At 30.4% G+C, this 57,671-nt stretch carries 53 protein-coding genes, 2 tRNA genes and 1 pseudogene (2 of these 56 cut by a window edge); 34 read left to right on the forward strand and 22 right to left on the reverse strand.

Going from position 1 to position 57,671, the window contains the following annotated elements:
• The 6 genes from metF to GQS58_RS13985 all read left to right on the forward strand — a co-directional run.
• On the forward strand, positions 1–593 hold the 3' portion of the coding sequence (metF, locus tag GQS58_RS13960; protein ID WP_166386965.1) for a methylenetetrahydrofolate reductase [NAD(P)H]. The gene continues 364 nt to the left of window position 1, outside the view; the window shows 593 of its 957 coding nt (coding positions 365–957); its start codon lies off the left edge, out of view; the stop codon is at positions 591–593.
• Positions 594–868: 275 nt separating this feature from the next.
• Positions 869–1,186 (forward strand): thioredoxin, encoded by a 318-nt coding sequence (trxA, locus tag GQS58_RS13965; RefSeq protein ID WP_166386967.1) that lies wholly within the window; start codon positions 869–871, stop codon positions 1,184–1,186.
• Between the two features lie 230 nt (positions 1,187–1,416).
• The gene (locus GQS58_RS13970; RefSeq protein WP_166386969.1) at positions 1,417–3,975 is read left to right on the forward strand and encodes a M1 family metallopeptidase; all 2,559 of its coding nucleotides are present in this window, start codon (positions 1,417–1,419) and stop codon (positions 3,973–3,975) included.
• A 1-nt stretch (position 3,976) separates the two neighbouring features.
• Complete coding sequence (locus GQS58_RS13975) at positions 3,977–4,891, forward strand: DUF58 domain-containing protein (protein WP_166386971.1); 915 nt, start codon at positions 3,977–3,979, stop codon at positions 4,889–4,891.
• Between the two features lie 66 nt (positions 4,892–4,957).
• Positions 4,958–5,031: transfer RNA gene (locus GQS58_RS13980), tRNA-Asp, on the forward strand.
• 153 nt (positions 5,032–5,184) lie between these two features.
• Positions 5,185–5,258, forward strand: a tRNA-Asp gene (locus tag GQS58_RS13985).
• 208 nt (positions 5,259–5,466) lie between these two features.
• Here GQS58_RS13985 and GQS58_RS13990 read toward each other — a convergent pair.
• On the reverse strand, positions 5,467–6,153 hold the full coding sequence (locus GQS58_RS13990) for a Crp/Fnr family transcriptional regulator (RefSeq protein ID WP_166386973.1): 687 nt from the start codon (positions 6,151–6,153) through the stop codon (positions 5,467–5,469).
• 104 nt (positions 6,154–6,257) lie between these two features.
• On the opposite strand from GQS58_RS13990, the gene GQS58_RS13995 reads away from it, so the two are divergent.
• From GQS58_RS13995 to GQS58_RS14045, 11 genes are all read left to right on the forward strand, one after another.
• Complete coding sequence (locus tag GQS58_RS13995; protein WP_166386975.1) at positions 6,258–8,633, forward strand: heavy metal translocating P-type ATPase; 2,376 nt, start codon at positions 6,258–6,260, stop codon at positions 8,631–8,633.
• A 2-nt stretch (positions 8,634–8,635) separates the two neighbouring features.
• Positions 8,636–9,334 (forward strand): purine-nucleoside phosphorylase, encoded by a 699-nt coding sequence (deoD, locus tag GQS58_RS14000; RefSeq protein WP_166386977.1) that lies wholly within the window; start codon positions 8,636–8,638, stop codon positions 9,332–9,334.
• Positions 9,335–9,345: 11 nt separating this feature from the next.
• A complete protein-coding gene (gene hemN / locus GQS58_RS14005; protein ID WP_166386979.1) occupies positions 9,346–10,716 on the forward strand; it encodes an oxygen-independent coproporphyrinogen III oxidase in 1,371 nt (456 codons plus the stop codon).
• 92 nt (positions 10,717–10,808) lie between these two features.
• Complete coding sequence (gene ccoS / locus GQS58_RS14010; RefSeq protein WP_068450341.1) at positions 10,809–10,985, forward strand: cbb3-type cytochrome oxidase assembly protein CcoS; 177 nt, start codon at positions 10,809–10,811, stop codon at positions 10,983–10,985.
• Positions 10,986–10,995: 10 nt separating this feature from the next.
• Positions 10,996–13,191 (forward strand): cytochrome-c oxidase, cbb3-type subunit I, encoded by a 2,196-nt coding sequence (gene ccoN / locus GQS58_RS14015; protein WP_166386981.1) that lies wholly within the window; start codon positions 10,996–10,998, stop codon positions 13,189–13,191.
• 5 nt (positions 13,192–13,196) lie between these two features.
• Positions 13,197–13,364: a CcoQ/FixQ family Cbb3-type cytochrome c oxidase assembly chaperone gene (locus tag GQS58_RS17215; protein WP_166386983.1), complete on the forward strand. Its 168-nt coding sequence runs from the start codon at positions 13,197–13,199 to the stop codon at positions 13,362–13,364.
• A gap of 12 nt (positions 13,365–13,376) precedes the next feature.
• Entirely contained in the window at positions 13,377–14,324 is a 948-nt protein-coding gene (locus GQS58_RS14025) for a cbb3-type cytochrome c oxidase N-terminal domain-containing protein (protein ID WP_166386985.1), read from the forward strand.
• Between the two features lie 7 nt (positions 14,325–14,331).
• The gene (gene ccoG / locus GQS58_RS14030) at positions 14,332–15,753 is read left to right on the forward strand and encodes a cytochrome c oxidase accessory protein CcoG (RefSeq protein ID WP_166386987.1); all 1,422 of its coding nucleotides are present in this window, start codon (positions 14,332–14,334) and stop codon (positions 15,751–15,753) included.
• A gap of 8 nt (positions 15,754–15,761) precedes the next feature.
• Positions 15,762–16,208: a FixH family protein gene (locus tag GQS58_RS14035; protein ID WP_166386989.1), complete on the forward strand. Its 447-nt coding sequence runs from the start codon at positions 15,762–15,764 to the stop codon at positions 16,206–16,208.
• Positions 16,208–16,906: a sulfite exporter TauE/SafE family protein gene (locus tag GQS58_RS14040; RefSeq protein ID WP_166386991.1), complete on the forward strand. Its 699-nt coding sequence runs from the start codon at positions 16,208–16,210 to the stop codon at positions 16,904–16,906. Before GQS58_RS14035 ends, GQS58_RS14040 begins: the two co-directional genes overlap by 1 nt.
• Before the next feature lie 129 nt (positions 16,907–17,035).
• Positions 17,036–18,043 (forward strand): type IX secretion system membrane protein PorP/SprF, encoded by a 1,008-nt coding sequence (locus tag GQS58_RS14045; protein ID WP_240914627.1) that lies wholly within the window; start codon positions 17,036–17,038, stop codon positions 18,041–18,043.
• On the opposite strand, the gene murI is transcribed toward GQS58_RS14045, so the two are convergent.
• The 8 genes from murI to GQS58_RS14085 form a co-directional block, all read right to left on the reverse strand.
• The gene (gene murI, locus GQS58_RS14050; RefSeq protein ID WP_166386993.1) at positions 18,040–18,837 is read right to left on the reverse strand and encodes a glutamate racemase; all 798 of its coding nucleotides are present in this window, start codon (positions 18,835–18,837) and stop codon (positions 18,040–18,042) included. The two genes, GQS58_RS14045 and murI, sit on opposite strands and share 4 nt — an antisense overlap.
• Positions 18,838–18,904: 67 nt before the next feature.
• A complete protein-coding gene (locus GQS58_RS14055; protein WP_166386995.1) occupies positions 18,905–19,411 on the reverse strand; it encodes an OmpH family outer membrane protein in 507 nt (168 codons plus the stop codon).
• 19 nt (positions 19,412–19,430) lie between these two features.
• Positions 19,431–20,210 (reverse strand): OmpH family outer membrane protein, encoded by a 780-nt coding sequence (locus GQS58_RS14060; protein WP_166386997.1) that lies wholly within the window; start codon positions 20,208–20,210, stop codon positions 19,431–19,433.
• Between the two features lie 64 nt (positions 20,211–20,274).
• The gene (bamA, locus tag GQS58_RS14065; RefSeq protein WP_166386999.1) at positions 20,275–22,806 is read right to left on the reverse strand and encodes an outer membrane protein assembly factor BamA; all 2,532 of its coding nucleotides are present in this window, start codon (positions 22,804–22,806) and stop codon (positions 20,275–20,277) included.
• A 7-nt stretch (positions 22,807–22,813) separates the two neighbouring features.
• Complete coding sequence (locus GQS58_RS14070; protein WP_166387001.1) at positions 22,814–23,557, reverse strand: isoprenyl transferase; 744 nt, start codon at positions 23,555–23,557, stop codon at positions 22,814–22,816.
• A 7-nt stretch (positions 23,558–23,564) separates the two neighbouring features.
• Positions 23,565–24,263 (reverse strand): DUF6089 family protein, encoded by a 699-nt coding sequence (locus GQS58_RS14075; protein WP_205860441.1) that lies wholly within the window; start codon positions 24,261–24,263, stop codon positions 23,565–23,567.
• A gap of 104 nt (positions 24,264–24,367) precedes the next feature.
• Positions 24,368–25,267, reverse strand: coding sequence for an NAD kinase (locus tag GQS58_RS14080; protein WP_166387003.1), 900 nt, complete (start codon positions 25,265–25,267; stop codon positions 24,368–24,370).
• A 36-nt stretch (positions 25,268–25,303) separates the two neighbouring features.
• Complete coding sequence (locus GQS58_RS14085) at positions 25,304–25,957, reverse strand: CBS domain-containing protein (protein WP_240914628.1); 654 nt, start codon at positions 25,955–25,957, stop codon at positions 25,304–25,306.
• A gap of 66 nt (positions 25,958–26,023) precedes the next feature.
• On the opposite strand from GQS58_RS14085, the gene GQS58_RS14090 reads away from it, so the two are divergent.
• Entirely contained in the window at positions 26,024–26,737 is a 714-nt protein-coding gene (locus GQS58_RS14090; RefSeq protein ID WP_166387007.1) for a pyridoxine 5'-phosphate synthase, read from the forward strand.
• A gap of 78 nt (positions 26,738–26,815) precedes the next feature.
• On the forward strand, positions 26,816–27,589 hold the full coding sequence (locus GQS58_RS14095; protein ID WP_166387009.1) for an alpha/beta fold hydrolase: 774 nt from the start codon (positions 26,816–26,818) through the stop codon (positions 27,587–27,589).
• 79 nt (positions 27,590–27,668) lie between these two features.
• On the opposite strand, the pseudogene GQS58_RS14100 reads toward GQS58_RS14095, so the two are convergent.
• Together GQS58_RS14100 and GQS58_RS14105 are read right to left on the reverse strand one after the other, a co-directional pair.
• Positions 27,669–27,926 (reverse strand): annotated as a pseudogene (locus GQS58_RS14100) (Txe/YoeB family addiction module toxin).
• Between the two features lies 1 nt (position 27,927).
• Entirely contained in the window at positions 27,928–28,182 is a 255-nt protein-coding gene (locus GQS58_RS14105; protein ID WP_166387011.1) for a type II toxin-antitoxin system Phd/YefM family antitoxin, read from the reverse strand.
• 214 nt (positions 28,183–28,396) lie between these two features.
• On the opposite strand from GQS58_RS14105, the gene GQS58_RS14110 reads away from it, so the two are divergent.
• The gene (locus tag GQS58_RS14110; RefSeq protein WP_166387013.1) at positions 28,397–28,723 is read left to right on the forward strand and encodes a nucleotide pyrophosphohydrolase; all 327 of its coding nucleotides are present in this window, start codon (positions 28,397–28,399) and stop codon (positions 28,721–28,723) included.
• Positions 28,723–28,971 (forward strand): hypothetical protein, encoded by a 249-nt coding sequence (locus GQS58_RS14115; protein WP_166387015.1) that lies wholly within the window; start codon positions 28,723–28,725, stop codon positions 28,969–28,971. Before GQS58_RS14110 ends, GQS58_RS14115 begins: the two co-directional genes overlap by 1 nt.
• On the opposite strand, the gene GQS58_RS14120 is transcribed toward GQS58_RS14115, so the two are convergent.
• Entirely contained in the window at positions 28,972–29,598 is a 627-nt protein-coding gene (locus GQS58_RS14120; RefSeq protein WP_166387017.1) for a DUF1684 domain-containing protein, read from the reverse strand. It lies immediately after the preceding gene.
• A 233-nt stretch (positions 29,599–29,831) separates the two neighbouring features.
• Here GQS58_RS14120 and GQS58_RS14125 point away from each other — a divergent pair, with 233 nt between their 5' ends.
• Positions 29,832–31,037, forward strand: a complete 1,206-nt coding sequence (locus GQS58_RS14125; protein ID WP_166387019.1) for an MFS transporter — start codon at positions 29,832–29,834, stop codon at positions 31,035–31,037.
• Between the two features lie 52 nt (positions 31,038–31,089).
• On the opposite strand, the gene GQS58_RS14130 is transcribed toward GQS58_RS14125, so the two are convergent.
• Positions 31,090–33,024 (reverse strand): CocE/NonD family hydrolase, encoded by a 1,935-nt coding sequence (locus tag GQS58_RS14130; protein ID WP_166387021.1) that lies wholly within the window; start codon positions 33,022–33,024, stop codon positions 31,090–31,092.
• Positions 33,025–33,291: 267 nt separating this feature from the next.
• Here GQS58_RS14130 and GQS58_RS14135 point away from each other — a divergent pair, with 267 nt between their 5' ends.
• A complete protein-coding gene (locus GQS58_RS14135) occupies positions 33,292–34,038 on the forward strand; it encodes a DJ-1/PfpI family protein (protein WP_166387023.1) in 747 nt (248 codons plus the stop codon).
• A gap of 1,364 nt (positions 34,039–35,402) precedes the next feature.
• Entirely contained in the window at positions 35,403–37,376 is a 1,974-nt protein-coding gene (locus GQS58_RS14140) for a YgiQ family radical SAM protein (RefSeq protein WP_166387025.1), read from the forward strand.
• A gap of 236 nt (positions 37,377–37,612) precedes the next feature.
• Here the strand turns inward: GQS58_RS14140 and GQS58_RS14145 are convergent, their stop codons facing one another.
• Positions 37,613–37,852, reverse strand: coding sequence for a hypothetical protein (locus tag GQS58_RS14145; protein ID WP_166387027.1), 240 nt, complete (start codon positions 37,850–37,852; stop codon positions 37,613–37,615).
• Between the two features lie 48 nt (positions 37,853–37,900).
• Here GQS58_RS14145 and glpQ point away from each other — a divergent pair, with 48 nt between their 5' ends.
• Positions 37,901–38,878, forward strand: a complete 978-nt coding sequence (gene glpQ / locus GQS58_RS14150; RefSeq protein ID WP_166387029.1) for a glycerophosphodiester phosphodiesterase — start codon at positions 37,901–37,903, stop codon at positions 38,876–38,878.
• Between the two features lie 4 nt (positions 38,879–38,882).
• Positions 38,883–39,416 (forward strand): hypothetical protein, encoded by a 534-nt coding sequence (locus GQS58_RS14155; RefSeq protein WP_166387031.1) that lies wholly within the window; start codon positions 38,883–38,885, stop codon positions 39,414–39,416.
• Positions 39,417–39,608: 192 nt separating this feature from the next.
• Here the strand turns inward: GQS58_RS14155 and GQS58_RS14160 are convergent, their stop codons facing one another.
• The 6 genes from GQS58_RS14160 to aspS are packed head-to-tail and all read right to left on the reverse strand — an operon-like array spanning position 39,609 to position 48,304.
• Complete coding sequence (locus GQS58_RS14160) at positions 39,609–40,205, reverse strand: hypothetical protein (RefSeq protein ID WP_240914630.1); 597 nt, start codon at positions 40,203–40,205, stop codon at positions 39,609–39,611.
• Positions 40,206–40,246: 41 nt separating this feature from the next.
• On the reverse strand, positions 40,247–42,031 hold the full coding sequence (locus GQS58_RS14165; RefSeq protein WP_218599697.1) for a chloride channel protein: 1,785 nt from the start codon (positions 42,029–42,031) through the stop codon (positions 40,247–40,249).
• Between the two features lie 32 nt (positions 42,032–42,063).
• Positions 42,064–43,308, reverse strand: coding sequence for a hypothetical protein (locus GQS58_RS14170; protein ID WP_205860442.1), 1,245 nt, complete (start codon positions 43,306–43,308; stop codon positions 42,064–42,066).
• Entirely contained in the window at positions 43,277–45,748 is a 2,472-nt protein-coding gene (locus GQS58_RS14175) for a DUF2339 domain-containing protein (RefSeq protein ID WP_166387037.1), read from the reverse strand. The genes GQS58_RS14170 and GQS58_RS14175 overlap by 32 nt, the downstream gene beginning before the upstream one ends.
• Before the next feature lie 46 nt (positions 45,749–45,794).
• Positions 45,795–46,502, reverse strand: coding sequence for a DUF6503 family protein (locus tag GQS58_RS14180; protein ID WP_166387039.1), 708 nt, complete (start codon positions 46,500–46,502; stop codon positions 45,795–45,797).
• Between the two features lie 47 nt (positions 46,503–46,549).
• Entirely contained in the window at positions 46,550–48,304 is a 1,755-nt protein-coding gene (gene aspS, locus GQS58_RS14185) for an aspartate--tRNA ligase (protein WP_166387041.1), read from the reverse strand.
• A 763-nt stretch (positions 48,305–49,067) separates the two neighbouring features.
• On the opposite strand from aspS, the gene GQS58_RS14190 reads away from it, so the two are divergent.
• From GQS58_RS14190 to GQS58_RS14205, 4 genes are all read left to right on the forward strand, one after another.
• Positions 49,068–50,249, forward strand: a complete 1,182-nt coding sequence (locus GQS58_RS14190; protein WP_166387043.1) for a hypothetical protein — start codon at positions 49,068–49,070, stop codon at positions 50,247–50,249.
• 155 nt (positions 50,250–50,404) lie between these two features.
• Complete coding sequence (gene rsmI, locus GQS58_RS14195) at positions 50,405–51,076, forward strand: 16S rRNA (cytidine(1402)-2'-O)-methyltransferase (RefSeq protein ID WP_166387045.1); 672 nt, start codon at positions 50,405–50,407, stop codon at positions 51,074–51,076.
• Between the two features lie 151 nt (positions 51,077–51,227).
• Complete coding sequence (locus GQS58_RS14200; protein ID WP_166387047.1) at positions 51,228–51,569, forward strand: HopJ type III effector protein; 342 nt, start codon at positions 51,228–51,230, stop codon at positions 51,567–51,569.
• A gap of 239 nt (positions 51,570–51,808) precedes the next feature.
• A complete protein-coding gene (locus tag GQS58_RS14205) occupies positions 51,809–52,381 on the forward strand; it encodes a uracil-DNA glycosylase family protein (protein WP_166387049.1) in 573 nt (190 codons plus the stop codon).
• On the opposite strand, the gene GQS58_RS14210 is transcribed toward GQS58_RS14205, so the two are convergent.
• Complete coding sequence (locus GQS58_RS14210) at positions 52,349–53,362, reverse strand: helix-turn-helix domain-containing protein (protein ID WP_166387051.1); 1,014 nt, start codon at positions 53,360–53,362, stop codon at positions 52,349–52,351. The genes GQS58_RS14205 and GQS58_RS14210 overlap by 33 nt on opposite strands.
• Positions 53,363–53,548: 186 nt before the next feature.
• Positions 53,549–54,139 (reverse strand): carboxymuconolactone decarboxylase family protein, encoded by a 591-nt coding sequence (locus tag GQS58_RS14215; protein WP_166387053.1) that lies wholly within the window; start codon positions 54,137–54,139, stop codon positions 53,549–53,551.
• A 68-nt stretch (positions 54,140–54,207) separates the two neighbouring features.
• Here GQS58_RS14215 and GQS58_RS14220 point away from each other — a divergent pair, with 68 nt between their 5' ends.
• From GQS58_RS14220 to recJ, 4 genes are all read left to right on the forward strand, one after another.
• The gene (locus GQS58_RS14220) at positions 54,208–55,218 is read left to right on the forward strand and encodes a dipeptide epimerase (RefSeq protein WP_166387055.1); all 1,011 of its coding nucleotides are present in this window, start codon (positions 54,208–54,210) and stop codon (positions 55,216–55,218) included.
• A gap of 2 nt (positions 55,219–55,220) precedes the next feature.
• Positions 55,221–56,246: an aminotransferase class I/II-fold pyridoxal phosphate-dependent enzyme gene (locus tag GQS58_RS14225; protein WP_166387057.1), complete on the forward strand. Its 1,026-nt coding sequence runs from the start codon at positions 55,221–55,223 to the stop codon at positions 56,244–56,246.
• 134 nt (positions 56,247–56,380) lie between these two features.
• The gene (locus GQS58_RS14230; RefSeq protein ID WP_166387059.1) at positions 56,381–56,812 is read left to right on the forward strand and encodes an OsmC family protein; all 432 of its coding nucleotides are present in this window, start codon (positions 56,381–56,383) and stop codon (positions 56,810–56,812) included.
• 14 nt (positions 56,813–56,826) lie between these two features.
• Positions 56,827–57,671, forward strand: partial view of a single-stranded-DNA-specific exonuclease RecJ gene (gene recJ / locus GQS58_RS14235; protein WP_166387061.1) — the 5' portion only. Its footprint extends 841 nt past the window's final position; 845 of the gene's 1,686 nt are visible here — the first part of the coding sequence; the start codon lies at positions 56,827–56,829; its stop codon lies off the right edge, out of view.

Raw genomic sequence — 57,671 nt, forward strand, 5'->3', positions numbered from 1 at the left:
TTGCTTTAAGAGGAGATGCTAGAAAAGATGAGTCTTATTTTAAGGCAACCGAAGGAGGTAATGCCTTTGCAAGCGATTTGGTACAACAAATATCTGATTTAAATAAAGGAAAATATTTACATGACGATATTATAGTAGAGCATAATTATGATTTTTGTGTAGGTGTTGCAGGATATCCAGAAAAACATATGGAATCTCCGTCTTTAAACACAGATTTAAAACGTTTAAAACAAAAGGTAGATGCGGGTGCAGATTATGTGGTAACGCAAATGTTTTTTGATAATAATAAATATTTCGAGTTTGTTAAAAAAGCAAGAGAAATAGGTATTACAATACCAATTATTCCAGGAATTAAGCCGCTTGCAGTAAAAAGACATTTACAAATATTGCCTCAAGTTTTTAAAATAGATTTACCAGAAGATTTAATAGATGCTGTAGAGGGTTGTAAAGATAATAAGGCTGTAAGACAAGTAGGTATTGAGTTTGCTATTCAGCAATCTAAAGAGTTAAAAGAAGCAGGTGTGCCGTTTTTACATTATTATTCTATGGGTAAAAGTGATAATATACATGCAATTGCATCAAAGTTATTTTAGGCAATAATTTACGGGTAAGCATTAAAAAAAAACAGGAATTCTTATTTTTAATTTGGTGAAGTTTAATGTGGGAGTTGTTTTTTAAAGCAAAAAATATAGCTGCTATTAAAAATAGGTATACTGAATTTATCTGAAGTTTATGGCTATTTTTTTATTGTAAGGATAACTAGTATTGATAGACAAATAAGAAAAAGTAATTTTTTAGAAAACTACGAAGTAAATAAAATGATTACTTTTGTAGTTCGAAACTAAAATAATAATTTAAAAATATAAAAATGGCATTAGAAATTACAGACGCAAACTTTGACGAATTAGTATTAAAATCTGACAAACCAGTATTAGTAGATTTTTGGGCAGCTTGGTGTGGACCATGTAGAATGGTAGGGCCAATTGTTGATGAAATTTATACTGAGTATGAAGGAAAAGCCATTGTAGGTAAAGTAGATGTTGATGCTAACCAAGAATTTGCAGCAAAATACGGAGTGCGTAACATACCAACTGTTTTAATCTTTAAAAACGGAGAAGTTGTAGACAAGCAAGTAGGTGTTGCACCTAAAAATGTGTATACAGGTAAAATCGATGCAGCTATATAAGTAGTATTCATCTTTTATAATATTAAAAAGGTTTGGCTAACGTCAAACCTTTTTTTATTTTAGTGAAACTCAATTTTGATACATAGCGAAGCTATGAAGTCAAAATTGTAAGTTGAACTAATCCCGCTTTTTAGCGGGATCTTATTATAATATTTTAAGATATTATTGAAATTGTTTCTCTGGTTTTTATCGAAATTGGTTTACGATTATAATTTAAAAAAAGAATTTGAATGAGATTTTATATTTACGTTTTATGTATATTTTTTTTTATTTCTTGTGATAAACAAGAGAATCAATTAAAACTAGAAAAGGGAATTTCTTTTGAGTTAGCCAAATACAGAAAACAACAAATTGCTGATGTTGTTTATAATGTACATTTTAAAATTCCGAAGGAAAAAGAAAAGAAGATAGCATCTAAATTAATAGTTAATTTTACTATCAATGATTTAAAAAATAATGTTTTTCTTGATTTTAACGAGGATGTTTCTAAGTTGAAATCTATAAAAGTAAACGGAGAAATATCGATAATAAATCATCAGAAAGAACACGTTATTATTGATAAGAAACGATTGAGTTTAGGTGAAAACTCAATAGAAATATTATTTGAAGCAGGAGAAAAATCACTCAACAGAAATGAAGAGTTTTTATATACCTTATTAGTTCCGGATAGAGCAAGTACGTTGTTTCCTTGTTTTGATCAGCCAGATATAAAAGCCAACTACAATTTAAGGATTACAGCGCCAAAAGATTGGAAAGTCTTGTCAGGTGGTTTTGAAGAAAGTAGTTTAGAAATAGATGGTTTTATAGAGCATACTTTTGCAACTTCAGATTTAATGAGTACGTATTTATTCTCTTTTGTAGCAGGTAAATTTACAGAAGAAACTCAAAACCCAGGAGCGTTTGATATGCGTTTTTTGTACCGAGAAAATAATAAACAAAAGATAAGTGAAAGTGTAGATGAGGTGTTTAACATTCATCAGAAATCGATTGACTTTTTAGAAGAATATACACAAGTTAAATTCCCGTTTCAAAAAATGGATTTTGCTGCCATTCCGCCTTTTCAGTATGGAGGAATGGAACATATTGGTGCTATACAATACAGACAATCGGCTTTATTTTTAGATAAGAATGCTACGTTAAATGCTAAATTAAGAAGGGCAAAATTAATTGCCCATGAAACATCGCATATGTGGTTTGGAGATTTGGTTACCATGAAATGGTTTAATGATGTTTGGATGAAAGAGGTGTTTGCTAATTTTATGGCAGATAAAATTATGAATCCTGTTTTTCCAGAAGTAAATCATAATCTTAATTTTATGATGTCTCATTACCCAAGTGCTTATTCTGAAGACAGAACAAAGGGAACAAATGCAATTAGACAGTATTTAGGCAACTTAAAAGATGCGGGCTCTTTATACGGAAGAATTATTTACAACAAAGCGCCAATTATGATGCGTCAGTTAGAAGCATTATTAGGTGAAGAGACTTTTAAAGAAGGAATTCAAGAATACATAAAAAAGTATGAGAACTCTAATGCAGACTGGAACGAGTTGGTTGCTATTTTAGATAATAAATCACCAGGAAACATAAAAAAATGGAGTGATGTTTGGGTAAATTCACCTGGTAGACCTGTATTTTATGAAGAAGTTGAGTTAAATGAAAAAGGTAATGTAACTAAGTTTGTAATCCATCAAAAAGCAGAAGATGGTTCTAATAAAATTTGGACACAATCTTTTAAAATTAAATTGATCGATAAAAGAGGGTATGAGAAAATTATCAACCTAAAGAATATGGGGAAATCTTTTAATATTACTTCGGCTACAAAAGATTTTAAACCCGGACAAGTTTTGTACAATATAAACGGGTTTGGTTATGGAGTTTTTCCTATTTATAATAAGGAAATAGATAGATATCAAAATATAACAGATGAGGTTTCTAGAGGTTCTCAATACATTAATTTATATGAAAACATGCTAATAGGAGAAGTTAGCCCGTTAGAAACCTATCAAATTTATTTGAATGCGATTCAAGTGGAAGAAAATGAATTGATAACAAGTTATTTGTCCGGAAGAATACAGACAATTTTTTGGACTTTCTTAACTGAAGGACAGCAAAATAATATTCAGAAGACAACAGAGAATCAGATTTATAAACTATTAGAAAAAGAGTTGCCTAAAAATATTAAGAAGACTTTGTTTAAATTGTATCAATCAATTGCAATTTCTGAAGTCGGTAAAGATCATTTATACCAAATTTGGAAAGAAAATAAGCGTATTAAGAATCTTCTTTTAAATGAAGATGATTTTACTTCTTTGGCGATGAAGTTGGTGATTTTTAAGCATTCTAAATCATTAGATATTTTAAAGCAACAACTAGTTAAAATAACCAATGAAGATAGGTTAGAGCGTTTTAATTGGTTGATGCCATCTCTTTCTGATGATGAAAATGTAAGAGATCACTTTATGAAGTTGCTTTTACAAACAGAGAATAGGGAAAAAGAACCTTGGGTAGAAACTGCTCTGAGTAATATACACCACCCGTTAAGACAAAAAGCATCAGCAAAACATTTAAAATCTGTTTTAGAAACATTAGAAGAAGTTCAATTAACAGGTGATATCTTTTTTCCTAAAGGATGGTTAGCGAGTTCTATTGGCCAATATTCTTCTAAAGAAGCAAGAGTTGTGTTAGGTCAATTTTTAGAAGAGCATCCAGATTACAATGCTATCTTATTAAAGAAGTTATTGCAGACTACAGATAATTTAACAAGAGCTCAAAATATTAAAAAATAATATGGATTTATCTGAAGTGAAATCAGAAATAAAAAACCTAGATCTGTTAGCAAAACAAGTGGTAGAAGGTTTTATTACCGGAATTCATAAAAGTCCATTTCACGGGTTTTCTGTAGAGTTTTCTGAGCATAAATTATACAATAAAGGAGAAAGTACGCGTCATATAGATTGGAAGCTTTTTGCAAAGACAGAGAAGTTGTACACTAAAAAATATGAAGAAGAAACCAATTTAAGGTGCCATATTATCATAGATAATTCTGCTTCTATGCATTATCCTATTGTAAAAAAGCAAACGGTAGAGAATTTAAACAAAGTTGGATTTTCTGCAGTTGCCTCGGCGTCATTAATGGAAATACTAAAAAGACAAAGAGATGCAGTTGGTTTAAGTATTTATGGCGATAGTTATGAATATTATGCTCCAGAAAAGGGGAGCGATCGGCACAGAAAGATGTTGTTGCATCAATTAGAGCAATTATTGGTTTCAGAATCTAAATCTTCTACAGAGACCTATAAATACTTACATGAAATTGCAGAGAAAATACACAGGCGTTCATTAATTTTTGTTTTTACAGACATGTTTCAACCGAATAAAGATAATGAAACACTTTTTGAAGCTTTAAAACATCTTAAATTTAATAAACATGAGGTTATTTTGTTTCATACTTATGATGGAGAAACAGAATTTAACTTCAATTTTGACAATAATCCTAAAAAGTTTGTAGATGTTGAAACTGGAGAAGAAATTAATATATACGCAGAAAATATTAGAGAAAAGTACACTGCATTAGTTGGCGATTATTTTAAAGAATTGAAAAATAAATGTTTACAATATAAAATTGATTATATCCCTGTAGATATATGTAAAGGATACAATGCAGTTTTAACGGCATATTTAATTAGTAGAAAAAAAATATAAACTTTTTTTAATTTTATGCTTGTGTATCTAGAAATACATTGTATATTTGCAACCGCTTAAAGCAACGGTCTGGTAGTTCAGTTGGTTAGAATACCTGCCTGTCACGCAGGGGGTCGCGGGTTCGAGTCCCGTCCAGACCGCAAAAAGCACTTCATTTATGAAGTGCTTTTTTTGTGTCTAAATTTTAGTTGAAAAGCATTAAAATTATATAAAATGAAATTATTTTAAAATTATTTCATTTTTTTGTTGCGTATGTAAAAATAGATTGTATATTTGCAACCGCTTAAAGCAACGGTCTGGTAGTTCAGTTGGTTAGAATACCTGCCTGTCACGCAGGGGGTCGCGGGTTCGAGTCCCGTCCAGACCGCGAAAAGCACTTCATTTATGAGGTGCTTTTTTTGTGTTTATAAGTTTCTGTATCGCTATAGTTGTTTGCGGTGTTTTTAAAAGCTATTGAGGTAATGTTAATCTATGGCTCAATTATTTATTTTCATTCCATCAGCTTGCTGTAAAAACGAAAAAAGGCGCATTGTTGAATGCACCTTTTTAAAATATGATAATAAAGTATTTTTGTTTTAGAATCCTTGAGCAATTTTGTCTAATTCAATACTATTTAATATTGAAATATCCTTTCCTTTAAACTCAATAATTTTCTTCTTTTTTAATTCAGATAATAAGCGAATAGCAGACTCTGTTGCTGTTCCTATAATGTTGGCAATATCTTCTCTAGAAAGGTGAATATTTATAGATCCGTCTGCATTTGTACCAAACTTTTTATGTAGATTTAAAAGTGTTTCAGCCAAACGTTGCTTTACTGTTTTTTGAGCCATATCTACAATAACATTATCAGCTTGCTTTAAGGTTTGAGCCATGTCTTTAAGCACATTCATTGTAAAGTTTGGGTTTTTAGATAAATCCTTTAAAATTTCTTCTTTAGGAATAAAACAGACTTCCATGTCGTTTAAAGCAACTGCTTTAAGGTTAGATACTTCGTCAGAGATTAAACTTCTTTCTCCTAATAAATCACCTTTGGTTACCAAACTAATAATTTGATTTCTACCATTTTCACTCATTTTAGAAACCTTACAAACACCATCTTTAATGCAGAAAACACCTTTTAATCGCTCTCCTTCTTCAAAAATAGCCTCTCCCTTTTTTATAACTTTAGATGTTTTGCAGTTAGATATCTTAACCAGTTCTTCTTTAGTTAAGTGTTGTAAGGAATTAAATTGACGAATAATACATTGCTCGCATTTACTCATAATGACTAATGGTATTTGAGAGTCAAAGATATTAAAAATGTGATATATATCATGTTCTAAAGCATGATTCTTATTGTAAATTTGCAAAAGGCAAAAGAGTAAATATGAAATCTACACAATGTTATCACTGTGGTGATTCTTGTGATGATAATTTAATTAAGTTCGATGAAAAGAGTTTCTGTTGCAATGGTTGTAAGACTGTTTATGAAATTTTTTCTGAAAATGATTTAACTTGTTATTACAATTTTCAAGACAATCCAGGGGCAATTCCTACCGAAATTAAAGGGAAATACGACTTTTTAGAGAATATAGAAATCGCTGAAAAGTTATTAGACTTTAATGATGGTAATACACAAATAGCGACGCTTTATATTCCGCATATTCACTGTAGTTCTTGTATTTGGGTGTTGGAAAATTTAAATAAATTAAATCCTAAAATTTCTACATCTCAAGTAGATTTTCGAAAGAAAAAAGTAAGAGTTACATTTAATTCAGATAAAACATCTTTAAAAGAAATTGTACTTTTATTAAGTTCTATTGGTTATGAACCCTACATTAGTTTAGATGATTATGAAGGTGGAAAAAAAGCTGTAGACAGAAGTCTAATTTATAAATTAGGGATTGCGGGTTTTGCATTCGGAAACGTTATGTTTTTGTCTTTTCCGGAATATTTTGAAGTAGATGGTTTTTGGATTGAGAAATATAAAACGCTCTTTAGGTGGTTAATGTTTGCTTTTTCTTTACCAGTTGTTTTTTATGCAGGACAAGGTTATTTTATTTCTGCTTTCAAAGGGTTACGATCTAAAATTTTAAATATTGATGTTCCTATAGCTCTGGGTATTTTAGTGCTATTTATTAGGAGTACTGTAGAGATTATTTTCGATTTAGGAACTGGTTTTTTCGACAGTTTAACAGGGTTGGTTTTCTTCCTTTTATTAGGAAAGTTCTTTCAGCAGAAAACATACAACTTCCTGTCTTTTGAACGAGATTATAAATCTTATTTTCCTATTGCTGTTACCCGCATAACATCTAAAGGAAAAGAAGAAAATGTGGCTATTTATGATATTGTAAAAGGAGATAGATTACTTATTAGAAACCAAGAATTAATTCCTACGGATGGTATTCTTATCAATGGAACTGCAGATATTGATTATAGTTTTGTTACCGGAGAAGCGGAGCCTGTTTCTAAAAAATCTGGCGATAAATTATTTGCTGGTGGTAAACAACTTTCAGGAATCATAGAAATGGAAGTTTTAGCCTCTGTTTCTCAAAGTTACTTAACGCAATTATGGAGCAATGATGTGTTTAACAAAGATAATCAATCTCATTTTAAGACAATTACAGATAAAATTAGTAAGAATTTTACCATCATAGTATTATCGGTTGCTTTGTTATCAACCACATTTTGGTTATTTTTTGATGCTAGTAAAGCTTTAAACGTATTTACTGCTGTTTTAATTATAGCGTGTCCTTGTGCAATTGCTTTAGCAGCTCCATTTGCCTTAGGTAATATGTTACGCATTTTTGGGAAGGAAAAATTTTATTTAAAAAATGCAACTGTTGTAGAGCAGTTGGCAGCCATAGATTCTATTATTTTTGATAAAACAGGTACATTAACCACACATAAAGAAAATACGATTTCTTATGATGGTATTCAGTTAAATAATCAAGAGAAAAGTATTTTAAAAAGTTCTTTAAGAGCTTCTAATCATCCGTTAAGTAGAACTTTGTATGATAGTTTAGGAGAGGTAGAGGTACTTGCTATTTCTAATTTTAAAGAAATTGTAGGAAAAGGTATTGAAGTAAGTTGTAAAGATGTAAAATTAAAGTTAGGTTCTTCTTCTTTTGTTAATGATAATACAGATATCTCTGCTTTAGATACCGCTGTATATGTTAGTTTTAATGAGGTTTATAAAGGGAAGTTTGTCTTTAAAAATTCTTATAGAGAAGGTGTAAAAGACTTATTTACTTCTTTAAAAGTAGCATATCAATTATCAGTTGTTTCTGGTGATAATGAAGGTGAAAGAGTTTATTTAGAAGATAATCTACCAGAAGGCACCCATTTATTATTTAACCAAAAACCAGAAGATAAATTAGAAGTCGTTGCAGATCTTCAGCAAAAACATCAAAAAGTAATGATGATTGGAGATGGTTTAAATGATGCAGGTGCTTTGGCAAAAAGTGATGTTGGTATTGCGTTGTCAGAAAATATTAATGTGTTTTCTCCAGCTTGTGACGGAATTTTAGATGCATCAAAATTTAATAAAATAGGAGCCTATATATTGGCTTCTAAAAAAGCGATTAAAGTTATTAAATACAGTTTTATACTGTCTCTATGTTATAATGTAATAGGATTGTATTTTGCTGTAACGGGACAATTAATACCTGTAATGGCAGCGATTTTAATGCCTTTAAGTTCTATCAGTATTGTGGTTTTTACAACAATCTCTACCAATTTAATCGGAAACAAAATAAAATAATTATGAGTGTTCATATCGAAGCAAAAAAAGGAGAAATAGCAGAAACAGTTTTGTTGCCTGGAGATCCTATGAGAGCCAAATGGATTGCAGATACTTTTTTGAAAGATGTTAAGCAATACAATGATGTGAGAGGTATGTTGGGTTTTACAGGCACTTATAACGGTAAAGAAATATCTGTGCAAGGAACAGGAATGGGCATACCATCTACCCTAATTTATGCTACAGAATTAATTACAGAATATGGTGTAAAAAACCTAATTAGAGTTGGTTCTGCAGGCTCTTATCAGAAAGATGTAAAAATAAGAGATATTGTTTTGGCAATGTCAGCTTCTACCAATTCGGGTTTAAATACCATTCGTTTTAACGGAGCAGATTATGCACCAACTGCGAGCTTTAAATTATTTCAGAAAGCAGTAGAAGTTGCAAAAGAAAAAAATATAACTGTAAATGCTGGAGGGGTTTTAAGTTCAGATGAATTTTATGCAGATGAATTTGATAGTTATAAAAAATGGGCAGATTATGGTGTTTTATGTGTAGAAATGGAAACTGCTGGTTTATACACGGTAGCAGCAAAACACAATGTAAACGCATTGTCTATTTTAACTATTTCTGATAGTTTGGTTACCAAAGAAAGAACTACCGCAGAGGAGAGAGAACAAACCTTTAAGGAAATGATAGAAATTGCTTTAGAGCTTACTTAAAAATATTTAAAATGAAAAAATCACTAGTACAAAAATATAACATTCCAGGACCAAGATATACCAGTTATCCAACTGTGCCTTATTGGAACAAAGCAGGAATAGATAAACAAGATTGGATACAGTCTTTTCAAACCTCTTTTAAAGAAAGTAATGCATCCGAAGGAATAAGTATTTACATTCATTTACCTTTTTGTGAAAGTTTGTGTACGTTTTGTGCGTGTCATAAACACATTACAAAACGTCATGAAGTAGAAGATGAATATATAGATACCGTTTTAAAAGAATGGAAATTATATGTGGCTTTGGTAGATGAAGTTCCGGTTGTAAAAGAATTGCATTTAGGAGGTGGAACTCCAACTTTTTTCTCAAAAGAAAACCTAAAATATTTAATGGATGGCATTTTCGAAATTGCAAAAAAACATCCAGAAGCAGAGTTTAGTTTTGAAGGACATCCTAATAATACTACCAAAGAACAATTACAAACGCTGTTTGATGAAGGCTATACAAGAGTAAGTTTTGGTGTGCAGGATTATAATGAAAAAGTACAAAAAGCAATTCATAGAGTCCAGCCTTTTGAAGCTGTAGAGCAGGTGACTAGATGGTCTCGAGAAATTGGGTATACTTCTGTCAGTCACGATTTAATTTTTGGATTACCACACCAAACCAAAGAAAACGTTATTTATAGCATTAACAAAACAAAAGAATTACAACCAGACAGAATTTCATTTTATAGTTACGCACACGTACCTTGGGTAAAAGGTGTTGGGCAAAGAGGTTTTAATGAAGATGATTTACCCAAAGATGATGAAAAAAGAGCCTTATATGAAATAGGGAAAGAACTTTTTGCAGAGTTAGGGTATGTAGAAATTGGTATGGATCATTTTGCACTAAAGACCGATAGTTTGTATAAAGCCACCATCAACAAAACATTGCACAGGAATTTTATGGGCTATACTGCCAATAAAACAAAGCTAATGATTGGTTTAGGAATGTCTGCAATTTCCGATTCTTGGTATGCATTTGCGCAAAATGTAAAGACAGTAAAAGAATATCAGAAAATTGTAAACGAAGGAGAGATTCCAATTTTTAGAGGACACCTTTTATCTGAAGAAGATAGAGTTATTAGAAAACATATCTTAAATATTATGTGTCATTTTTCCACTTCGTGGGAAGACAAAACAATGAACATCAATAATATTGAAGAACATTTAGCATTGTTAAGCGAAATGGAGCAAGACGGATTGGTTAAAATTGATGTAAAATCAAAATCTTTATCAATACCAGAAGAGGCAAGACCTTATGTACGAAACATTTGTATGGCATTTGATTTGCATCTTTTAAAAAATAAGCCAAAAACACAGTTATTTTCTATGACTATTTAACAAAAAATTAAGATATTTACTAAACATGATATTTGTCATGTTTTAAGAAACGGACCAATACTATTTTTGACAAATCAATTATCAGGCAAGATATGAGCGTAATATACCTACTACTAACTATTAGTATACTAGTAGCAATCTTATTTTTTATCGCATTTATTTATTCAGTAAAAACTGGGCAATTTGACGATTCTTATACTCCATCTGTGCGCATGTTATTTGATGATGAATTAGTAAAAGATAAAAAAGAAAAATCAACTAAAGACTAAACATTAAATTATGGAAATGCAGCAATTTTATTACGATAATAAGATCGTAAAGAAATTTATCTATGCCACCCTATTTTGGGGTGTAGTAGGGTTTACAGTGGGCTTATTGCTTGCTTACATGTTTTTGTTCCCTGGGCTAACAGAGGGGATTTCATGGCTAAGTTTTGGGCGTTTAAGACCATTACATACCAATGCCGTAATTTTTGCCTTTGTAGGGAATGCAATTTTTGCAGGTGTTTATTATTCGCTTCAACGTTTGTTAAAAGCAAGAATGGCTAGTAACTTTTTAAGTAATTTTAACTTCTGGGGTTGGCAAGCAATTATAGTTGCAGCAGCCATTACATTACCTTTAGGCTACTCATCATCTAAAGAATATGCAGAGTTAGAATGGCCAATAGATATTGCTATTGCTGTGGTTTGGGTTGTGTTTGGTGTAAACATGATTTGGACTATTTTACAAAGAAGACAACGTCATTTATATGTAGCTATCTGGTTTTATTTAGCAACATTTGTAACGGTTGCTGTATTACATATCTTTAATAGTTTGGCTTTACCTGTTACCTTTTTAAAATCATATTCTGTGTATGCAGGGGTTCAAGATGCCTTAGTACAATGGTGGTACGGACATAATGCTGTAGCATTTTTCTTAACCACACCTTTTTTAGGGTTAATGTATTACTTTGTACCAAAAGCAGCCAACAGACCTGTGTATTCTTATAGATTGTCTATTGTACACTTTTGGTCTTTAATATTTATTTATATCTGGGCAGGACCTCACCATTTATTATATACTTCATTACCAGAATGGGCTCAGAATTTAGGAGTTGCATTTTCTATAATGTTATTAGCTCCTTCTTGGGGTGGTATGATAAACGGTTTGTTAACATTAAGAGGCGCTTGGGATAAAGTAAGAACAGATCCTGTTTTAAAATTTATGGTTGTTGCAATTACCGGTTATGGTATGGCAACTTTTGAGGGGCCAATGTTATCTTTAAAAAATGTAAATGCAATTGCACATTATAGTGATTGGATTATTGCCCACGTTCACGTTGGTGCATTAGCATGGAATGGTTTCTTTACTTTTGGTATGTTATACTGGATGGTACCAAGAATTTTTAAAACAAAATTATATTCTGTTGCTTTAGCAAACGTGCACTTTTGGATTGGTACTTTAGGGATTATCTTATACACGTTACCATTGTATGTAGCAGGTTTTGTACAAGCTTCTATGTGGAAACAGTTTAATCCTGATGGATCTTTAACTTATGGTAACTTTTTAGAAACAGTAAGTGAAATTATACCAATGTATTGGATGCGTGCTATTGGTGGTAGTATGTATATTATTGGTGCATTTGTAATGCTTTACAATGTTATTTTAACAGTAAGAGCTGGTAGTAAAGTAGAAGATGAGTTAGCAGAAGCAGCTGCTTTAACAGTGGTGCCTAAACACAGAACTAAAGGAGAGGGATGGCACACTTGGATTGAAAGAAAACCTATTAAATTAACTATTTATGCAACGATTGCTATTTTAATTGGAGGAGCTGTTCAAATTATTCCTACCTTATTAGTAAAATCTAATATCCCTACAATTAGTAGTGTAAAACCTTATACACCATTAGAGTTAGAAGGACGAGATATTTATATTAGAGAAGGCTGTGTTGGTTGTCACTCTCAAATGATAAGACCTTTTAGAAGTGAAGTAGAACGTTATGGTGAATATTCTAAGGCAGGTGAATTTGTATATGATCATCCATTTTTATGGGGATCTAAACGTACAGGACCAGATTTACATAGAATTGGTGGTAAATATTCAGATAGCTGGCACTTAAACCATATGTATGATCCACAAAGTACTTCTCCAGGTTCTATTATGCCTTCTTATAAATGGTTAATTACAGATGAGCTAGATAAATCTAATATTGAATCTAAAATGGAAGTGATGGTTACTTTAGGGGTTCCTTATTCAGAAGAAGAAATAGCAAATGCACAACAGCACATGTTAGATCAGGGAACTGAGATTGAGCAAAACTTATATGCAGATCCAGATTTCGCAAAAAATTATGAAGCTGATAAAAAATATGCAGAAGAAAATGGAGAGGCTTTTATTGAAATGAGAAACAGAGAAATTGTAGCGGTAATAGCATACATACAACGTTTAGGAACTGATATAAAAGTAAAAGATGAACAGAAAACCGCTAAAAAATAAGCCACATGTTTAAATTTATAAAAGGACATCTAGAGAGTATTACCGGCATAGAGATTTATCCTATGATATCATTAATCATATTCTTTACTTTTTTTGTAGTCTTATTTTTATGGGTCTTTACAGCAAAAAAAGAATATATAAATAAGGTAAGTCATTTACCGTTAGATAATTAAAAACTAGAAAAAATGAAAAAATATTTTCAATCTACAATCTATATAATCTTTGTAATTGCTACGTTTTTAGCGCTTGCAAAGTCGTTTATGGTGTACGAAAACCCGTTTGATATTTATGAGAATCCATTAGTTTGGATTGCTCTAATTGGTTTCGTTTTAGTAGTTGTTTTAAAGGAAATGGTAAATGTAATTGCCATAGCTAAAGCAACAGAATTAAAAAATGAAAAATTAGGTATTGTTCCTGAAGAAAGTAATGCTTGGGTTAAAAAACTATTACAAACTTGGACAAAGTCTAAAGATATTGATAATGAGCAAGAAATAATCTTAGAGCATAACTATGATGGAATTCAAGAGTTAGACAATACATTACCACCTTGGTGGGTGTATATGTTTTATGCATCTATAGTTTTTGCAATTGTATATTTAGTTAGATTTGAGGTTTTAGATGGCGATAATCAAATTGTAGAATATGATAAAGCCGTTGCAGAAGCTAAAGCAGCTCTAAAAGAATATAAATCTACTGCACCTGCAACAGATTTTATAACAGCAGAAAATGTTACTTTATTAACTGATGCTAAAGATTTAGGTAGAGGTAAAGCCGTTTTTAAATTAAACTGTGCATCTTGTCATATTGCAGATGGAGGTGGTGCTATTGGACCAAATTTAACCGATGAATTCTGGATTTTAGGAGGTGGTATTAAAAATGTTTTTAGTACTATTTCTAATGGAGGTAGAGATGGTAAAGGGATGATTGCTTGGAATAAAACATTAAAAGCAGATGATATTGCTAAAGTGGCTAGTTATGTAATTTCTTTACAAGGTACTTCACCTGCAAATCCTAAAGCAGCTCAAGGTGATAAATGGGTAGAAGAAGGGGTAGAGGTTCTGCAAGAACCAGAAGAGAACAAAGAAGAAACAGAGGCTTCTACAGAAATAGAAGTAATAGCACAAATTAATTAGTAAAGTTATGGAAACTCCTAAAAACGAACAATTTAGAGATAGTATTGGTACAATTGATAAATCGGGTAATCGTTCTTGGGTTTTTCCTAAAAAACCTAGTGGTAAATTTTATAAATACAGGTCTTATGTAAGTTACTTTTTATTAGCTTTTCTTTTAGCAGCTCCTTTTATAAAGATTAATGGTAATCAGTTTTTGCTGTTTAATGTTATAGAACGTAAGTTTAATATTTTTGGATTTCCTTTTTGGCCACAAGACTTTTACTTATTGGTAATTTCAATGATTGTAGGTGTTGTGTTTATCATTCTATTTACAGTTATTTTCGGTCGTATTTTCTGTGGATGGATTTGTCCGCAAACTATTTTTTTAGAGATGGTTTTTAGAAAAGTAGAATATTGGATTGATGGAGATCGAGGAAAACAAATACGTTTAGATAAACAAGCTTGGAACGCTGAGAAAATTAGAAAAAGACTTTTAAAATGGTTTATTTTCTTTGTCATTTCTTTTCTTATTGCCAATGTGTTTCTAGCATATTTAATTGGTGGAGATACGTTAATAAGTTACATAACAGGCAGTCCTTTTGATAATACTAGTACGCTAATTTCGTTAACTATATTTACATGTGTTTTCTATTTTATTTTTGCTTGGTTTAGAGAACAGGTTTGTATTATAGCTTGTCCGTATGGTAGGTTGCAAGGTGTTTTATTAGATAATAAAACCATTAACGTAGCATACGATCATAAACGAGGTGAACGTGAGGCAGGAAGAGCTAAGTTTAAGAAAAACGAAGATAGAGAGGCTATTGGTAAAGGAGATTGTATAGATTGTAAACAATGTGTTGTTGTTTGCCCTACCGGGATAGATATTAGAAACGGTACACAATTAGAGTGTGTAAATTGTACCGCTTGTATTGATGAATGTGACCACATGATGGAAAGTGTTGGGTTGCCAAAAGGCTTAATCAGATACGAAAGTGAAGAAAATATAGAGAAAAAGAAACCTTTTAAACTAAATGCAAGAATTAAAGGGTATTCTGCAGTCTTATTTATATTAGTAGGAGTTTTAATAGGGATGCTATTTTTAAGAAATGATGTGGAAGCAACCATTTTAAGATTACCAGGACAATTATATCAGCATAAAGAAAATAACATTATTAGTAATGTGTATACTTTTAAGGTGATTAATAAAACAACCAAAGATATAAATGATGTCAGTTATAAATTACTGTCTCAAAAAGGAACTATAAAATTAGTAACCAATCAAGATTTTAGTATTCCGAAGCAAGGTTTAGCAGAAGGAACTTTATTTATAGAAATAAATTCATCAGCATTAAAAAAAGATAAAATTAAGTTAGAAATAGGTGTTTACAGCGGTGATAAATTGATTGAAACTACCATAACCAACTTTTTAGGACCTAGAAGTTATAAATAAATAACATTATGAAAATTAATTGGGGAACAGGTATTACTATTGCAATAATAGCTTTTATGAGTTTTATTTTATACATGGTTATTACTATGAGTACAGATAAATCTTATAGCTACGATTTAGTTACTGAAAATTATTACCAAAAAGAAGTTCATTTTCAGGGAGAAATTAATGCAGAACAAAATGGTATAGAATTTAAAGATAAAGTAACTATTCAAAGAACAATAGAAGGTTTAAAAATAGAATTCCCTAAAGAGTTATCTCCAAATGAAATTAAAGGAAAAGTGTTCCTATATAGACCGTCTAATAAACAATTAGATTTTGAAATACCTATTTCAATCTCTAATACATATTTGCTCGTGCCTGAGAAACGTTTATTAGATGGTCGTTGGAACATTAATTTAGCTTTCAAATATAAGGATAAAGACTACTTAATTAAAAGAGAAATACTGTATTAATGTTTTTATCGGCACTATTATTTGGCTTATTAGGTAGTTTCCACTGTGTTGGTATGTGTGGTCCTATAGCTTTTATGTTGCCAATAGATAGACAAAACAAGACCAAAGGTTTTCTACAGATTTTAAGTTATCATTTTGGTCGATTATTTAGTTATAGTCTTATCGGTTTATTATTTGGGTTTTTGGGCAAAGGATTTTATTTCTTCGGATTTCAACAACAATTATCTATAATTGTTGGTATTAGCATGATTTTGATGGTGCTTTTTCCTAAGTTATTTTCTAAAGTAAATTTTTCTAAGGGAATTAATAAAGTCATTTTTAAAGTAAAGAATGCCTTAGGAAAAGAGTTGAAGAAGAAAAGAAATGATACTTTTTTTACCATCGGTTTTTTAAATGGATTTTTACCATGTGGTTTGGTATACATGGCTGTTTTTGGTGCTATAGCAACAACAAATCCTTTTTTAGGAAGCTTATATATGTTTTTATTTGGTTTGGGTACAATTCCTTTAATGACGGCTGTTGTTTATTTAGGTAATTTTACAAAAGGTACTCTTAGAAAAAGAATTCAAAAAGTAATACCAGTTTTCGTTGTACTTATTGGAGTTTTATTTATTTTAAGAGGGCTTGGTTTGGGTATTCCATATGTTTCTCCAGCCCCTGTTTTAGATATCATAAATGCTAATGATGCTTGTCATTAGTTATTTTTATACTTTCCTTTTAATTTTTACTGTATTAATCATAAATTTAGTATGTTAAGTGAAATATATATAACTTATTGAGTAAAAAATTTAACTTGAAAAGTGTTTTCTATAAGAAAAAGAATATATTTGATAACTTATAATACTTTAGGTTTAATGAAATTAAATTATGTGAAATATTGTTTATTGTGTGTGATGTTTTTTTCTTTTAAAAATTATGCCCAAGAAACATTACCAATTTATCAAGATTATTTATCAGATAATGTGTATTTAGTACATCCATCTGCTGCAGGTATTGGTAATTCTAGTAAATTACGTTTTACAGCAAGACAGCAATGGTTTGGCATCTCAGATGCTCCTGCTTTGCAAACTATAAGTTTCCATTCTAGATTTGGAGATGAAACAAATGCAGCCTTTGGTGTGGTTTTGTTTAATGATAAAAATGGATATCATTCTCAAAAGGGAATACAAGGTACGTATGCATATCATTTACCTTTAAATGATAATGGTAATTATTTTGAGCAATTATCTTTTGGATTGTCTTTTACATTTGTTCAAAACCAATCAGATCAAAGTAGTTTTACAGGAGATGCAACTTTTAGTCAAACAATAGAAAGTAGTAGTTATTATAATTCAGATTTTAGTGTTGCTTACCATAGAGGAGGTTTCTCTTCTTATTTTACCGTGAAGAATTTATTATTAACAGCTAAGAATAATTTAAATATTTTAGAACCTTTAAATTTAAGGAATTACGTTTTTTCTGCTGGTTATTATTATGATGAAAATTATTACTTTCAATTAGAGCCTTCTTTTATGCTTCAAGTAAAAGAAAATACTGGACAGAAGATTGCAGATTTTAATTTAAAAGGATATAAAACACTTAATAACTATCAATTGTGGTTAGCATTGTCTTATAGAAGAAGTTTTGATGCTGTTAATAATTCGCAATTTATATCTCCAATAGTTGGTTTAAATTATAAAAACGTAATGTTTTCATATACCTATACAAATCAAATAGGTGATGTAGTCTTAACAAAATCTGGCTTTCATCAATTAACTTTAGGAATTAATTTATGGACTAAAGATAAAAATTGGCGTAGTATGCCGAATATTAATAATTCATTTATCGGTTTCTAAAAATCTTTTTTAGAAACTATTGTCCTGATGCTTTTATCAGAAACTAATATTTCTAACACCTTTTTTTCTTTATTGATAAAAAATTGATAGGTACCTTTTTCTTTACTCTTATTAATTAGCAAGTGATTTTCTAAAATAATTTTGGTCTGTCTAGCTACAGCTTGTCCAGAATCTATAATTTGTATTTTATTACCAACCAATTCTCGTATCTGTGGAATTAAGTAGGGGTAGTGTGTGCAACCTAAAACTAAGCAATCTGCGTTCTCTTCTATTAAAGGATTAATATAAGTAGACAATAACGCAGTCATTTCCTTAGAGTGTAGTTTACCATCTTCTATAAGCTCTACTAAGCCTGTTCCTATTATTTCTTTACGTATAATTTTTTGATTGATAGAGTGTGATGTTTTTTCAAACAATTCACTATTTAAAGTTCCTTTGGTAGCAAGTATACCAATGGTATATGTTTTTGTTTGTAAAGCAGCAGTTTTAATGGCTGGTTCTATACCTATAAAAGGAATGTTGTATTTTTCTCTTAAAATTTTTATGGCGTTTGTAGTTGCTGTATTACAAGCTACAATTATAATCTTACAATTTTGTTTTAATAAAAACTCAGTGTTTTTTATTGATAAATCAATGATCTCTTGCTTGGTTTTCTCACCATAAGGAGCATTTTTACTATCAGATAAATAAATAGTATTCTCTTGTGGTAAAAGTGCGTTAACTTCTTTCCAAATGGAAGTACCACCTACACCAGAGTCGAATATGCCAATAGGAAATTTATTAGTTTTTACCATGTTCTGTAAAAATAAAAAAACCTACTGAATTTCAGTAGGTTTTAATTTCTATTATTAAGTAGTTTTATTAAAAACCTAATTTAGTTTTTACAGCGTCAAATAAATCTTCACCTTTTTTAACCAATAAACCTTTACCTACAGAAGCGTCTAAAACATATACTACATTTTTAGAAGCAGCTACAGCATCTATAGCAGTTTGTGCTTTTTCTATGATTGGTTGTAAACCTTCATTTTGTTTTTTCTGCATATCTTGGTAAGCAAATCTTCTTGCTTGTTCAATTTTTGCAGCTTCTTGTTGTAACTCTTGAGCTCTTTGGTCATTCGTCTCATTAGTTTGACCTTTAGACTCAGCAACATACTTTTGTCTTGTTGCTTCAATTTTCTTCTCCATTCCAGTAATCTCATCTTGGTAAGTTTTACCAAGCTTCTCCATGTCTAATTTTAGTGTCTTAGTTTGTGGCATTTCTGCAACTAATTTTTCAAAGTCTATATGACCTATTTTTTGTGCATTTGCAACACCTGCTAATCCTAAAGTAAATACAGCAATTAATAGTAACGATTTTAAATTTTTCATTCTTGTTTTAATTTAATTATTATTCTTGTTCTTTTTTTTGTTCCTCTTTTTTCTTCCTTAAAGCTTCTATTTTTGCTCTTAACAACTCTCTTTTTTCTTCTCGGTTTTGTGACAGTTTTTCTCTTTTTTCAGCTATTAGTTTCTTTTTTGCTTCTGCATCTGCAACTCTCTTTGCTTGTGCTTCTTCTTTTTTAGTAATAACTTCTTTTTGTCTATCTGTTAGCTCGTTTGTAGGAGCAAGATTTCTTTCTTCTCTTTGTCTTCCTTTTTCAGCTATTAATCGACTTCGATCTATAGTTGCTAAAACAAGGTCGCTAATATCGTATTTTTTATTTGAATATAGCATTACCAAGTCACTAGATTTATCAAAAACAAAGTCATAATTTTTTCTTAAAGAAATACTTTGTATTGCATTGTAGACTTGGTCTTGTATTGGCTTTACCAATTGTTTTCTTACAGAAAACATATCTCCATTTGGTCCAAAGTACAAAGACTCTAGTCTTCTTAATTCTATTTGTTTTAAACTAATCTCTTCTTCTTTTTCTTCAATTAAATCTTTTGTTAGAATTGCTTTTTCATTTGCCAGATCTGTTTTTAAGATTTCTATATGTCTAGCTTGTTCATCTAATTTTTTTCTCCATTTAGCAACTTTAGCATCAAGGGTGTTTTGAGCATCTAGATATTCCGGAACATTTTCTAGAATATACTCCATATCTATATAAGCAATTGATTGCCCTCTTTGAGACCAAGAAAAAGTAACACTAAGTAAAAGAACTATTAATAAAAATATTTTTTTCATTTGTATTAAGTATTTAGAAAAAACCGTGCCAAAAAAACTTTTCCCTTACAAAGTAGCAGTTTTCTTAGAATTGTTTTCCAATTATAAAGTGTGTTTGCCAACCAGATTTTTCAGTTTGTCCAGGTAATGGATCAAAACCATGTGCAAAATCAATTCCTAATAATCCAAATGCTGGCATAAAAATTCTTACCCCAACACCTGCTGAACGTTTTATATCAAACGGGTTAAACTCATCGAAATCGTCATAAGAATTACCTGCTTCTAAGAACCCAAGTGTATAAATTGATGCAGAAGGTGCATCTGTAATTGAATAACGTAATTCTAATTGAAATTTATTATAAATGGTTCCACCATAGTTAGATGAAAGTCCACTGTTTTCATAACCTCTTAAACCTACTGTTTCTCTACCGTCTAATTGGTAAGCAGCAATACCGTCACCTCCAACAAAATAACGCTCTACAGGTGTTGCTCCTAAATCATTATTATAAAAACCTAGGTACCCTGCCTCTGCATTGGTCATTAATACCAATTTATCTGTAAATGCAGTGTACCATTTTCCTTTAAAATTTAATTTATAGTATTCTAACCATTTGTATTTGTCTACAGCATCTAAGCTACTATCTTTATAATCTTTATTATTTAATAAAGAATATGGAAATGTTGCTTTTGCTCCGATTGTAAATTCAGATCCATACGTTGGGAATATTAAACTAGGTCCTGCAGAATTTCTTGATAAAGAAATGTTATACGAAAGATTGTTTAATGTACCATTGTTTAAGTTTAAACCTGCTAAACCAAAATTATAATTGTTAGATTTTAATGCTTGGTAACTAATAGACTGAGATAATTGGAAAAAATCATCTGGCCAATTTAAACGTTGTCCTAATCCTACAGATGCTCCAATAATTCCTAAACTTTTACTTTTATCTACATCATAAGTATTAAAATCTAATTGATATTGATTAGAAGAATATACAGAAAAAGACAATGATTTTGGTTTTTTACCACCTAACCATGGTTCTGTAAAAGAAAAACTATAGGTATTATAGGTTCTACTTGTTTGTAACCTTAAAGATAGTGTTTGACCATCTCCCATTGGTAATGGCTTGTATGCAGATTTGTTAAAAATGTTTCTTATAGAAAAGTTATTGAATGATAAACCTAATGTTCCTATAAAAGAACCACCACCGTAACCACCTTGTAACTCTATTTGACTTCCACCTTTTTCTACAACAGAAAAGTCGATATCTGCCGTTTTATTTTGGTAATCTGGTATTACATCCGGAGAAACATTGGCGTCAAAGAAACCTAATTGACCAATTTCTCTAATAGATCTAATAATTGCACTTCTACTAAATAAATCTCCCGGTTTTACGCGTAATTCTCTAAATAAAACGTGATCATTAGTTTTGTCGTTACCAGTAACGGTTACTCTTTTTATACGAGCTTTTTCATCTTCTCTAATTCTAATTTCTACTGTAATAGAATCATTTTGAACTTTAGTTTCTACAGCATTAACAGAAGAGAATAAAAAACCGTTGTCTTGATATAAAGTAGAAATATCTTGAGATGTTGGACTACCATCACCTTTAACACGTTCTTCTAAAACGGCACCATTATATACGTCTCCTTTTTCTATTCTTAAATATAATTGAAGTTGTTCTGAAGTGTATTCTTTATTACCAACAAAAAATATATCTGCAAATCTGTACTGTCTTCCTTCTTCTAATGCTATATCAATATCTATAGTATTGTCATCGTTCCAACTAATTTTATCACTAAGAATACGTGCATCTCTGTAACCTAATCTACTATATTTATCTAAGATGCTTTCTAAATCTTCTTGAAAATCTTCTTCTATATACTTAGATCCTTTCCAAAAACGACCAAGAAATTTTTCTTTGGTGTTTTTCATCGTTTTTTTAAGTTTCTTATTAGAAAGCGCTTTATTTCCTGTAAAATTAATGTCCTTAATTTTAATCTTTTTTCCTCTATCAATAAAAATAGCCATATTAACAATGTTAATGTCAGATGTATCTTTTTTAACATCTAAATTAACTTTCGTTTTTAGGTAACCTTTATCTGTATATTTTTTTGTAAAGTAGTTTTTAGTAGTAACAATAAGGTTATCAGTAACCATTGCACCTCTTTTTAGTTCAGCATCTTTTTGTAGTTCTTTTGCTTTTCCTTTTTTAATACCTGCTATAGTAATGTTGTTTAATTGAGGTAATTCTAATACATCAAATTGTAGGTATACTGTACTGCCATCTAATCTAGCTAGGTAAACATCTACGTTACTAAATTGTTTACTTTCGTATAATTTTTTAATGGCACTTGTAAGTTTGTCTCCTGGTAGTTTTATAGGTTGCCCGTTTCTTAAGCCCGTAAAAACCCTAACAGTTTCTTCACTAAACTTTTTTAAACCAGTTACACTGATGCTGCCTAGAGTATATTCCTTCCCTTTCTCAAAAGAAGTGTCTTTAACAGAAGTGGTGTCTATTTTTACTGTTGATAAACTATCTATTTCAGTTTGTGCTTTGGCACTAAAAGTAAAAAATAATGCTATAAACATTATTGATGCAGAAAATAATTTCATAAAAAATTTATTCTGTAATTTGTTCGCTTGTTTTTCCAAATCTTCGTTCTCTATTCTGATAATCTATGATAGCATCGTAAAAATGCTCTTCTCTAAAGTCTGGCCAAAGTATATCTGTAAAATATAATTCGGCGTATGCCATTTGCCATAATAAGAAATTACTAATGCGTTGTTCTCCACTAGTTCTAATCATTAAGTCTACGTCGGGCAAATTAAACGTATATAAATGGTTATTAATAGTATTTTCATCAATTTCTTCGATATTTATCTCATTATTAACAACTTTTTTAGATATGTTTTTAATAGTATTAACAATTTCTTCTCTAGAACCATAGCTAAGAGCAAAGGTTAATACAATATCTGTGTTGTCTTTTGTTTGAGAAATTACATCGCCTAAAACTTTTTGAGCTTTTTTAGGTAGACTTTCTATGGCTCCAATTGCGTTTACTTTTACTCCATTCTTCATGAAGCCGGGTAATTCCTTTTTTAAAGAATTAATTAATAAACTCATTAGAGCGTCTACTTCTAATTTAGGTCGGTTCCAGTTTTCTGTAGAAAAAGCATAAAGAGTAATTGCCTCAATATTTACTTGAGAAGCTGCGCTAACAGATTCTCTAACGGCTGTTAGTGCATTTCTATGGCCAAAAATTCTATTCATTCCTTTACCCTTGGCCCAACGGCCATTACCATCCATTATAATAGCAACATGTTTTGGCGTTCTTTCTAGGTCGATTAGTAATTTTTTATCCATATTTTTTTTATAATCCGTTTGTATAACAAGCAGGTCTACCAAAGGTATATATTAAAGAAACACCTGTAAACATATACCAATCGTTACCTGTGCCGTCTAAAATTACATTTGGTGTATCTTTAGAAAGGTAGTCTAAACCATCGTCAAAAGTATATCTAAATTTTGCTTCAATTGCAAATGCTAAAGTACCATATAATTTAGACTTATAACCAAAACCAAAAGGAATAGCCAGAGAGGTTTTCTTCTTAAATTCGTTTATTCCTCCTGTTGGTAAGTATGAACTTACGCTTGTATGATTAAAAACAGCCAATTCTAAGATTAGGTAAGGTGTCCAAGTTTTATCATAAGAAGATAAATCATACTCATAGAAATTATACTCGATACCAACAGCTAATTCATTTATATTGTTAGAAAACTTGTATGTTTTTCCGCTAGCGTCTAATCGATCTCTTCTAAACCCTGTATCTGCATCTGCATCATTTCCTGTAATAGGTAAAAGGCTGTAAGTTGCTCTTAAAGCAATTCTAGGATTCCAATTGTATTTATAAGTAAGTCCTCCTGCTAGTCTGTTTGGGTAGAAATAGTAGTTTCTACCAATGTCACCAACATAGTTAGTGCCTCCAATAGTAAGGCCTACTTCATGAAGTTGCCCCAAGAAAATGGAGGTGAAGCTTACAAATACAAAAAATAATATTCTTTTTTTCATTATAAAATAGTGGGCAAATATAGAAAATTCCAATTGCTTTATAAAGTTAATATATAGTCTTTTTTGAATAACAACTTTTTTAAACAAATATTGTAAGCACTGCGTTAAACATTTGTTTTGTTTCTAATGTCTTCACCCCACAAAAGTTTACTTCTTAATGTCTTTAAGAAAGATTGATTTTTTGGTAAAATACTCTTTATGGTAAAGTCAGTTTTTTCTATAAAAATCTTAGTATTGTTTGGTACACTAGTTACTCTAGAGTCTAATGATATTAAGAAACTTTTTTCTCTAGAATCTACTTTTAATTCTATTTTAGTTTCATCGGAGATTACTATAGGTCTTGCATTTAAGTTGTGTGGTGCAATTGGTGTAATTACTATGTTTTTAGAGTCTGGTAAAATAACAGGGCCGTTACAACTTAAAGAATAACCTGTAGAACCTGTTGGTGTAGATATTATTAAGCCATCTGCCCAGTAATTGGTAAGGTATTCTTCGTTTAAATACGTTTTTACACCAATCATAGAAGTAGTGTTCTTTTTGGCTATGGTTACTTCATTTAAGGCAAAATTTAACTCTTCAAAATCTTTTGTTTTAGGTTCTGTTTTAACAGATAAAAGGGTTCTTTCTTGTATAGTGTATTCGCCTTTTAAAACCAAATTTATACTTTCTTCTATAACGTCTTTGGCAACAATGGCTAAAAAACCTAATCTACCTGTATTTATTCCTAAGATAGGAATGTCTAAATCTCTAATATGTGTTGCAGAACGTAAAAAGGTACCGTCTCCACCAAGCGTAAGCATTATATCAAAAGTATTGTCTAAATCATTAAAGTTATCAAATGATTTGTAAGAATCTTCTAATACTTTGTGCTCAATTAAAAGGTTGTAAAACCCATGTTCAATATAAAAATCAATCTTATTTTTTTGTAAAACATGTATTAATGTTTTAACTTCTTTTTCTGATGTAATCGCGTATGATTGACCGTAAATTGCTGCTTTCTTCAATTCGTTGTTTTTTTTGGTAAATGCCCTCTTAAAGGTTTACATTTCTAAGTATTTCTGTAAATATTCAGACCTACTTTTTAAGTCTTCTAAATAAATATCATTTTCATGCATAGATATAATTTTATAATCATACCTTCTAAAAGTTTGCATAATTTCATTTATTTCTTCAGAAACTACCTTAATAGTAACTTGTATACTATCTACATCTTTTTCTGATATGTATAAACCGAGTAATTGGCCGCCACTTGCTTCTATAATTTGTACAACCTGACTCATAGAGTAGTCATTCCTTAATTTTTCTATAATTAAAGTTTCGCTTTCTTCAACCATAAACGGACTTGTAGAAAAAACATCTAAGACATCTCGCAAATCAAAATAACCAATATAGTCTTTAGTTTCGTTTAAAACAGGTATAATATTGGTGTCATTATCTGCAAAGATCTTTAATAGTTCTAAAACAGTTGCTTTTTCATCAGCAAAAAAAGAATTTAATAAATGTGCGTGTTCAACTAATTCATCTTCATTATTTTCTATTGTTTGTACATCTTCTTCAGCAAAAGAACCTAATAATTTATTGTTTTCAATAACAGGGAAATGTGTTATATGATAGTCACTAAACATTTTTTGAGCACTTTTTACAGTGTCTTTTAAGCGAAGTGGTTTTATTTGATCTAATAAGTAGTCGTTCATATTCATGCTTTACGAATATAGGATAAAATGATTTAATAAATTATATTTGCAGCCTAATTTTAGACAATGACAAAGTTAAGTGTAAATATTAATAAAATAGCAACTTTAAGAAATTCTCGTGGAGGAAATGTCCCTAATTTGTTAAAAGTTGCCAGTGATATAGAAGCGTTTGGTGCTCAGGGAATAACAATTCACCCAAGACCAGATGAAAGACATATTCGTTATCAAGATGCTAGAGATTTAAAAAATATTGTTACTACCGAGTATAATATTGAAGGAAACCCGATACAGTCTTTTATGGATTTGGTTTTAGAAGTTAAGCCAACACAAGTTACTTTGGTGCCAGATGCTTTAAATGCAATTACTTCTAATGCAGGTTGGGATACCATTACACATCAATCTTTTTTACAAGAAGTAATTAAAGAGTTTCAACAAAACGGAATTAGAACTTCTATTTTTATTGATACAGATGCAAAACTAATTGAAGCAGCTGCAAAAACAGGAGCAGACAGAATTGAATTATATACAGAAGATTTTGCAACACAATATGATTTAGGTAATTTTGATGCTATAAAGCCATATATGGAAGCGGCTATTTTAGCTCATAAATTAGGTTTAGGTATTAATGCTGGGCATGATTTAAGCTTAGATAACATTAAATTCTTTAAGGAGAATATTCCTAATTTGTCAGAAGTTTCTATTGGGCACGCGCTTATTGCAGAAAGCCTTTATTTAGGTTTAGAGAATGTGGTGAATATGTATTTACACAGGTTGAAATAAGTTTACAGTGTTCAGTCTCAGTCCAAGTGACAGTAACAAACAAAACTCTTTGCGTCTTTGCGAGAAAAATTATAAAATATGTCAAAAAACCCAATATTACATTCAACCATAAAAGGAGAAGGAAAACCATTATTAATTTTACATGGTTATTTCGGGATGTCTGATAACTGGAAAACAATTGGAAACCAGTTCTCAGAAGACTTTGAAGTTCATTTAATAGACCAAAGAAATCACGGACGTAGTTTTCATGAAGATGAATTTAATTATGAAGTTTTAGTAGAGGATTTACATAATTATATTCAGCATTATCAATTAGAAAAAGTAAATATCATTGGCCATTCTATGGGAGGCAAAACCGCGATGTTGTTTGCTGTTACGTATCCAGAATTGGTAGATAAATTAATTATTGTTGATATTTCTCCAAGAATGTATCAACCACATCATAATGCTATTTTAGCAGGTTTAAATTCAATTGATTTTTCTGTACAAAATACGAGGACTTTGGTTGATAAAAAACTAGCAGAATTAATTCCAGAATTTGGAGTGCGTCAGTTTTTATTAAAGAATGTTTATTGGGTAGAAAAAGGACAATTAGGTTATAGATTTAATTTAGAATCTCTAACCGAAAATAACCCGGAAATAGGTGAAGGTTTACCTTCTTTTACGGTTTTCGAAAAAGAGACGTTATTTTTAAAAGGAGAAAAATCTGATTATATTACACAAGACGAAGAACCAATTATTGAAGCACATTTTCCGAATTCTAAAATTATTGAAATTAAAAATGCAGGTCATTGGCTGCATGCTGAAAATCCGAAGGATTTTTATTCTGAAGTTTCTGAGTTTTTGAAGTAAATGAAAAGGAGGTGAAAATATAACTACATTAAGTTTTTTTGGTAGTAGTAGTAGTAGTAGTAGTAGTAGTAGTAGTATTTTAATCGTAGTGAAACCTGCACTTCGCAATTAATATCTCGCTTTCGTTATATTGGTAAATCAGTCTATGCTCACTATCAATTCGCCTAGACCAAAATCTAGCGTATTTGTGTTTTAACGGTTCTGGTTTACTTATTCCGTCAAATAGATTTCGTGATATTTCTTTCAGAAGTTCATTAATCTTTTTTAGTTTTTTCTTATCGGTTTTTTGCTAATATAAATAATCTTCCCAAGACTCATCAACGAATATATACTTCATTTTAATTTTCGATTAGCTCTTTATTTAAAGTCGTTCCGTTTTTTAGTTTGTCAATTGCTGCATCTAATCGCAATTCATTTTTTCGAGAAGAAAGTTTGTGATTTGTAGCCATTAAAGAATTATATTCTTGTAATGACATTACTACAATTCCAGAATCTTTTCCTCTATTTATAAATAAAGTTTCAAAGTTTTTTGTTACTCTATCCAAGTAACTTTTAATATCTTTTCTAAAGTCAGAAACAGTTGCTATTTGCATAATATTGTATCTTATAACGTACAAATATATGTACAAAAAATGGTGTTTGATTTTTTTTAGTATTGCTGACAATTGAAATAATATAACGTCTGTTTAAATAATTAATTTTAGAGGTAATTGAAGTTAGCGTTTTTTTACCCTCAGAAACAAACTAAATAATTTTAGAATCAATATCTTTGAATCTTACAATTTTTCAATCTTTTAACACAAAAAAATGAACATAGAAAACGCACAAAAACAAGTAGACGATTGGATTAAAGCTCATGGGGTTCGTTATTTTAATGAGTTAACAAACATGGCACAATTAACAGAAGAAGTTGGTGAAGTTGCACGTATTATTGCAAGACGCTATGGAGAGCAAAGTGAAAAAGAATCTGATAAAAATAAAGATTTGGGAGAAGAATTAGCAGATGTAATGTTTGTGGTTTTGTGTTTGGCAAACCAAACAGGAATCGATTTGCAAGATGCTTTCGAAAAGAAATTAGATATTAAAACAAAACGCGATCACGATCGTCATCACAATAATCAAAAATTAAAATAATGACATTTTCAGAAAAAATAAAACAACCACTTTTTTGGTCTAATTTTGCAAGAGTTGCAATACCTTTCTTTATTATAGTTACTTTAGTTTCCTTATTTATGGCTAGTTTTAGCGATATTTTTTCTGGAGATTTTACTAAAGTTGCAGAAACCAATTTTACAGACGGCAAATGGAAAAACTTTTTTGGTTTTAAAGTGGTCTTTAGTGCTGTTTATGGTTTTTATATGACTAATAAAAAAATGGTTTAATTATTTTCTTAGTATCTTTTTAAAAGACTTTATTCCTGCTTTTATTTCTACATCTAAATGATTTTTTCTTGGTGTTATTGGGCAGGAATACTTTTCGTTATAAGCGCAATAAGGGTTGTAAGTGTTGTTAAAATTTAAGCTTATCGTACTTTCTGCAGTAATATCTGTAAGCATTACATCCATATAACGCCCGCCACCATAAGATTCTTCACCAGAAGTGTCATCTGTAAAAGGTAAAAATAAATAGTCTTTATATTTTTCATCAGTTAAATCATCCTGACTTTGATAAATGGTTAATTCACATTTTTTTCCTTGCAACGTAAAATGTAATTTCCCGTATTCTTTGTACAAAGGCTTTCTGTCTGTAGTAGTTGCCATTTCAAAAGTGGGTGCATTTTCTATTCTAACTAATTTTGAAGTTACAATAAAGGTAGAATCAATATCAAAAAAATCTAAGCCTTTAAATTTTTTTAAATCTTTCTTTTTTAAAGGAGATTTAGATGCGTCTTTATAGCTAGCGTTTAGTTCTTGTTGATAAATAGTTTTACCAATTAATGGGCGTTTGCCTTGTGAGTTACAAGACATCAATAGAAAAGTGACAGAGAGTAGAATTACTATTTTTTTCATTATAATTTATTTACAAATCAAAAATACAACATTCAAATAATTTTATGTAGCTTTGGCATATTAATAAATTAATTATGAACAGAGTCATTACATATCTTACCAAGTTATCGCGTAAAACGCGAGTATGTCGGTCTGTTTATATGTTTTGATATTATCAATATAAAATAAAACAAATAAAAAAGTCCGACTGTGAAGTCGGACTTTTTTATTTTTACCATATCAGCTAAACTAAAATGAAAAAATTTTACAACAATTATATAGACACTTTTAGAGGGCTCTCTACAGAAGTTTGGTGGTTATCATTAATCACTTTTATCAACAGATCTGGTACAATGGTCATTCCTTTTTTATCATTATATCTTACAAAAAGCCTTCATTTTTCATTAATAGATGTGGGTTGGATCATGTCTTTCTTTGGTTTAGGTTCTGTTGTAGGAACTTGGATTGGGGGAAAGTTGACTGATATAGTTGGTTATTATAAAGTAATGTTGGTCAGTTTATTTGGTACAGGAATTCTATTTGTTTTTCTGCAATTTGCAACCACTTTTAACGAATTTTGTTTTGGTATTTTTACGGTTATGTTAGTTGCAGATGCTTTTAGACCCGCAATGTTTGTGGCTTTAAGCGCATATAGTAAACCAGAAAATAAAACACGTTCTGTAACTTTAATTCGTTTGGCTATTAATTTAGGTTTTTCTGCAGGTCCTGCTATTGGAGGTTTAATAATTACTGGAATTGGGTATGCAGGCTTGTTTTGGATGGATGGAATTACTTGTGTCTTGGCAGCTTTTTTATTACTAAAAGTATTACATCCTAAGAAAGCAAAAGTACAAGATGAAGTAAAAGTAGAAAACCCAATTTCTGTATATAAAGACAAAGCTTTTTGGGTCTTTTTTATTGCCATGTTTATTTTCGGATTTGTATTTATGCAATATTTTTCTACAATACCTTTATATTATAGTGATAAGCGCTTTTTATCAGAATTTGAAATTGGGTTATTAATGGGCTTAAGCGGACTTTTTATTTTCTTACTCGAAATGCCTTTGATAAAATGGTTAGAAGATTTAAAAAAATCTAAAGTCAAATTAATTGCTTTAGGTCTTTTTCTGGTCGGTTTTAGTTTTATTATTTTAAACTTAACAGGTTGGGCAGGTGTTTTAATTATCGGAATTTTATTAATGTCTGTAGGAGAAATGATTGCTTTTCCGTTTTCGAATGCTTTTGCTATAGATAGAGCAGAAAAAGGAAATAAAGGAGAATACATGGCTTTGTATAGTATTTCTTTCTCTTTATCACATATTTTTAGCCACAATATTGGTATGCAATTGGTGGCTAAATTTGGTTTTGAAACCACATGGATACTCGTTACAGCATTTGCATTTGTAGGTGTCTTAATTCTACTTTATCTCTTAAGAGTTTTAAGGAAAGAGGTGATATAAAAAAATCCATCAAGTTTTCTTGATGGATTTTTTAAATTAAATGTTTAATATTTTATTTCAACACAGAAAACTCAATACTAGAATCTGTAAAAACAGTATGTGTTTGTGTTTTAAAATCTTTTTCGTCTGCTTTGTAAATATTGTCTACATACGTTTGCGGATTCAAATCAATTAAAGGAAACCAAGTACTTTGCACTTGCACTTGTACTTTATGACCTTTTTTAAATGTATGAAAAACGTCTTGCAAGGTAATGTTTACATCCGTCTTTTTATTCGGGATAAAAGGTTCTGGATGCTCAAAACTATTTCTGAATCTACCTCTTAAAACCTCACTTCTAACCATTAAATGATAATTACTCATTTTTAAATGATCTTGTAATTTATCATTATTTTCTTCTGCGTCCGCAGGATGAACGTCAATCACTTTTACAATCCAATCTGCTGCAGAACCCGTAGTTGCTACTTTTAATTTAGCTAAAATATTTCCGGCTAACGTAAAATCATCTGTTAAAACATCCGTTTCAAAAACCAATACATCAGGTCTTCTTGCAGCAAAACGTTGGTCGTCTGTCATGTATTTACGTGGCGTAAAAACCGTTTTAATATCCTCTGAATACGGAACAGGGTGTTTTATGTCACTAATAAATGGAACAGAGTTTATCTTTCTCTTAATTTTAATATCCGGATTTGAATATCTTAATTCTTGATTTTCAGACAAAAACCAATCCTCTTTTACCACATTCTTAGGAGGCCAAGCATCAAAAGAATTCCATTCTTTTTTACCAGAATCAAAAACATATGCTTCTGGCAAACCAGAATTTTTATCACCACTTCCTTTTAAGAAATGATTAAAGAATTTTGTTTCTACATCAGACTGAAATTTTAAAGAAATAGAATCTCCAAAATAATAATTACCTACATAATTTTCTACAGTATTTCTAGACCATTTTCCGTGATCCCAAGGTCCAAAAACTAAGGTATTGTAATTGTCTTTTCCGTTTTTCTCAATCGCTTTGTACGTAGATAAAGGTCCGTATAAATCCTCTGCATCAAACTCACCACCAACAATCATGGTTGCAACCGTAGAAGGAACTTTGTCTAAATGCTGAATAATCCCTTTACTCTGCCAAACAGAATCGTAATTAGGATGTTCTACAAGTTCTTTCCAGAAAAAATCATCAATTCTATTTTTATCTTTTTCGCTATTTGCAACATCTAATCTATCATACTGAAAATATTCGTTTAAGTTTTTTAAAGGCCCTTTGTCTAAGAAAAACTGATATTGATCTTCAGAATCCATTTTAGGAAATGAATACCAAGCAGAATCTGTTGGAGTGTCTTTATATGTGCCAAATAAAGAAATCGCTCTAAAGTAACTTAACATAAACGCGCCATTATGATGAAAATCATCAAAGAAAAAATCGCCAATACACGCTTGTGGAGAAGCAGCTTTTAAAGCCGGATGCGCATCTATTGTAGAAATTGTTGCATAATGTCCAGGATACGAAATTCCCCAAGTACCTACATTTCCGTTATTGTTTTCTACGTTTTTCACCAACCAATCAATCGTGTCGTAGGTGTCAGAAACCTCATCAGATTGTTTGTCTGTTTTATTCGGAATGTAAGCACGCATATTATCATAAACGCCTTCACTCATCCAACGTCCACGCACATCTTGATACACCACAATGTTCAATTCTTTCATTAAATGAACATTCGGACCAATTTTAGTTTTCATTTTTCCATCTCCGTAAGGCGCAGAACTATAAGGTGTTCTTTGCATTAAAATAGGATATTCTTTGCTAGTATCTTTTGGCGAATAAATAGTTGTATGCAATTTTGTACCATCTCGCATTACAATATTTACTTCCTTTTTGGTGTAATTATCTGCTACAAAAGTCTCTTTTTTAGCTTCTTTTTCTATGGTAGAATTACAAGAAGTCAGTAAAAAAAGACTTAAAAATGTTAAAAGTAAAAGTTTCTTCATATAAAGGTAAATTAGTTTTGGCTAAATCTACAAAACAAAAAAGAGTTGGTAAAAATTCTTCTGTTAAAATGAAAATTGTTTTTTTTTAGTAGCTATTTCCTGCTTTCCACTATATCTTTTTTTTCGTACCTCAAAAAAAGGATGTCGTTTCAATCAGGGCTAAGAATTTTTGCCAACTTTAATTTAAGTTAGAAAGTAAAATTATTGTTTATTAATATGCTGTTAAAATGAATTTGAATACTTTTATGGTTGCTTAAAACATATAAAATGAAAAGAGTTTTTTTATCCTTATTGTTAATTACTTTCATAGGTTGTCAACCTAAAAAAGTAGAAAAAAAGACTGAAAATATAAAAGAAGTTCAGGTTAAAAAAGTATTTCCAAAATTAGAAAAAGACAGATATAATGTTGCTTTTTTAATTATGGACGGAACCTTTAATACAGAATTAACAGCACCTTTCGATATTTTTCAGCACACCATTTTTAAAGAAAATATTAAGGCAATGAATGTGTTTACAGTTGCAAATACAGACAAACCAGTTACAACTTTTGAAGGAATGAGAATTCTACCAGATTTTAATTACTTAAAAGACTCGTTACCAAAAATTGACATTTTAGTAGTTCCGTCCGCAGAACATCATTTAGATTCCGATTTAGAAGATACGGCAATGATAGATTTTGTAAAACAAGTAGATAAAGAAGCTACTTATATGACTTCTCATTGCGATGGTGCTTTTGTTTTGGCTAAAGCAGGAGTTTTAAACGGAAAGGTTTCTACAACATTCCCGAGTGATATTGATAAAATGCGAGCAACTTTCCCAAATTTAGATATTAGAAAAGAAGTGTTATTCGTACACGACGGAAAATACATTACTTCTGCTGGTGGTGCAAAATCTTTTGAAGCTGCGTTATATTTATGTGAATTTTTATACGGAAAAGAAGTGGCTAAATCTTTAGCTGGTGGTTTGGTAATTGATTGGAATGTTGATGAAGTTCCGCATTTAATTGTAGAGTAGTTAATTTGTTTCTTAGAAGAAAGTATATTTTTTTTACACAATTGTCATTTCGACTTTAGGAGAAATCACATAAAGTTTGGTTAGTGTTTCGATATCACTGTTATGAGATTTATCTTTTACTCACGCTCGTTTTTAACGAGTGCCAATAACATATAGAAGATTAGGTTCGGTACTCGTTACAAACGAGCACTAGCGGAGACAAATTTGTGTGAATATGCATTTAAAAAAGACCTGACAGGTTTTAAAAACCTGTCAGGTCTGAATACGTTTTGGTAATCTTAAAAAATCTTCCTTATTAAGTTTTCTATACGGGTTAAGGATTGAATCCGTTCGAATAACTGTTGATATTTTAACTCTTTTCTTTTATTTCTTAGCTCGCGCTCGTTTTTAACGAGTGCCAACAATATATAGAACAATTAGGTTTGGTACTCGTTACAAACGAGCACTAGCAGAGGCAAACGGAATAAAGCGTATTTTTTTTTAAACAATTGTCATTTCGACTTTAGGAGAAATCGCATAAAGTTTGGTTAGTGTTTCGATATCACTGTTATGAGATTTCTCCCCCAAAGTTGGAAATGACAAATTGTGGAGAATTGTGCGTTGAAAAAAGACCTCACAGGTTTTGAAAACCTGTGAGGTCTGAAAATGTTTTGGTAATCTTAAAAAAAAAATCCTTATTAGGTTTAAAATACGGGTTAAGGATTGAAGCGGTTCGAATAACTGTTGATATTTTAACCTTTTTTCTTTAATTTCTTTTGCTCTCGCTCGTTTTTAACGAGTGCCAATAACATATAGGGTACTCGTTGCAAACGAGCACTAGCTGAGCATTTAATTCTTATATTTAGAACAGTAAAGAATTATAGTATTGATAGATGGAAGTTTTTTAATCCGATAGATGCAAATTATGAACATTACGATATAGGTCGATTTGCCTTCCAATAATCCTTTTTAATGTGGAAGATTGCTGTTTTTTAGGGTTTTGGCTAAAGCCGATAATTTACTTTTTAATATAAACAATAGGCTGAAGCCTATTGCTATTGATTTGTTTTTGAAACAAAAATTTCTACACTAATTCCTCGCAATAGATCAATTGCCTATAGATTTTTCCCTAGGGTATTAGAATTCAAAAAGAAAAGGGCTTTAGCCAAAATATTTATTTAATAGATATGTATTAAATTTTTAGTTTTCAAAAAGTGAGCAAACAAGTCTAGCCCTGATTGAACGGTTTGTTTGAGCTCTTTTTTATTCTTTTTCTGAATAAAAAAAGCGAGTAGTGAAAGCAGGAAATAGCTTCGAATACTATTCTAAGAGAGATTTGAAAAATAAGTGTTTATTCAATAAAATTTCTTGTATTTTTGCAAACTATGCAAGAACCTAAAAGACATCAGTTAACAGATTGGTTACCAACTACAAACAAGGAAGTGAAAATTCGTGGTTGGGATGAACTAGACGTTATTTTATTTAGTGGAGACGCTTATGTGGATCATCCATCATTTGGACCTGCAGTAATCGGTCGTATTTTAGAGAGTTATGGCTTGCGTGTGGCAATTGTGCCGCAACCAAGTGTAAATGATAATTTACAAGATTTTGAAAAACTAGGAAGGCCTCGTTTATTTTTTGGAGTTACTGGTGGTTGTATGGATCCGATGGTTTCTAATTACACGGCAAGTAAGCGTAGTAGAGACAAAGATGCGTATACGCCAAATGGTGATAAAGGGTTTAGACCAGATTATGCAACGTCTGTTTATTCTAAGATTTTAAAGGATAAGTTTCCGGATGTACCTGTTTTAATTGGTGGTATTGAAGCTTCTTTAAGACGTGTAACGCATTATGATTATTGGTCTGACAAGTTATTGCCTGGTATTTTAGAGACTTCTAAAGCAGATATGTTGGTGTATGGAATGGGAGAGCAGCCTTTGCGAGAAATTGTAGAATTATTGCAAAAAGGAGTTCCGTTTTCTAGTTTAAAAAACATTAAACAAACGGCTATTTACGTTAACGAAAAGGTAGAGAAATTACCTGTTGTTAACGGTTGGGAAGATGTTACTATTAATTCTCATGAGGCTTGTTTAAAGGATAAAAAGACATTTGCTTCTAACTTTAAAGTAATAGAGCAGGAGTCTAATAAATTAAAAGCGCGTAGGGTTTTACAAAAAGTTGGTGAGAATACTTTGGTGATTAATCCGCCTTACCCAACAATGACAGAAAAGGAAATTGATGGTTCTTTCGATTTGCCTTATACACGTTTACCGCACCCAAAATATGACAAACGTGGACCAATACCTGCGTTTGAAATGATAAAATTTTCTATTAACATTCACAGAGGATGTTTTGGTGGTTGTAGTTTTTGTACAATTTCTGCACACCAAGGAAAGTTTATAGCAAGTAGAAGTCAGGAATCTGTTTTAAGAGAAATTGATAAAGTGGCAAATATGCCAGACTTTAAAGGGTATTTATCTGATATTGGTGGGCCTTCTGCAAATATGTATCAGATGAAAGGGAAAGTACAATCTATTTGCGACAAATGTGTTGCGCCGAGTTGTATTTCGCCTGTAATTTGTTCTAATTTAGATACGTCTCACAAGCCTTTAACAGAATTATATCAAGCAGTTGATAAGCATCCGAAGATTAAAAAATCTTTTATTGGAAGTGGAATTAGACATGATATGTTGGTGCCAGAATTCAATAAAAACGCTGACCCAAAAGAATTGGATGCGTATACAGAAGAAGTAATGACAAAGCATGTTTCTGGTCGATTAAAAGTAGCGCCAGAACATACTTCTGACCCGGTTTTAAAATTGATGCGTAAACCGTCTTTTAAATATTTTCATATGTTTAAAGAACGTTTTGATAAGATAAATATTAAGAAGAAATTAAACTTACAATTAATTCCGTATTTTATTTCTAGTCACCCAGCAAGTGAGGTAGAAGACATGGCAAACTTAGCTGCAGAGACCAAAGATATGGGCTTTCAGTTAGAGCAAGTACAAGGTTTTACACCAACACCAATGACGGTTGCAACGGTAATTTATTATTCAGGATATCACCCGTATACTTTAAAACCAACTAAAACGCCGAAGACTAAAAAGGAACGTGATGACCAACATAAATTTTTCTTTTGGTACAAGAAAGAAAATAAAGATTGGATTAAAAACACGTTGAACAAAGTTGGAAGACAAGATTTATTACAGAAATTATTACCAGAAAATAATTCTTGGAAAAAGAACAAAAGCGCCAAAGAAGTAAAGAATACTTTTGATGATGCTGTTCCGGTTCCTTTTAATAAGAGAAAGAAAAAAGCTACAAGAACAACTTCTTCTAAAAAGAGAAGAAGGTAATTCTTATAGAACTTTATACTACATAAAAAAGTCTGGTTTTATTAAAAACCAGACTTTTTTTTATGATATTATTTTTTGAAATTCACGTATTATGGTAAGAGTGAGACGCTTGCGCTAGTGTTTATGTCTTGTCTATTTTTGCTAACTCGAGCGTCTCGATCGTGTAAATACTGATGCTGTTTTTTTTAACGCATTCATTATTATATAGCGGTAAATTATTAAAAAAAGAGAACTAATTAATCCTTTCCAAAATCTTTAAAAGCAGCCTTTAATTTTTCATCATTTAAAATATATTTCTTGTATTTTCCATCTCTGTATCTATAGTAAATAAAGAAAGGCATAAATAGAAAAGAAAAGTAAAAGACACCTAAACCCATTACAATTTGTGCTTTTTCGTGACTTGTATTTATAAGGTACATTCCAATTGCCATCCAAATTAAAAAGATAGCAAACATTATTTTTAACGTTAACTTCATCTTGCAAAATTACAAAAGTTATATCTTTAATTTCTAATTTTAATAGAAATGAACTCAATTTCATTATTTTTGATTGGTTTGCTACTTATTTCTTGCAATCCATCTAAAAAAAACACGAATATGAACAGTAAAATTGTGATTGCTCACAGAGGTGCTTCTGGTTATCTGCCAGAACATACCATGGAAGCTAAAGCGATGGCGTACGCTATGAATCCTCATTTTATTGAGCAAGATTTGGTGTTAAGTAAAGACAATGTGCCTATTGTAATTCATGATATTTATTTAGATGATGTAACAAATGTTGCGCTAATGTTTCCGGATAGAAAAAGAAAAGACAATCGTTTTTATGTAATCGATTTTACTTTTAATGAATTACAAACGCTAAAAGTAACGGAGCGTTTTAATCCCGAAACAGGCGAACAGTTTTACCCAAAACGTTATCCGAAGGGAAAAGGAAATTTTAAACTGCATTCTTTTAAAGAAGAAATAGAATTGATACAAGGCTTAAATAAGTCTACAGGAAAAAATATAGGGATTTATCCAGAAATTAAAGATCCAGCTTTTCATAAAAAAGAAGGAAGAAAGATAACTGAAATTGTTTTAGAAATTCTAGCTGATTACGGTTACAAAACTAAAAAAGACAATTGTGTTTTACAATGTTTTGATGCAGCAGAGTTAGAGAGAATTAGAAAGGAATTAAAATCTGACTTATTTTTGGTGCAGTTAATTGAGTTTGAAGAAGAAACAAAACAATTGGCTCATTTTGCAAGCTATGCAGACGGAATAGGTCCTTGGTATAAGCAAATACTAGATAAAAAAGTAGGAGAGAAGTGGCAGTTTACCACGTTAGTTTCCGATGCGCATAAATTGGGGTTAAAAGTGCATCCTTATACTTTTAGAGCAGATTCTTTAGATGAGTTCACTACCTTTGAAGAAATGATGGAAACCCTCTTAATAGAAGCCGATATTGATGGTGCTTTTACAGATTTTCCAGATTTGATTGTCAATTTTTTTAAAAGAAAGTAATTTAATGAATACTCATTTATATAAAATAAAACACTTTAATAATACTTTAGATCTTTTTTCATCTGAAGAAAAATTATACACTTCTAAGTGGTTTATGGATTTTGGGAAATTTGGTTCTGAGGTTTTTAATTTAGACGATAAAATAATTTATAAGATTACCAAACAATTTCAATTTTGGAAATGGAAAATGGTGTTTACCATAAAGAATAGTCAGGACGTTTTAACCGAATTAATTTCTCAGAATAATAGAAAAACCATCTTTTCTATAGATGTTGATGAGGTTACTTATGAAACGAATATCCATTTTAAAAAGAAAATATCTATTCTAAAAAACGGAGAAAAAATTGCAGAAATAGATGAATCTTTTTCAGATAATGATTTTAAAGATGGTTTTAAATTACAACTTTTAGATAAAAATGATTTAGCGGTTTGTTTCTTGTTATTTTCTTGTTTAAAAATAGGAGAAACAGAACAAGACTCTAAAAGAATTATGCCTAGTCAGAAGCAATTAGAGCCTAATGAAGAACCTTGGAGTTAGTTTTTATAGTTTTTTTTAGTGCAAATTTTCTTGATAGTAAACCCAAGTATTCTCCGCTATTTTTTTATAGAATCTTCTAAGTCTTTTATGTAGTTTATAACAGCAACTGTATACTGAATTCAAAATTCTTCTATATGTTTTTTGCCTAGATATATTGTGCCACAAAAAGCAAGAATTATATAGGTGTAAAAACTATTGCTCTAAATTTTGAGTTAAAAAAAGAAAGAAAATAAGGGCAAATACAATAAGTATTGAAATACCTAATATTTTCCATATTTGTTTATTTTTATGGACTAAATTTTTTCCTAAATGGGTATTCCAAAAATATTCAGACAATACGGTATACCCAATAATATTCAATATTAAAGTTGTAAAAAAAGATTTGGGTAAATAGTTTAAAAGGATGGTAGAGCAAATGGTATATAATATTCCAAAAATAAGTACTTGATTCCTTACTTTTGGTTTGTTCATTTCTTTTAAGTTTTGCATCAATAAAACAGCACCAAATATGGTGGAAAAGAAAATGGTAAAACCTAGTATGGCATTTTTAGAATATAAAAGAGGTACTTCTAGTTCTTCAAAAGGACTTTTATTACTTTCTATTTTTTCTTTATAAATTGGCGTTTCAGATAGGGTGTTTTCTGTAGACGTATCATCTATAACTACGATTGGTTTTTCTAATATGTTTCTATCTTCTAATTCCCAAGTAACGGCTTGTAAGGCTTCTTCTGTATATATATCTTTTTCTTCGAGAATTGATTCTAACTCTTTGGTAGATTTTATTCTCATATTTGTTGAAAAACTATTTCTCCTCATTTTCTTCTATAGCTTTATGCTGTAACTTCAATTAGCTTATTTCTATAAGCTGTTAATAATTTAGATTTTGAGATAAAACCAATGTATTTTCCTTCTTTAACAACAGGTAAATTCCAAGCTCCGCTTTCTTTAAATTTCCTCATAATATCAGTCATTTTATCAAGACCTATTATAATTATTTCTGGTGGATGTTGCATAATATCTCTTGCAAAAATTGTTTTATATAAGGTTTGGTCAAACATAATTGGTCTTAAATCATCTAGAAAAATAATACCAGTTAGTTTATTGGTATTTTTACTTATCACCGGAAAAATATTTCTGTTAGATTTTACAACTGCTTGTTTAATCATACTTTCTAAATCCATATCTGAATAAACAGGTACAAAATTATTTTCAATAACTCTATCAATATCCATTAACGTTAATACAGCATGGTCTTTGTTATGTGTAATTAATTCTCCTTTTCTACCTAATTGCATTGCATACACAGAATACGGATGTACAAATTTAGCGATCAGGTAAGAAATTGTAGCTGTTAACATTAACGGAATAAAAAGTTCATAACCACCGGTTAATTCAGCAATTAAAAAGATTGCCGTTAAGGGGGCGTGTAGTACTCCGGCCATTAAACCAGCCATTCCTACTAAAGTAAAATTGCTTTCAGAAACACTAGACAGGCCAGTTGTATTAATTATTTTAGCAACACAATTTCCTAAAAGACTTCCCATAAATAAAGTAGGTGCAAAAATACCACCAACTCCACCAGCTCCAAATGTTAAAGCACTTGCAATCACTTTAAATAAAACTAAGCCAATTAATAACATAATAACAACCCAAACATTAGATAAATCTAAGTTCATAAAGTTGTTTTTTAGAGCTTCTTCTGGGTTACCCGCAATTAAATTATTAATGACTTCAAAGCCTTCTCCATATAAAGGCGGAATTAAAAAAATTAATCCCCCTAAACCAATACCACCAACTAATAAGCGTTTTATTGGAGAATCTATTTTATCAAAAAGGTTCTGAATTCTATCATAAACCTCTGTAAAATAGATAGAACCTAAACCGGTTGCAGTAGCCAAAATAAGGTAAAAAGGAATGTTGTTTATGGTAAAAGCATCTTCTATTTTAAACGGAAGTAAGACATCTGACCCAAAAAAGAATCTAGAAGTAATAATTGCAGATAAAGAAGCCAAAAGTAAAGGCATCATAGAAGCAATTGTTAAGTCTAAACTAAAAACCTCTATAGCAAAAATAATAGCAGCAATAGGTGCTTTAAAAATAGCAGAAAGGGCACCAGCAGAAGCACAACCAATTAATAAAGTTCTTGATGTTTGGTTTAAATGAAATAATCTGGCAACATTAGAACTAATTGCCGCACCTGTTGCAACAGTAGGTCCTTCTAGTCCAACAGAACCACCAAAACCAACAGTAATAGGAGCTGTTAAAATAGAACCAAACATTTGAAAGCGTTTCATAATTCCTTTTCTCTTAGAAATAGCATATAGCGTAGAAGGAATACCGTGACTTACTTTGTTTCTAATTACATATTTTATAATAAAGTATACAATTGTTAAACCAATAATAGGGAAAACAAAGTAAAAAGCATGGTAATAATCTCTTACTAAATTTCCTTCTAAAAGATGTTGAAAAAAGTGTGTTAAATTTTTTAAAATAACAGCTCCAAAACCGGCTAAAAAACCAACAAGGATGCTAAGTATGTGTATAAATTGTTTTTCAGAGATGTATTTATATCTCCAAATTAATATTTTTCTGTATATTTTTTTTGTTGTTGGCACTTGTTTTATCGATAAGAAATTATAGTATAAAATTATTTTTTTTCTTGATGCTTTACATCCTTCAATAAGTCTAACGCAAAGTAGGTTATTAATACGCCTACAAAAATAATACAAACCCACATAAAAACAGCTGTTTCCCAAAAAGGTTTCTCTTTTATAATTACAGGTATTGCTTTCGTTTTAATAAAATTATTTACGGATACTTCTTCTTCTATAATTGATGTTTTTTCTGATATAAAATTACCTAAATCATAAGAAGGTTTAGAAAAAGTAGTATCTATTATTAATTGATATTGCTGCTTCTTTTTTAAATTAGATATAATATAAACTGGTTTTTGTAATAAGGTAATGTTTGTTATTTTTAAACTAGGATTGTCTTTGTTTTCGATTTCTATAATAAATTCTTTTTCATTTAAATTATTTAAGAAAAAAGTATTTTCTATTTTAGAACTTAACTGAAAGTTAGCAACTACTTGCTGATAAGTTTCTACTCTTTTTTTTATCTTACGTTCTTTATTTATAATTAGCTTTGAATTACGTAGAAAAAAAGCAGTGTTTACATCAAAAGAAATACTGTTAATTTGATGAGAATTATTAGCAATAAATTTAATTTGAGTTATTTTGCTGTCTTTTAATTCCGTAATTTCTTGTTTATAGTCTTTGATGGTTATTGGATCTTCAGAAAAATAGTTGTTGATATATTTACCAGCATCCAAAATATTTATTGGTAAAGAATTTTTATCATTAAATTCTATTTTTAAAAATTGATACGTAGTTGTTGGAAAATTTATTCTTTTTTCTACAGATGATTTTTGAGCAGAATTATTAAGAGAAAGAATATTGTTAGCGGTAATACCAAACCAATTTTTAGCATCATTACTTCCTAGAAGGTGATATCTTTTAGAAATATCTGCATTTGCAATTTTTAAAATAAGACTTGTTAGTTTTTCAGTTGCTTTATTTTCTATAATAACAGCAGTAATAGAATCTTTAATTCTTTTGTTTGATAAAATTTTTATCGGCACAAAAGTAGAAAATAATTGATCTGAATGATATTTTAAAACATAAGGCACTTCTTTGTTTGCGCTATCTTTTATTCTGATAAAATTAAAATTATCTTTACTTGCAGACCTAATTTCTGGAGTCAACATTATTTTATGTAAACCCTCTTTTTCTACACTATTTAAAGAGCCTTTATAATTTTGACTAAAACAAGTTAGTCCGATAAAAAAAACGATTAAAAAGCTATATTTCTTCATCTTCTTGAGTTTTGTCATTTACTAATTTTTTAATTTTCTGATACACAAACGAAATAATCAATATTAAAACACCTAATAACATAAAGGCGACTATTTTCCCTGTTTCGGAAGCATTTTTAATATCGTATGCAAATAGTTTTATAATGGTTATTCCTAATAAAGAAAGTGCAATAATTCGTAAGTTTTTCCACTGTTTTTTAATACCTATAATTAAAAATATAAAAGAGAAAATTCCCCATAAAATAGGATACCCAATTTTAATTATTTGGTCTTGTACTGCGTCTATTTTATTTTCTATAAGATCGTATTTTGAGTAATCATTTGTTTGTGCAGCTAATTCGGAAACAATGGAAGAATTATCAGAAAAATGAACTCCATGTACCATCACTTCGTTACTTAATGTATAAACAATAGCAAAGACAAATACCCAAGGCAGCCATTTACTTTGTTTCGGTTTTATATTAAAAAGAGTCGTGGTCTTTTTAAATAATTGAAATCCAAAATAAATAAGACATGCTAAAATTATATAATGAAAATAGAATGCATAATTACTATGTATTGATAATGCTAAGTTTTCTGCAATTTCATTTGTAGGCAATTTATAGAAGTACCCTATATAAGCGAAAATTGAAATACAACTGATTAATAAAACTACTTTTTCTATATTTTTATGCTTCAATTTTTCTGTAAAGAATAATAAAATTGCAATAAATACAAAATGATACGTAACAGGAAAAGATAGGGACGAGGCAGTGTTCTCTAAAAATTGATGTGCCTGATAATCCGTTTCTAAAGCACCAGTAAAATAAGCGACTAATACAAATGCAATTAAAACAATGGTTCTGTAAACCTTTATACTTAATGTAAAATATTTAGTGACCATATTTCCTTCTTTTTTTAATAACCAATAGGTTACCAATAGAGAAATACTTACTCCTAAACCAGCAATAAATAACGGATTAAAAATTACCGATAATTCTTCTGAATACGCGTACAATTCCCAATCTAACAGTAAGCTAATAATAGATAAAACTTGTACTATGATGGCACCTAGTTTAAAAGATTCAATTTTAGATTTTTTAGACAACCAAAATAGTAAAACTACTTCTGCAGCCCAGAAAAGAGTTATCTGGTTTCCTTTAAATTGAATAGGAATGGTTAACGTAACAAAGGTTAAAGCCAAACCTATTAGAATGTAAATGGCGTTTTTGTCTAATCCAAATTTCTTGTATAAGATAGTTGCATAAGCTACATTATAAACCGCCAATAACAATGTGAATAATCCTGTAAAATTAGATTCCAAATCTTTAAGAATTACCATGCCAATTCCGAAGAAAACAAACGTGTTTGCTATTAAAATAAAATATTCAATTTTAGAAAATACACCTTTATTTTTTAAGTTATTTAAAACAATAGTAAGACTAAAAATAAAGTAAAAAATGGTAGCAAAAGTTAAAGCACCATTATGCTCAAAACTATCTTTATCTATATTTAATAGACACCAACCACCAAATAGAATAATGGTAAAAGCAAAATCTACAATCGTTGCTATTTTCCATTTTTTAAAGTATGAGATGGCAAGGATTCCTAAATTTAAAATAGCAATGTAACTAAATAATACCACATAATTTCCTTCGCCAGTACTTAACATAAAAGGAGCTGCAAAACCACCAATTAAAGATAAAATAGCCAATTCTTGTCTGTTGTAAGAAACGGAAACCAAGGCACTAAAAGCCGTTATTACTGCCATAATAGAAAAAGCAACTGTCTGGCTAAATAATTGATATTCATGAAAAGCAATATAGATAGTAAGGTAAAAAACACTAATGGCTCCGGCTACTAAAACAGAGCTAAAGGAAGCGTAATTTTTCTTTAATTTATGAGCAATCATCATTATTAGAGAACCACATAAAACACCAATTCCTACTCTTGCAGGTTCGTTAATCCAATCTTTATCAATAGCAAATTTCACAAAGAAACTAATTCCTAAAACAAGAATTAAAACTCCTATTTTGTTAATTAAGTTCTCTCCAATAAACTTCTCTAAATCTGGGTTTTTTTCTTTAAAAGCTGCTATCCAAGATTTTTTAGGAATCGCTTTTTCTTTCTTTTCCTCTTCTTTAAAAATTGTTTTTTTATCAGCAATTATTGGTGTTACTTTAGTATCCGTATTAAGGATTGGTTTTACTACTTCAGGTATGTCAGAAACAAAAATAATAGGCTCTTCTTTTGCAATAACTATTGGTTCTGTTTTAGTTAAAGGTTTCGTTTCTTTTTGAGAAACAGGTTCGCTTTTTGTTTTTAATATTTCTTCTTTAGAAGTTGATTTTTGTTGTAAGTCTCGTAATTTATCATCTAATTGAAAAACAGAAGTCTGTAAATCTTTCAATTTAGAACTAATATTTTTGTTTGTAATTAGTAGATAAATAATGATAAAAATGAGTAATACTACTTCCATACTTAAGAACTTTTTTTTATTATTAGAATAAAGTAATGTCTTGCATTTATTTTTGTGAAGATAAAATATCGGTTCCTAAATAACCATTATCTTTATTATAGTACCAAGCTCTATTTTTTGGCATTTTCACTCCATTTATAGTTTCTAAACCAGAAAGTAAAATGTATTCTCCGCTATTTTTTGTGTCTTTAAAAAACTGATACACTTCCATAGCATATGTTTCTGGATCAAAGTAAAAGTACCAAGTATCTTTACCAACTTCTTTATTGTAGGTAGCTTTTAAAACCAAATAGTCTTTTCCTTTAAATATTTTTTGTGCTACTTTTTTATCAATAATTGTTCCTTCATCTTTCAATTTCATAGGTAAACCATACAAATAGGTATAATAGTTTTTATACATGTTTGCGCGTTCGGCATTCAAATTAAATTTCTTTCTAGTTTCTTCGGATGGATTGCTATCACCATTAAAAGTAAAGCTAGAAGTGGTTTTTTTTACCGTATATTCAGTAGTAATCGTATCTCTAATTGCCTTTACATAAAAATATTCTTCGGGTAAATTAATTTTGATAACACTTTTTCTTGGAGACTTCTTAGGAATTTCCATAATAACAGATAATTCACCATTAAAAGTAGCCCAATTATTATTTGGGTCATGAAACTGAATTGATTTTTCTAACAATTCATTACCAGTTAATTCTTGAGAAAAAGAAACTACAGAGTTAAAAAAGAGGATAAAGCAAAGAAAGTTTTTCATAATCTTAAAAGTAATAAAAAATCCCGCAAAAGCGGGATTTAAAAATTTTATGCCTTTATATCTAAGCGAAGACTAAGCTCTTTTAGCTGTTCATCATCTATAAATGCAGGTGCATCTATCATAACATCACGTCCAGAATTATTTTTCGGGAATGCAATAAAATCTCTAATTGTTTCTTGTCCGCCTAAAATAGCAACCAATCTGTCCAACCCAAAAGCCAATCCACCGTGAGGAGGCGCTCCGTATTCAAAAGCATCCATTAAGAAACCAAACTGCGCTCTAGCATCTTCCTCAGAAAAACCTAAATGTTTCAACATGGTTGCTTGCATTTGCTTGTCGTGAATTCTAATAGAACCACCACCAATTTCATTTCCGTTTAACACCAAATCGTAGGCATTTGCTTTCACAGCTCCTGGGTCTGTGTCTAACAATTCCATTTGCCCTGGTTTTGGCGAAGTAAACGGATGATGCATTGCGTGGTAATGCCCAGTTTCTTCATCTAATTCTAATAAAGGAAAGTCAATTACCCAAAGCGGCGCAAATACTTTAGGATCTCTCAAACCTAAACGTGTTGCCAATTCCATACGTAAAGCAGATAATTGTGCTCTAACTTTATTTGTTTCACCGGATAAAACACACACTAAATCACCAGGTTTTGCACCCGTAATTTCTGCCCATTTAGCTAAATCTTCTTGATCGTAGAATTTATCTACAGAAGATTTAAAAGATCCATCTTCGTTTACACGCGCATAAATCATTCCTAAAGCACCAACTTGCGGACGTTTTACCCACTTAATAATATTGTCTATTTCTTTTCTTGTATATGCGTTTCCACCAGGTACAGCAATACCAACTACCAATTCTGCGCTATTAAAAACACCAAAATCTTTATGTTGTGTAACTGCGTTTAATTCGCCAAATTCCATTCCAAAACGGATATCTGGTTTGTCATTTCCATACAATTTCATTGCATCGTCATATAACATTCTTGGGAATTTCTCCACCTCAACATTATTTACTTCTTTTAGTAAGTGACGCGTTAACCCTTCAAAAATATTTAAAATATCTTCTTGCTCTACAAACGCCATTTCACAGTCAATCTGTGTAAATTCTGGCTGTCTGTCTGCACGTAAATCTTCATCTCTAAAGCATTTTACAATCTGAAAATATTTATCCATTCCACCAACCATCAACAATTGTTTAAAGGTTTGTGGAGATTGTGGTAATGCATAAAACTGACCTTCATTCATACGAGAAGGCACCACAAAATCTCTAGCACCTTCTGGCGTAGATTTTATTAAATAAGGCGTTTCAACTTCAATAAATTCTTGGTCAGACAAGTATTTACGCACTTCCATTGCTACTTTATGACGAAAGATTAAACTGTCTTTAACAGGATTTCTTCTAATGTCTAAGTATCTGTATTTCATTCTAATATCTTCACCACCATCCGTTTTATCTTCAATAGTAAAAGGTGGCGTAATAGATGCATTTAAGATTTCTAATTTAGAAACCAACAATTCAACAGCTCCAGTAGCCATTTTATCGTTTTTAGACTCACGCTCAATAACGGTTCCTGTAACCTGAATCACAAATTCTCTACCAAGAGATTTTGCTTTGTCCATCATTTCCTTTGGCGTACGCTCTTCATCAAACATTAATTGCGTAATTCCGTATCTATCACGTAAATCTACCCAAATCATAAAGCCTTTATCACGGCTTTTCTGTACCCAACCCGCTAAGGTAACTTCTGTATTTATATGCGATGCGTTTAACTCGCCACAAGAATGACTTCTATACATTTTCTATTAAAATTAGCTTCCTAAAACGGAAATCTTTAAAACTGTCATCCTGAATTTATTTCAGGATCTTTCAAGCTGCAAAAATAATCATTTTCTATTGAATATGAGTTTTTTGGGCGTTCATTTCTAAAGAGAAATGCCCCGCTTTCCGCACTCGCTTTTTTTATTCCGAAAAAGAATAAAAAAGAGCTCAAACATTAGTTTATACTGAGCGTAGTGGAAGTACTGCAATCGGTAACGCAAAATCCGTCTAATGCTCATTAAATAGATAGTATATCGGTGTTTTTTTATAGTCAATAAAGCGTTTTACTAATAGAAATCTATAATATTTAATAAAAAGTAGCGGAAATAAAATTATCCTTAGATGAAGGCTTTTCTTCCAATAGAAACAATTGAATATAAAACTTTGCCATCATTTTTTATGTGTTTAAATGTCATCGACATGTATAGGTAAAACGATTATACAGACGATGTGTTTTGTAAGATTAAAAATTATATTGATAAGAAAAGAAACCTTAAGAAGTAGAATTCAATTTAGAAACTAACGTAATTAAAGACTCGATAACTGAGGTGTAAAGTGTTGAAAATAAGATTTTAATAGAATTATGGTAAAGGTTTGGTTTATAATTATTACCTTAATGGATTAAAAAAAATGAAAATTTCAGACTAAAATAAATGTTTCGTATGTATTGAGATTACTAATACGAACAAGAAGGTCTGAATGGAAAAAAAAGAAAGTATAACACTTTAAAAATAGCATCTCATGAGAAAATTAGTTATTACATTTTTAATTATTCTGTGCAGTTATTCTATAAACGCACAAAAATCAAATATTGTTGGTAATTGGCTTATAACTAAAGTAGAGTCATCAACCAATACTAAACATTTATTTAAACTTATTGAGTTCTCTGATAGGGGAAGAGTTATGATGAAAGGAGTGTTAATTGCTGCTTGGCGTTATAATAGTAGAGGTAATGAAATAGAGATGAGATCTAATGTTGAAAAAGATTTTAATGGTGTCAATGAAATAGTAAGTAGCACTAATAAAGAAATGGTATTAGAAAAAGAGGGTATAAAAACAACCTATTTAAAACTAGATCTAAATAACATTGCGAAAGAAAATAAAATGTCAAAATTAAAAGGAGTTTGGCAATTAGAAAGTGATTTTGATAGTATTCAATTACTAAAAATGGAACTACCAGATACTTTTTCGATATCAACAATTTCTTCAAGAGATGGTATAAAATCTACAACTAACGGAACGTGGATGTACAATTCTAACGAAAAATCTATAATTTTTATAGGTGAGTCAAAATTATTAAATGGAAAAAGTATGCTAAAAGAGCAATCAGAAAAAGCATTTGTACTAAATATAAATGGAAAAGAAATCATAGCTAAAAAAGAAGTTTCATCTACCACTTTAGAGCGTTTAACTTTTAATATTGATAATTTTTCGGCAAGACCTAACGAAAATTCTCCTTGGTCAGATTTTGATTCTTTATTAATAAAACTAGAACATGTAAACTATTTAAAGTATAAACAAAGCCGGTTAATACAAAACACAACAGATTTTAAAATAGATACTTTATTGACTAAAATTACCATAAATAAAGAAAGAAAAAGTATCACTCTAAATAATTTAGTCATTAATGAAAAAGATACTCTAAAAGGCTCTGAAAGTTTTAAAGGAGGACTTTTAAATAGGAGTAATGATTTTTTTCCTCAAGAAAAACTTGGTCCGTTTAGAGTAATTACAACGGAGACGATTAAAGTAATCGCAGGCGAATTTGAATGCAAAGTGGTAGAAGGTTTTTATGGAGAAGTAAAATTTAAATATTGGATGATTATAGATAAACCGGGTGTTTATGCCAAAGTAATTAGAGAAAACATAACTGTTTTTGATAAATTAGATTATCAAATACTGGAGTTGGTAGCATTAAAGTAAGTGCAATAGATAGTTTCTTTGTTTATTGTTTGAATTAGTTTTATTAAATATACGGAAAATGTGATTATAAAATTTTTTGTAAATTCTATTTAAATTCAACTATTTGTTTTTGAGTCCAACTTGAAAGCTTAAATTTGAAACTTGAAATCCAAAAAATGAGTAAATTATATTTAGTCCCAACACCAATAGGTAATTTAGAAGACATGACTTTTAGAGCCATTAGAATTCTAAAAGAAGTAGATTTTATTTTAGCAGAAGATACCCGTACAAGCGGTAAACTCTTAAAACATTTTGAGATTGAAACACAAATGCACAGTCATCATATGCATAATGAGCACAAGTCTGTAAAAGGAATTGTACAAAGAATTAAAAATGGAGAAACCTGTGCCTTAATTTCGGATGCAGGAACACCTGCAATTTCCGATCCTGGTTTTTTATTAACCAGAGCCTGTGTAGAAAATAATATAGAAGTAGATTGTTTACCTGGTGCAACAGCATTTGTACCTGCTTTGGTAAACTCTGGTTTGCCAAATGATAAGTTTGTTTTTGAAGGTTTTTTACCTGTTAAAAAAGGAAGACAAACCCGTTTTTTATTATTAGCAGAAGAAACAAGAACTATCATATTTTACGAATCTCCGCATAAATTGATTAAAACATTAGGGCATTTTGTAGAATATTTTGGTGCCGACAGACAAGTCTCTGTATCAAGAGAACTCACTAAAATGTTTGAAGAAACGATTAGAGGAACTGCAACAGAAGTTTTAGCACATTATACAAATAAGCCACCAAAAGGGGAAATTGTTGTAATTGTAGAAGGGAAGAAGTAACTTCTTTACCCATATTAGACCTCACAGGTTTTTAAAACCTGTGAGGTCTTTAAACATTTATTGATAAATCCATAACCTAAAAAGTTTCTCGTTAGATTCCTCTTTATTATTAGCTTAGAGTAGCAAAATATTATTTAAAAACATATAAATTATGATCATTCAACAATTCATAACAAAACTAAAAGCAAACCCAACTTCAATCTTATTTGCAGAAACCATGCAAGTAATTGAAGACAACTACAATTTTACACCATCTACTTTTACAAACGGAGATATTAAAAACAAGGCAGGAGAAAATTCTGGTTCATGTAAGTTATTTGCATTTGCTAAAACTCAAAAAATGACAAAAGAAGAAACGTTATTTTGCTTTGGAGAACATTATAAAAATGTTTTAGAAGATGTAAACGGAGACTCTCATCAAAATATCAGAAATTTTATGAAGTTTGGTTTCGATGGTTTGTCTTTTGAAAGTGAAGCTTTAGAGGTCAAGTAAGAGTTTTTTTTAGAGTTCGAAAGTCATTTCGAAATGAGCTTTTTTGCGATTGAGAAATCTCATAGTATTGTTACGTTTTAGATTCTTTTTCCTCTGTCATTCAGAATTACATTCAGTTTGTCATTTCGAAATGAGCTTTTTTGCGATTGAGAAATCTCATTAATAATTATATCTTCTTTAAAAGAGAGATTCTTTGTCTTTCGCCTATTGGTATGTTAAAAAAACTGTGTTTTTAGAAAATGCAACACCTTTTATCAGAAATAAAACAATGTAAAATTTGTGAGCCACATTTAGATTTAGGAGCTAACCCTGTGGTTACTGGTCATAAAAAATCTAAAATTGTAATTATTGGTCAAGCACCCGGAACAAAGGTTCATAAATCTGGAATTCCTTGGGACGATGCAAGCGGAAAACAATTAAGAAAGTGGCTCAATGTTTCTGATGAAGATTTTTACGATGTAGAAAAATTTGCAATTGTGCCCATGGGGTTTTGTTATCCTGGTAAAGGAAAAAGTGGTGATAAACCGCCCCGAAAAGAATGTGCTCCACAATGGCATCAGCAGTTATTTGAATTAATGCCAAACTTAAAAATGATAATTTTAATAGGAATGTATGCACAAAACTATTACCTAAAAGACAAAGCCAAAAGTACGCTTACAGAAACGGTAGATAATTATCCAGAGTATTTGCCTAAATATTTTACACTTCCGCATCCATCACCCAGAAATCGTTTTTGGTTGACTAAAAACCCCTGGTTTGAGAAAAATGTAATTCCAAATTTACAAAACAGAGTTAGAAAGATTATTATGTAAAAAAGTGGCAGAAAGTTTTATTTTTCGATTTTCAATTTTTTGAGAAAGAGTATTAAAGAATTTCTGTCTATCTACAGCAGCATCTCCAGAAAGGTTTTTAGAAAACTCTAATTGAGTTTTTAAATGTAGCTCAATTTGGTTTGTAGTATTTTCATCACTTACCTTAAAGTAACTTAGATTGGTATAAGGAACAAAAACTTTTTTATTAGTTTTTGTTTGCATAAGCACCGTGTTTAATAGAGGAACAAGGTTGTTATGGTATAAATGATAACTATTTTCGCTTTTGTCTCTTTTTTGATTCTTTGCTTGTTTTTCAATTATTAACAGAGAGTCTATTAAACCATCCGCAATTTTTATAGATTCTTCTTTTGTAGTGAGTCCAACGTCAAAAAAGTATTGAATTTGATTTAAAATATTATCGATGGTAGAGTCACTCCAAATTTCTATAAGAGCAACCTTATTGTATTTACTTAAAAAAGTATTATGATTTTTTAGAATTTCTTTAGAGGGAGTAAACTCAGAAAAAGGAAGTTTTTTTACCTTAGAATCGCTAGTAGACATATTTATTAAAGCGAAGATTCTAAACTTAGCAAAATAACTATTACCCGCATGATAGAGAGGGTAATCTTTAAGTGAATTAATTAGTAGCGCTTCTTTAGATTCTAATAAATTTTGAATTTCTTTTACAGCTTCTTTAAAAAAGACATGTAAAAAATCATTTGAAATTATATGATGAGTCTTTTCCACAACAATTTTTTGAGCATTATTTTTTGTTTCAATCAATAATGTGTTTAAACTAATATTGTAATGGTTAGAAAGTTGTAGTGTTTCTGTTAGGTTTAAGGGGGTTTTTCCTTTAATTCTGCGGTAAGCAGCATCATAACTTAAATCTAAAACATCCGAAATTTCGTCTATAAAAGAAACGTTTTTGGGGAGTTTTAGTTTTATTAAGTCAAATAATTTTTCTTGTTCTTTTTTCATAGGGATATTTAAAACTTAAATAATACAAAAAAATAAAATAGATTTTGCAGAATATACAATATTAGAGTAATCTTATTTCATTATTTTTGATTGTTAAATTTGACGAGGTTGGGGGACCTTAATAATTTATTTTAACCTTCTCATTCTAAATGAGGAGGTATTTTTTTGAGAATAAATATACTATTTTTATTGATGTTTACCTACTTCAAAGCCATGTTTTCCTAAATATTGATCTCCACTTTCAATTGCATCTTTTTCTAGTGTTGTTCCCATAGAATCATTCCAACGATTTAAGTATCCAAAAAGAGATATAACACCTAACATTTCTACTATTTCACCTTCATCCCAATATTTATATAACTCATTTTTAATTTTGGTATCAACAGCATTAGGGACCATAGAGGCAGCTAATGAAAAATCTAAGGCAGCTCGTTCTGCATCAGAAAAAGCAGCATGTGTTTTGTATTCCCAAATATTATCTAATTGTTCTTGTTCTGCGCCATAACGTTCTGCTGCTCTAATGGCGTGGGCTTGGCAATATCTACAACCCGTAGCATTACTAGAAACCCAAGCAATCATTCTTTTTAATGCAGATGTTACTCTACCTTCATTAGCCATAACTGCTTTGTTTAAGTTTATGAAAGCTTTAGAAATTGCGGGTCTGCGTTGCATTGTTAAAACAGAATTAGGGCAAAAACCTAAGGTTTCATTAAAGAATAGTGCTAATTCTTTTGTTTCCATGTCGTGTTCTGAAGATAATGGGGTAACTAATGGCATATTTATGATTTTAAATTTATTTATAGAATTCTATTTTATAACTTTACGATAAATATAACGGTAAAAAAATGAAAATAAAACTGCATTCTTATAATCTTCAATTAAAACACACATTTACAATATCTAGAGAGTCTCATGATTTTCAACCAAGTTTAGTTGTAGAGTTAATTTCAGATGGTTTTTCTGGTTTTGGTGAAGCAACTTCAAACCCTTATTATAATATTACGGTTACAAATATGAAGGCTATTATTCAAGAAAACTTGGCTTTTATTGAATCTTTGTCAGGCGAGAAACCTGCTGATTTTTGGCGAAAATTGCAACCGTTATTTGCTGAAAATATGTTTGCATTATGTGCTTTAGATATGGCTTTTAATGATTTGTACGCTCGTAAACAAAACAAAAAGTTATATGAAATTTGGGGTTTAAATATCGGTAAAAATCCAATGACAGATTATACTATTGGTATCGATTCTGTTGAAAAAATGGTAGCGAAGATGAAAGAACTTCCTTGGCCAATTTATAAAATAAAATTAGGGACTAAAAATGATATTGAAATAGTAACTGAATTAAGAAAACATTCTGATGCAATTTTTAGAATTGACGCCAATTGTGGTTGGACAGCAGATCAAGCAATAGAAAACTCTTTTAAATTAAAAGAATTAGGTGTAGAGTTTTTAGAGCAACCTTTAAAAGCAAATGATATTGAAGGGGCTAAAATATTATTCAAAAATTCTGCTTTACCAATCATAGCAGATGAAAGTTGTATTGTAGAAAGTGATGTAGAAAAATGTTTTGGTTTGTTTCATGGTGTAAATGTAAAGTTGACAAAATGTGGAGGACTAACACCAGGTAAAAGAATGTTAGAAAAAGCAAAAGAGTTAGGTTTAAAAACAATGGTTGGTTGCATGACGGAATCTACCGTAGGTATTTCTGCAATTGCACATTTATTACCGCTTTTAGATTATGTAGATATGGATGGTGGTTTGTTGTTAAAAAAAGATATTGCCAAAGGAATTACCATACACAATGGTGTAATTTCTTATGCTGATGAGAATGGAACTGGTGCTTCATTATTATAAATATGCAATTAGAAAAAGCACCAACTACAACAGCTTCTTTAAACGAAAAAGAATACTTGTATTTTAGTGGAACTTCTTATTTAGGAGTTGCTACTTTACCCGAATTTCAGGAATTAGTTTTTAAAGCAATTCAGAAATGGGGAGTTTCATACGGAAGTTCTAGAGGAGCAAATATAAAATTAGCTGTTTATGAAAAAGGTGAAACTTATTTGGCTAATTTTTTACAAACAGAAACAGCTGTAACTGTTTCTTCAGGAACTTTAGCTGGACAATTTGCTATAAAAAAAATAGACACGTTTGTAGATGTTTTTTATTTTATGCCTAAAACGCATCCGGCAATTTTACCGGAAAATTCGTTACCTATTTTTAATAACTTAGAATTACATCCTTCTTTAAAATCAATTAAAAACAAAAAAATAAGTATTGTTTTAGATGGAATTGCAGCATTTGAAACAACGCCGTTTTCTTTTGATTTTTTAAATGAAATTGACAGTTCTAATACTATTTATTTGGTTATAGATGAATCGCACAGTTTAGGAGTTTTAGGAGAAAACGGAAACGGAATTTCTAATTTAGTGCCAAAGAGTAAAAATATAAAAGTGATTATTACTTCTTCTTTAGGGAAGGCTTTTGGTATTAATGGCGGTGTAATTGCTGGAGATTTAAGTTTTATCAATCTTATTAAAAAAGACAATCTTTTTATTGGGGCTGCTGGTATGAGTCCTGCTTTTTTAGAGGTTTTTATAAATGCTCAAGAAATTTATAAAAGGCAATTAGTAAAGCTGAAAAGTAATATGGAGTATATGTTTGATCAATTAAAAAATAATACAGCCATTACTATTGATAAAACGTATCCTGTTTTCTTTCATTCTGATGAAAAAATAGCACAAATTTTATGGGATAAAAATATTTTAATTACTTCTTTTTATTATGCTACAAGTAGTAAGAAATTTAATAGAATAGTTCTCAATGCAAATCATACTAAAGAACAGTTAGATTTTTTATGTAAAAGTTTCATTTTTAATTAAATGAAGTCTTGTATTTTACGTTCAATAGATTTATTCAATTTATCCCTTAACTTATAAGGGTTTTCTTATTTTTGTAAGAACAAGCACAATTTACTATTTCAATTTATAAAAAAACGATAATAATACAATCTAATATGGCTACAAATATTGTAAAAACTACCTGGAAAGAAAACATGCAATTCGAATCTGATAATCCGAGTGGATTAAATTTAACGATGGATGCAGGAGAAGAAAGTGGAGGAGAAGGAAAAGGGTATAGACCAAAAGCTTTAATGTTAGCATCATTAGCTGGTTGTTCTGGTTTAGATGTAGTGTCTTTGTTAGCAAAAATGCGTGCTGAGGTTGCCGATTTTAAAATTGATATTACTGCAGAATTAACAGAAGAACACCCAAAATTTTATAAGAAAGTAAAAGTAGATTATCATTTTACTGATACAGACTTAAAGCCAGAAAAAATTCAGAAAGCTGTAAATTTATCGGTAACAAAATACTGTGGTGTTATGGAAATGTTTCGTCAATTTGCTGAGGTAGAAATTGAAATTCATTTACATAAAATTGAAAATTAAGTGATAAACCAGCTATGAGATGGACGTTAAAACCAAAAGCAGATAGGGAAAAAATAGAAAAATTAGCAAAAGAGCTTCAGGTAGATAAAACCATAGCAGCAATTCTTTGTCAAAGAGGTATCGAAACATTTGAGGAAGCTAAAAATTATTTTCGCCCTAGTTTAGATGAAATTCACGATCCTTTTTTAATGAAAGATATGGATTTGGCAGTTGCTAGAATTGAAACGGCAATTGCTAACAATGAAAATATTCTTGTTTTTGGTGATTATGATGTAGATGGAACAACAGCTGTTTCTTTGGTTGCGTCTTATTTAAAAACGATTTATCCAAATATTGCAACTTATATTCCAGATAGGTATGCAGAAGGTTATGGCGTTTCTTATATGGGAATAGATTTTGCGCATGACAATGATTTCTCTTTAATTATTGCCTTAGATTGCGGAATAAAAGCTATTGACAAGGTTGCGTATGCTACAGAGAAAAATGTCGATTTTATTATTTGCGATCACCATAAACCGGGAGATGAAATACCGAAGGCAGTTGCCGTTCTAAATGCAAAAAGAGAAGATTGTTTTTATCCGTTTGATGAGCTTTGTGGTTGTGGAGTTGGGTTTAAGTTAATTCAAGCTCTGGGAAGCTCTAGAGGTCAAACGATAGAAGATTTTGTTCCGTATTTAGATTTGGTTGCTACAGCAATTGCTGCAGATATTGTACCTATGAATGGCGAAAATAGAGTTTTGGCGTATCATGGTTTACAAGTAATTAACCAAAGTCCAAGAAACGGAATTAAGGCAATTATTCATCAAACTAAAAAGTCTGAATTAACAATTACCGATGTTGTTTTTACCATTGCACCAAG

The sequence above is a fragment of the Polaribacter sp. 11A2H genome (genome assembly GCF_011379025.1).
In the GTDB taxonomy this organism is placed as follows: domain Bacteria; phylum Bacteroidota; class Bacteroidia; order Flavobacteriales; family Flavobacteriaceae; genus Polaribacter.

Bases quoted from the DNA above. Each gene is read 5' to 3' on its own strand.
- GQS58_RS14200 (WP_166387047.1), top strand. From the start codon at position 51,228: ATGATCATTCAACAATTCATAACAAAACTAAAAGCAAACCCAACTTCA.
- GQS58_RS14075 (WP_205860441.1), bottom strand. From the start codon at position 24,263: ATGAAAAAAAGAATATTATTTTTTGTATTTGTAAGCTTCACCTCCATT.
- GQS58_RS13990 (WP_166386973.1), bottom strand. From the start codon at position 6,153: ATGAGTAAATGCGAGCAATGTATTATTCGTCAATTTAATTCCTTACAA.
- GQS58_RS14130 (WP_166387021.1), bottom strand. From the start codon at position 33,024: ATGAAGAAACTTTTACTTTTAACATTTTTAAGTCTTTTTTTACTGACT.
- GQS58_RS14145 (WP_166387027.1), bottom strand. From the start codon at position 37,852: ATGAAGTTAACGTTAAAAATAATGTTTGCTATCTTTTTAATTTGGATG.
- GQS58_RS14215 (WP_166387053.1), bottom strand. From the start codon at position 54,139: ATGCCATTAGTTACCCCATTATCTTCAGAACACGACATGGAAACAAAA.
- GQS58_RS14190 (WP_166387043.1), top strand. From the start codon at position 49,068: ATGAGAAAATTAGTTATTACATTTTTAATTATTCTGTGCAGTTATTCT.
- GQS58_RS14230 (WP_166387059.1), top strand. From the start codon at position 56,381: ATGGCTACAAATATTGTAAAAACTACCTGGAAAGAAAACATGCAATTC.
- deoD (WP_166386977.1), top strand. From the start codon at position 8,636: ATGAGTGTTCATATCGAAGCAAAAAAAGGAGAAATAGCAGAAACAGTT.
- GQS58_RS14180 (WP_166387039.1), bottom strand. From the start codon at position 46,502: ATGAAAAACTTTCTTTGCTTTATCCTCTTTTTTAACTCTGTAGTTTCT.
- aspS (WP_166387041.1), bottom strand. From the start codon at position 48,304: ATGTATAGAAGTCATTCTTGTGGCGAGTTAAACGCATCGCATATAAAT.
- GQS58_RS13975 (WP_166386971.1), top strand. From the start codon at position 3,977: ATGGATTTATCTGAAGTGAAATCAGAAATAAAAAACCTAGATCTGTTA.
- GQS58_RS14035 (WP_166386989.1), top strand. From the start codon at position 15,762: ATGAAAATTAATTGGGGAACAGGTATTACTATTGCAATAATAGCTTTT.
- GQS58_RS14140 (WP_166387025.1), top strand. From the start codon at position 35,403: ATGCAAGAACCTAAAAGACATCAGTTAACAGATTGGTTACCAACTACA.
- hemN (WP_166386979.1), top strand. From the start codon at position 9,346: ATGAAAAAATCACTAGTACAAAAATATAACATTCCAGGACCAAGATAT.
- GQS58_RS14135 (WP_166387023.1), top strand. From the start codon at position 33,292: ATGAAAAGAGTTTTTTTATCCTTATTGTTAATTACTTTCATAGGTTGT.
- GQS58_RS14110 (WP_166387013.1), top strand. From the start codon at position 28,397: ATGAACATAGAAAACGCACAAAAACAAGTAGACGATTGGATTAAAGCT.
- GQS58_RS13995 (WP_166386975.1), top strand. From the start codon at position 6,258: ATGAAATCTACACAATGTTATCACTGTGGTGATTCTTGTGATGATAAT.
- GQS58_RS14105 (WP_166387011.1), bottom strand. From the start codon at position 28,182: ATGCAAATAGCAACTGTTTCTGACTTTAGAAAAGATATTAAAAGTTAC.
- ccoG (WP_166386987.1), top strand. From the start codon at position 14,332: ATGGAAACTCCTAAAAACGAACAATTTAGAGATAGTATTGGTACAATT.
- GQS58_RS14090 (WP_166387007.1), top strand. From the start codon at position 26,024: ATGACAAAGTTAAGTGTAAATATTAATAAAATAGCAACTTTAAGAAAT.
- rsmI (WP_166387045.1), top strand. From the start codon at position 50,405: ATGAGTAAATTATATTTAGTCCCAACACCAATAGGTAATTTAGAAGAC.
- GQS58_RS14085 (WP_240914628.1), bottom strand. From the start codon at position 25,957: ATGAACGACTACTTATTAGATCAAATAAAACCACTTCGCTTAAAAGAC.
- GQS58_RS14175 (WP_166387037.1), bottom strand. From the start codon at position 45,748: ATGGAAGTAGTATTACTCATTTTTATCATTATTTATCTACTAATTACA.
- trxA (WP_166386967.1), top strand. From the start codon at position 869: ATGGCATTAGAAATTACAGACGCAAACTTTGACGAATTAGTATTAAAA.
- GQS58_RS14210 (WP_166387051.1), bottom strand. From the start codon at position 53,362: ATGAAAAAAGAACAAGAAAAATTATTTGACTTAATAAAACTAAAACTC.
- GQS58_RS14220 (WP_166387055.1), top strand. From the start codon at position 54,208: ATGAAAATAAAACTGCATTCTTATAATCTTCAATTAAAACACACATTT.
- GQS58_RS14120 (WP_166387017.1), bottom strand. From the start codon at position 29,598: ATGAAAAAAATAGTAATTCTACTCTCTGTCACTTTTCTATTGATGTCT.
- glpQ (WP_166387029.1), top strand. From the start codon at position 37,901: ATGAACTCAATTTCATTATTTTTGATTGGTTTGCTACTTATTTCTTGC.
- GQS58_RS14040 (WP_166386991.1), top strand. From the start codon at position 16,208: ATGTTTTTATCGGCACTATTATTTGGCTTATTAGGTAGTTTCCACTGT.
- ccoN (WP_166386981.1), top strand. From the start codon at position 10,996: ATGGAAATGCAGCAATTTTATTACGATAATAAGATCGTAAAGAAATTT.
- GQS58_RS13970 (WP_166386969.1), top strand. From the start codon at position 1,417: ATGAGATTTTATATTTACGTTTTATGTATATTTTTTTTTATTTCTTGT.
- GQS58_RS14160 (WP_240914630.1), bottom strand. From the start codon at position 40,205: ATGAGAATAAAATCTACCAAAGAGTTAGAATCAATTCTCGAAGAAAAA.
- GQS58_RS14070 (WP_166387001.1), bottom strand. From the start codon at position 23,557: ATGGATAAAAAATTACTAATCGACCTAGAAAGAACGCCAAAACATGTT.
- GQS58_RS14060 (WP_166386997.1), bottom strand. From the start codon at position 20,210: ATGAAAAAAATATTTTTATTAATAGTTCTTTTACTTAGTGTTACTTTT.
- murI (WP_166386993.1), bottom strand. From the start codon at position 18,837: ATGGTAAAAACTAATAAATTTCCTATTGGCATATTCGACTCTGGTGTA.
- GQS58_RS17215 (WP_166386983.1), top strand. From the start codon at position 13,197: ATGTTTAAATTTATAAAAGGACATCTAGAGAGTATTACCGGCATAGAG.
- GQS58_RS14225 (WP_166387057.1), top strand. From the start codon at position 55,221: ATGCAATTAGAAAAAGCACCAACTACAACAGCTTCTTTAAACGAAAAA.
- GQS58_RS14115 (WP_166387015.1), top strand. From the start codon at position 28,723: ATGACATTTTCAGAAAAAATAAAACAACCACTTTTTTGGTCTAATTTT.
- GQS58_RS14025 (WP_166386985.1), top strand. From the start codon at position 13,377: ATGAAAAAATATTTTCAATCTACAATCTATATAATCTTTGTAATTGCT.
- GQS58_RS14170 (WP_205860442.1), bottom strand. From the start codon at position 43,308: ATGACAAAACTCAAGAAGATGAAGAAATATAGCTTTTTAATCGTTTTT.
- GQS58_RS14125 (WP_166387019.1), top strand. From the start codon at position 29,832: ATGAAAAAATTTTACAACAATTATATAGACACTTTTAGAGGGCTCTCT.
- GQS58_RS14155 (WP_166387031.1), top strand. From the start codon at position 38,883: ATGAATACTCATTTATATAAAATAAAACACTTTAATAATACTTTAGAT.
- GQS58_RS14205 (WP_166387049.1), top strand. From the start codon at position 51,809: ATGCAACACCTTTTATCAGAAATAAAACAATGTAAAATTTGTGAGCCA.
- GQS58_RS14095 (WP_166387009.1), top strand. From the start codon at position 26,816: ATGTCAAAAAACCCAATATTACATTCAACCATAAAAGGAGAAGGAAAA.
- GQS58_RS14055 (WP_166386995.1), bottom strand. From the start codon at position 19,411: ATGAAAAATTTAAAATCGTTACTATTAATTGCTGTATTTACTTTAGGA.
- ccoS (WP_068450341.1), top strand. From the start codon at position 10,809: ATGAGCGTAATATACCTACTACTAACTATTAGTATACTAGTAGCAATC.
- bamA (WP_166386999.1), bottom strand. From the start codon at position 22,806: ATGAAATTATTTTCTGCATCAATAATGTTTATAGCATTATTTTTTACT.